This window comes from Paraburkholderia sp. FW306-2-2C-D06C, assembly GCF_058781505.1.
Genome location: NZ_JBYSWU010000022.1, coordinates 57,231 through 114,760 on the forward strand (window position 1 = coordinate 57,231; position 57,530 = coordinate 114,760).

Here is a 57,530-nt window from a genome sequence, read left to right on the forward strand (position 1 = left end):
TTTCGCGTAACGTTATTGATTGGCCGAATAGGCTAATGCGTTGGCGGGCGCGGACGAATTTTGCGTTGTGCATACACGCATGGTTTTGAGTGGTTTTATCTTCCGAGGCTTCGTCGTCGAGTTAAGTACACGCCGGCGGCTCGCGGCGGATCGTGGCCGGGCTGTGTCTGCGCGCGGCTCGCGAGCGAAGCAATGAGGCCCGTCTAGGAGCGTCCGCGAGAAAAATGCTTTGCGACAAGAACTATCGGCTCTGAATGCTTCCGCAACAATTGCCTCTCGACTACTGCGGCAATACGCATGCGCCCATTCCAGAATGTCCTGGATAAGCGCTCGCTGTTAGCGCGGTTTGGAACCCGGAAGCATTCTTCGAGCGCTTCGCGGGAGATAGTGCACTGTACTGCGCGATCGTGCCAGACAGCGACGACGTGCACCAGCTTGCCATCATCGGACAAGCGGATATCTTTCGATCGAGTAATATCCACCGAAGTTGCTCACCGAACGATGCCAAATCAATATTCGTATTGGCTAGACCACGTCGCGTGGTTTTCGCGCGTCGAACTTGCCTAGGCAGGAAGATACATCACGCGGATATGCAAAGCGCATTAGTGCCGTTCTGAGCACTGCCGCATGACAGCGGGAGGCCGCGAGGTTCTCCCACTGCAAAGCCGATTCTCCCGAACGGAGCAGCTTGAAACATAAATGCGTGAAAGCTGGCGCACACTTGAGTTCGCAGTTTTCGGCTGCTATTTCAAGGTGGGACTAAAGTGGGAGGTCTCGCCGGGCGTGGTGTTGCGCGCGTCAGAGGTGGAAGAGGCCGCCATTTCGGCGATGGCGTCTTCTATCAGTAGACTTCGGCCATGCTAAAGCTCACGCCGCCGGCATCAGCGGCCGCAGTAATTGGGCGTTCGTTCAGATTCCATGCAATGTCGATGTCGGGGTCGTCCCACTGCAACGTGCGTTCATGCTCGGCAGAGCGTCTTTCAGTGGCCTTGACTAGCACTTCGGCTAAGTCCGATAGCACCAGGAAACCATGCGCAAAGCCCGGCGGAATCCATAGCTGATGACAGTTGGATGTAGACAACCGTGCGCTGGTCCAGTGACCGAACGTGGCCGAGGAGCGCCGCAGGTCGACCGCCACGACGAACACCTCGCCTGCTACCACCCGAATCAATTTGCCTTGCGGTCGCTGGATCTGATAGTGCAGGCCACATAGAACGTTGCGCGTCGACACTGTGTGATATTCCTGCACGAACGTGTAGCCGCGCGTCACCTTTTCCTCGAATTCACTCTGGTCGAAGCTTTCGAAGAAGGCACCACGTGCATCGCCAAGGATGCGTGGTTCGATCACCTTGACGTCGCGAATTGTTGTGTGTTTAACGTGAATGCTCATGAGAGGCGATCGAAAGGTCTTAGAATTTTTCTTTGATGTTACAAGGCGGCATAGCTTCTATTCCGCCAAATGATTGGCGTAAGACGCCATTTGTCAGATTTATCCATTGACTCAATGTGAGCGGCAAATTCATGGTGCGATGCCGCATCTTTTTTTCGGGGCGTATCCAGATGGCGGTCAATTACTATGCCACCGCCCGGCAAGAAGACTGCAGCACGCACCTGAAGTTGGCGGGACGATGCTAGAAAAATGGATCGCCCGATGAGCAATCACTTGCTCGTCTATGCCTTTATCAACGCCATATAACGGATATTCTCGGTGATTTCAGCATTGTTTAATTTGATTTAAGTATGTAGGAATCCGATATATACGGGTTGAGTAAGTAACCAGTGTGATGGCGTGCCGATAGGGCGACCCGATCTCTCATCAAGGCAGCGAACGACATTGAATAACCATGTGCGCGTCAATCGTAGGAAGTTCGGGCGCAAACATCTTGGAACTTCCCGCGCGGCCGGGAGAGGCCCGCTGGCCGCGGCTCTCCTGTGGCACTGACGCGCGCGGAATTGCCAGCCACAACCGCCGGCACTAAAACGTGTCCACTATGTTTGCGTTATACATCGCTCGCGCCTCGCATTGCGGTGTCGCAATGCCGACGTTATCGCTCAACTGGCACGTGTTGCGAAAAGATGCTGAAGACAATTTCATAAGCGCAAATGTATCTGCCTTTTCGCGGGCAAGGGCAGGCGCCGTATGACTTCCGGCCGTTGTACGTTTCGGTAAATTGATACCGCAAGGGCGCTCTTGGCCTGATCCGCCAACCAGGGTCTCGTGAGCTAATCCGCCAACATGTTGGCCGTTTCCGTCAGCCACATTACGCCAGTTGGCGGTCTATGTATGATGCGCTGCAACTGCAGAAAATTCTCATTGCTGACAAATCATCTCTAAACCGCTTAACGTCTACGGGAGCTTCATGGCGTCAGCTGGTCTCGACAATCTGGATAAGCGAGGGGTGTTCGCCGCGGGGAAAGAGCAAAAGCGCTTGGTTCGATGCATTGGCGTTGTACTGTTCGAAGGATTCTCGTTGCTTAGCGCTGGACTGATTCCGGAAGTATTCCAGATGGCCAATGAAATCTCTGCAGCGAAATTGAAGGGGGCTGCCTTGTATGAAGTCCGCTTGTACTCGAGCAAGGGGGGCGGCGTGGCATGTTCATCGTCCATCAGTGTATGGACGTATGAGTGTGGTGCGGAAAACGCTAGCGGCTTTGACGCGTTATTTATTGCAGGCGGAGAGGGGGCGAAAATCGCGGCCCGTGACGAGCGTGTAATCAGTTGGCTGCGTGAGGTCTTGCCACGCAGCGAAGTGGTCAAGCCGATCGGTGAAGGGCGGATGCTACTACAGACTGCCGGCGTCGATAGCCTTGGACAGTCGCGCGTCCACGCAAATTTGCCTCAGCAGCGTGTGGCGAGCGCAGGAAAGGATACCTACGACGCCGATGATCGCTACGAGCCGGCAAAGACGGCTCTAATGCTGGTCAAACGCGACCTTGGTATTGACGTCGCGCGGGAGATAGCAGGGCGCCTGTCGTTAAGCGGCGCCACTACATTGTTGTCGGATGTGGGCACTGTGACGCCAGTCGCAAAGGTACGGGCGGCCGCGCGCTGGTTGCAAGAAAATTGTGAAAGGCCGATCTCCGTGAGCGACGCGGTGCGCGTCGTCGCAATGAGCGAGCGCAACTTTCTGCGCTGCTTCAAACATGAGATGGGTGTGACACCGTCTGAATTCCTGCTTCAGGCGCGCCTGGAGATGACTTCGCGGCTCCTCGTGGAGACTAATTTTCCAATTGACAAGATCGCAAAACGTTGCGGATGGGTTAACGGTGACCGCTTGGCGAAGATCTTCCGCAAACGCATGGTGCTTACGCCGTCCGAGTACCGCATGCGCAGCCGCGGGCAGCTCCAAGATGAACCGTTGTAGCTCTAGACAGCAGTAGACGCACTCTTCCGGAAAGTTAAGGTGCTCGCCGCTGGTGTCGTTCAACGCATGAATAGGACTACAGATAATGGAGGCGTTGACAAATGAATTTGACCATGGCGGCGGCGCTAATCGGGCGGTCCAAACTGGAGAAAAGATTGCTGGAGCGCCACTTCGGGCGACGGTACGTCTCACTCCTGTTGTGTTGGCGGGCGGATCGGGTTCTCGGTTGTGGCCGATTTCACGCGAGCAATATCCCAAACAACTGATTGGCTTACTTGGACCTGACTCGTTGCTCCAGACCACTGTGCATCGGATGAATGGCTTTCCGGCAGAAGCAGGCGTTGTCAGCGCGCCGATTGTCGTATGCGGTGACGAACACCGGTTCGTGACCGCGGAGCAGCTTCGTGCGAGCGGCATCGACGCGCGCATCGTGGTCGAGCCGACGCGCCGTGACACGGCGCCGGCGCTAACGCTTGCCGCCGTGACTGCATGTGCGGACGGTGAGGATGCGATCGTCGTTGCGATGCCGGCGGATCACGCGATTGCAGACGTATCCGCGTTTCAGCGGTCGATTGCGACCGCTGTGCAGCATGCGCAGGACGGTGCGATTGCGACTCTTGGCGTGCCGCCGACGCGGCCCGATACCGGCTTTGGCTATATCAAGCTCGGTGCGGTTCTTGGCGCCGGTGCACATCGAATCGAGCGCTTTGTGGAAAAGCCGGCTGCGGAACTGGCTGCACAGTATCTCGCATCGGGACAGTACTGGTGGAATAGCGGAATTTTTATCGTGCGCGCAAGCGTGTGGCTTGCCACCGTCAAAACGCTGCAACCGACGATGTATGACGCGTGTGCGTTGGCGCACGCGCAGGGCGCGACGGGTGACGGATTCTTCCGGCCGGGCGCTGACGCCTTCAGGCAGTCGCCGTCCGACTCGATCGACTACGCGGTGATGGAGCGCCTCGGATCGAACGACGCGCTCGCACCGGGAGTGGTCGTGCCACTCGAAGCGGGGTGGTCCGACCTCGGCTCGTGGGATGCGGTGTGGGACGCGCTCGACAAGGATGCGGATGGCAACGTCGCGCGCGGACGGGTCGTGTTCGAAGACGCGACGTCGAGCTTTGCGCATTCGGAAGGACGTCTGGTGGCATGCCTCGGTGTCACCAACGTGATCGTCGTTGAGACCGCGGATGCAGTTCTGGTAGCGGACCGTTCGCGAGTGCAGGACGTCAAGAGCCTGGTCAGCCGGATCAGGGGGCAGCAAGCGCCGGAGGCGGATGCGCACCGGAAGGTACGGCGTCCGTGGGGATACTACGACTCGATCGATCGTGGAGAGCGTTTTCAGGTCAAGCGGATCGTCGTGCATTCGGGTGGACGCTTGTCGCTGCAATTGCATCATCACCGTGCGGAGCACTGGACTGTGGTCAGCGGCACGGCGCTTGTCACCCGCGGGGACGAGCAATTCATGCTTAGCGAAAACCAGTCTACGTTTATTCCACTCGGCGTAACGCATCGCCTGGAGAACCCGGGCAAGCTGCCGCTCGAGGTCATCGAAGTGCAGTCCGGAACGTATCTCGGTGAGGACGACATAGTTCGGTTTGACGATACGTACGGTCGCGCGTGATGCGCTGACGTGTGATGCAGTCCAACTTTAGGCGGGAGTCGGAAAATGCCTGGCATACAAGGGTTACTGACACGGCTTGTGGATGTCGTTCTCATTGTTGCTGGGGCGTTGCTGGCGTCGCACATCCGCTTTGAGGACCTGGTGCAAAGTCGACTCGATGGGGCATTCATCACGTTCTCCGTGGCGTTCGCGCTTGCGTCGTTTCCTGTCTTTGGTCTGTACGAGTCGTGGCGAGGCCGTTCGATGCGGCGGCTAATCGGTCGAGTGTCGCTGGCGTGGCTAGTGGTGCAGGTTTGCGGTGTGGTGTTGATGTTTTCGCTGCATCGCACCGATTTCATCTCGCGTTTGTGGTTCGCATACTGGACTGCTATCACCGGCGGGGCGCTGATCGCGTTGCGACTGACGACGTATTCGATACTGCGCAGCGTGCGATACGCAGGCATGAATTTGCGCAACGTTGCCGTGGTCGGTTATGGCGCACATTGCCAGCGCGTCGTACGCAAGATGGAGGCGTCGCCGGCTAGCGGCTTTCGTGCGTCCGCGACGTTCGACGTGCGCCCGGAAGCGAGCGTTGTCCTCCTGGCGGGCGTACCGGTCTTTGATGATTTGAATAAGTTCTCGGAGTACGTGCGAAGCAATGACCTGCAGGAAATCTGGCTGGTGCTTCCGTTATTGGAAGAGTCGACGATCTTGCGCTTCGTCAACGAGTTTCGTAATGATCTCGTGAACATTCGTTTCATTCCTGACGTGCAAAGCGTGGCGTTGTTTGATGGCGGCATGATAGATCTGATCGGCGAGCCTGCAATTAACCTGATGGCCTCGCCTCTGCCGCCGCACGCGCTGGTGCAGAAGGAAATCTTTGATCGCATTTTCGCAGCTGTGGCGTTGCTCGCGTTGGCGCCTTTGCTGATGATCATTGCCATTTTGGTGAAATTTTCGTCGCATGGTCCGGTGTTCTTTACACAGTTCCGCAAAGGGGCTGACGGACGTGTGTTCAAGATCTACAAGTTCCGCACGATGCGCCCTCATGTCGAAAAGGCGGGCGTGGTGACGCAGGCTACCAGGAGCGATCCGCGTATTACGCGTGTGGGCGGGTTCTTACGGCGAACCAGTCTTGACGAACTACCGCAGTTTTTCAACGTGCTGCGCGGCGACATGTCGGTGGTCGGGCCTCGCCCACATGCGATCGAGCATGATGAGCTCTATCAAATGGTTGTTAACGACTATATCCATCGGTATCGGATTAAACCCGGCATTACGGGTTGGGCGCAAGTGAACGGATTTCGCGGTGAGACTGATCGAATTGAGAAGATGCAGAAGCGGGTAGAGCATGACCTTTACTACCTACGCAATTGGTCGTTCGCCCTGGATATGCGGATTGTTGCTGCGACGGTGGCCAAGGGACTGATGAATAGCAATGCGTATTGACGTTTTTAGAAAACGTGAGCGCGGAATAAGTTAAGGAAAATCTGATGGGATTTTTGTGGAAGTGGCTTGGCGACAGTACGAAGCCCTTTTGTCGTCGCTTTGTACGCCTGCTGACAAGCGCGGCAGCAAGCGCGGTGCTGTCCGCGTGCTCCGTTGCGCCTGGTATGAGAATGACTACTCCCGCGACATTGCCGGTCACGAGCGGTGGTGAACACGCGCCACCGCTCGAAATGCAGATTCCTATCACTGATATCAACACTGCCCTGATCAAAACAATGCGCGAGGGTGAGGCGCAGGAAAGCGCGGGGCAGCTTCATCAGCTGATCGGCAAACCGGGACCATACACGCTTGGCGTGGGCGACGTGTTGCAGATTACCGTCTGGGATCACCCTGAACTGGCGGCGGCACTGGGCACGCAGACTCAAACGAACAGCCGCCCGTATGATCCATCCGTGGGGTTCGTGATCGACAACAACGGTGATGTGCAGGTTCCGTATGCGGGGAGCGTCCATGTTGCCGGCCAGCGCGTCGATCAGGCGCAGCAGTCTGTCTATACCGCGTTGGTCAAAGTTTTCGTCAATCCGCAGGTGACGGTCCGGGTTGCCTCATTCCGCGCCAAGCAGGTCTATCTTGACGGCGAGGTGCGGGCGCCCGGCGGTGTGCCGATCAACGACGTTCCAATGACGCTGTATGAAGCGATCAATCGGGCTGGCGGCCTTAATCCAACGGCAGATCAAAGCAGGATGATCCTCGTGCGCGATGGCGTGTCGTATCGCTTGAACTTGTCGCGCATGCTCGAGCGCGGCGAGAACCCGTCGAACATTCTGTTAAAGAACGGCGACCTGCTGCGAGTTGTTTCGCGTGACGCCAACGGTGTCTTCGTAATGGGAGAGGTCAACAAGCCTGTGACTGCCGTTCCGATGAAAAACGGCGAGCTCACGTTGAGTGACGCTCTTTCCCAAGCCGGCAGCCTGAACAGCGGCACCGCTGACGCTGCCCAGCTTTATGTGATTCGTGGCTCGTCCGATGCGGTACCGCAGGTTTTCCGTCTCGATGCGCACTCGCCGGTTTCGATGGTGCTGGCGAATCAGTTCGAGTTGCAGCCGAAGGATGTGATCTATGTGGACGGCAACGGTCTGGTGCGCTTCAACCGGGTGCTGAGTTTGCTGTTGCCGGCTATCAATGCGGGTCTGACTGGGGCGATTGTGACGAAATGATCGACAGCATCCTCGTCGTGTGTGAAGGAAACGTGTGTCGCAGTCCGATGGCGCAGGGGCTACTCGCGAAGCAGTTGCCCGATGTGAGCGTGATGTCTGCAGGATGGGCTGCTCTGGTTGGACGTGGTGCCGACACAATGGCAATCGAATTGATGGCCGAGCGAGATATTGACATCGGTGGGCATGTCGCGGTGAACCTTAACTTGCAGCAAGTGCGCTCGGCGCAGCTTGTGTTGGCGATGACCCAGGTACAACGCAGAAGAATTGAGACGAGCTATCCGTTCGCGAAAGGAAAGGTATATCGCATCGGCGAGTACGAAGGAATTGACGTAGTAGACCCATACCGCAAAGGACGCGCAGCGTTCGAGATGGCTCTGGCGCAGATCGAGCTTGGCTTGGTTCGCTGGCGTGACGCAATGGTTCGATTGGCTAACTAATTCATGGCATCCTTAAATCAAAATAGATTCAGTGATACGTCGAACGGCGACGAGTTTAGTCTTTCTGACTATCTTGTGGTAATCGTAGATGGCTGGAGGCTAATCGTCGCTATTGCGTTAGCCGTGCTGCTGCTCGGGACGCTCTACGCATTTCTCGCGACACCGGTGTATCGCGCTGATGCGATGATTCAGGTTGAAGACAGTGCCAGTTCGGCGAAGGAGGCGCTGGGCGAGTTGTCGTCGATTTTCGACACAAAGCAGACGGCTGACGCCGAAATCGAGTTGATCCGCTCGCGCCTGGTGGTTGGGCAGACTGTACGTACCCTACACCTCGATATCAGTGCGCAGCCGCGATATTTCCCGCTGATTGGCGAAATGCTGGGACGGCATGCCGACGAAGATAAGTTGGCGTCGCCGCTGTTCGGCTTGAAGCGTTTCGCATGGGGCGGCGAGAAGATCGACGTCACTCAATTCAATGTGCAAAAAGAGAGATACGACGCTAAGTACACCTTGGTGGCGCGCGGCGGCGACAAGTTTGATCTGGTCAATCCCGATGGCGATGTAGTCCTTCGGGGGCAGGTTGGCCAGTTGGCCCACGGTGAAGACTCCGCCGGTCAGGTGGAATTGCGGGTCGCGCAGCTTGAGGCTCGGACGGGTACGGAGTTCGTACTGAAGCGCAGTTCGACTCTTGCAGCTATTGATAAATTGCGGGACGTACTCGTGATTGCGGAGAAGACCAAGCAATCCGGGGTGATTGGCGTCACACTCGACGGTGCGGACGCCAAGCACACGGCCGAAGTCATCAATACAATCGCAGCGGCTTACGTCCAGCAAAACATCGACCGGAAGTCCGCGGAAGCGGAGCACACGCTTAGTTTTCTAGACCAGCAACTACCGCAACTGCGCAGGGAGCTCGACAAGGCAGAGGACCACTACAATGCTTTCCGAAACCAGAAAGGCACGGTCGATCTGACCGAAGAGAGCCGCTTGCTGCTTCAACAGATTGTCGGCGACAAGACAAAGCTTGTCGATCTGCAGCAGCAGCGCGTCGAGATGGCACAGCGCTTCACGGAGTCGCACCCGGCCGTTGTAGCGCTGACCGCGCAGATCGGCTCGCTGCAGGCAGAGCAGAACCAGTTGGACAAGCGAGTGTCATCCTTGCCGGATACGGAGCAGTCGGCTTTGAGGTTGCTGCGCGATGTCCGAGTCGATACAGAGTTGTATACGAACTTGCTGAACAGCGCGCAGCAGTTGCGCATCGTCAAGGCAGGTCAGGTGGGCAACGTACGTGTCGTCGACTATGCCGTTGCAGGGGACGCGCCGATCAAACCCAAGCGGCCCCTAGTGATCGCGCTGGCTGCGGTGCTGGGATTAATCGCGGGAACGGCAGCGGCGTTCGTCAAGAGTTCGCTATTTGGCGGCGTAGAACACAGTGAGGAGATCGAACAGGCGCTTGGCTTGCCGGTCTACGCGGCGGTACCGCATAGTGAAGCGCAGGTCCGCCTGTACCAAGGCATCCGACTTGGTCGCGGAGGCCAGCACGTTCTAGCGGCGGTGGCATCGCATGACGTGGCGATCGAGGGGATTCGAAGTCTGCGTACAGCGCTTCAGTTTGGTTTGCTAGACGTTGCCAACAATGTGCTCGTCATTACCGGCCCAACTCCAGAAGTCGGCAAATCGTTTATGTCCGTGAATCTCTCGGCGGTCCTCGCGAGTGGCGGCAAGCGCGTGCTATTGATCGATGCCGACATGCGGCGCGGAGACGTTCACAGTTATTTCGGGAAGTCGAGACAGCCCGGACTATCGGATGTTATCGCCGGACTGGACGTCGAAGGTGCGGTCTTGCACAACGCACTGCCGGGAGTAGATGTGCTGCCTAAAGGTTCGTTACCACCGAATCCGGCTGAATTACTGATGAGCGAGCGCTTCAAGGCGATGTTAGACGACTTCTCGAGCCGCTACGACATCGTCATTGTTGATACCCCGCCGGTATTGGCAGTTACCGACGCGACGCTGATAGGAAAGCACGCTGGCGCGACCTTATTAGTTGTTCGTCATGGTCGACACGCCATGCAGGAAATTCTGGAGTCCGCCAATCGTTTGCGCAATGGCGGGGTAACGCTCAAAGGTGCTTTGTTCACCGACGTGCCACAGCGGCGCCTCGGTTATGGCACGTACTACTACGGATACGAAAGTCTTTCGGAATGAGTGCGGAAAATCATAGGCTTCAAGCAAAGCAATTGAACGCATCATAATTAGGTACGGGCTTTATTTGTTCGTGTTGAAAGGGGGTCTTAATGCCTCTTTTCTATTTTCTGCGATTACGCAGAATACGCCGCTGATTTCACCGAATAAAAAACGTATTCTGGCCGGATCGCAACAATTTAATTCGAATGTCGAAGCTCTGTTTTTAGCTAGCGCCAGATGTGCAGGGCTCAATAGATTTTCCAGTTAATCAGCCAACGACATGAATCTTGGTGAGACAAGTCAATGAACTCTGTTTCGAGCGAGCACCTTACTTTAGTCACAGTGACATACGGTGACCGTATGCAATATTGTGCAGAGTTGCTACATCGGTCATTCGTCGTGGAAGGTGTTTCTCGTGCCGTTATCGTCAGTAACAACTCGTCCTCCAACCTCAATGAGATCGAGAAAAGATGGGGTGATCGCGTCGATATAATCTACCTCTCGGAGAACAGTGGTTCGGCAAATGGATATTTGCTAGGAATTAAGGCCGCGCTAGAGGCAGGGGCAGAATATTTGTGGCTCATGGATGACGACAATGCTCCGTTAGAAGGCGCTGTGTCGAAGCTATTCGACAGTTTGCAGCAATTCATTGCCAAATTCGGGGCAAACAAGGTGGCTATGGTCGGTTTTCGTCCTGACCACCAATCCGATATTGCAATGGGTGTTCCCTCTAAACTTGCTAGCCCACCTCGCTCGAGCTATTTCGGTTTCCATGTGGGACGCATTCCGTATAAGCTCTGGCGGCGTACGTCATGGGGGCGCCCAACCCGTCTTTTACCGGAAAGCACCGTATTGCTGCCTTATGCACCATACGGAGGTTTTTTGGCACACAGGTCTGTATTTGAAGAAATTGGGTTGCCAAAGAAGTCACTAGTTCTTTATGCGGACGACACTGAATACACGTGGCGCCTTACCAAGGCGGGAGGCAAGATCTTTCTTGATACGCAGGCAATATTGGAGGACCTGGAGGGGTCGTGGAATATCAAGGCGAGGTTTGCCAATGTATTTCAAAACCTGCTTTTCGGAGGCTCAGATCTGCGGGCCTATTACGGCACTCGAAATCAGGCATGGTTTGACAAGAATGAATGGGCGAGTTCCCGTCTCTTGTTTCTCATCAATCGTGCGGTGTTCCTTTCAATACTTCGCTATTACGGTCGGCGCGGGAATGCGCATACGCGACTCGCACTAGTCGAACGGGCGCTTGCTGACGGTGAGGCGGGGCGCTTGGGCCAACATTCGGACTATACGTTGTGAAAATACTTTATATCAACAGTCTATTTTCCCCATTTGTTGGTGGCGGAGCGGAGATTACGCTGAAACTCCAAATAGAGGAGATGCGCAGGAGGGGGCATGATGTCGCGGTCATTACGACGGGACCGAATGTGGGACTCGAGTTTGACGAGGTAGACGGCTTACGCGTATTCCGAGCAGGGATAAAGAATATTTATTGGCACCACAGGAAAGTCCGTCCGAATGCCTTTTCTCGGTCAGTATGGCATTTGAGGGATTGTTATAACGGTTCAATGAAAATACCGCTCCGGGCAGTACTGATGGCTGAAAAGCCGGACGTCGTAAGTTGCCACAATCTAACCGGATGGTCCATGTCGGTCTGGGACGAAATAAGAAGTGCGGGCATACCGATTGTTCAGGTTCTGCATGATTTCTATTTGCTGTGCGCACGCAGCACGATGTTTAAAAAGGGGAGCGTTTGCCAAAAGCAATGCATGGACTGTTCACTCCTAAGAAGCAGCCATCAAATGGCCTCAAAGAGGGTGTCGGCTGTTGTGGGTGTTAGTGGACATATCCTGAACGCTTTTCTCGACAGAGGATATTTTGAGGGCGTGGAAAGTCAGATAATTTATAACGCTCGACCAATCTCGGATTTGGGTGGACGCTCCCGTGCCGTTTCTGGGCAGGGAATCAGAGTGGGCTATATTGGAACGCTGGCGGAACATAAGGGCGTGGAATGGCTCATTACAGAATTCCAAAGAATTAAATCAAATTCAAAATTGATTATAGCAGGTCGCGGGAACACGGATTATGAGGCTCATCTAAGGCGGGTCGCGGACCCTTCGCGTGTAGAGTTCATTGGGCAAGTAGACGCAGAGAATTTTTATAGAAATATTGACGTATGCGTCGTTCCTTCTTTATGGCCTGAGCCACTCGGAATGGTTGCAATGGAGGCGTGTGCTTTTCGTGTCCCGGTTGTTGCAACTCGGTGTGGAGGACTTCCAGAAATTGTGAGAGAAGGAGTCAATGGGGTTCTATGTGATCCGCAAGATCGAACGTCGCTCGGAAACGCTATAGAAAGCTTAACGAAAAATTACCAGTTGCTGCAGACCCTGTCGAACCACGCAAGACCATCGGTTGAAAAGATGTTGAATGTTCAATTGATGGGAGATCAATACGATTCCGTATTTAGATCTGTTGTAAAAAAGACTCGCGACGGTATTGGTCGAGTATAAGGATCCCGTATGGAAATCACGGCGTTCGGTGTTATTTGGATTCCAATTTCGATGTTTGCGTTGCTCTTGCCTATTAGAGCAAGCGCAGCACTGGTGGTTTTCGCATCCATCTTTCATGCCGCAGCCGTTGTCAATCTCGCGCAAAAAGGTGTGTCGCCATTTGTTGTGTCGGAGGTAACGTTCATTGTGCGATGTGCGTTATTGCCTCTGCGCGTTCCGTCGCGCCCGCCGGTCTGGTTGGTACTTGCATTTATACTCGATATTTTTTCTGTTGGAACAGCGCTTTCGTTGCCTTTTGTGTTCTCAGGGATCACGATTTATGTGCCGGACAAAGGGATGGACTATGCTTTTCTCTACGGTGGAAGTCCCCTGAAATTCGGAGTTGGGAATATAGCGCAATGCGTATATTTCACCTTGAACGTGGGCACTCTATGCTTATTTTACTTTAATTCGAAGAGGATCGGCGGGATTCGTATTTTTAAATGGTTCGTTGCTGCGCTATTGACAACCACGATTTTTGGTTTTTGGAAAATCGCTTCAAATTATGGATATCTTCCATTTCCAGATGATTTTTTATATAGCAACATAGGATTATCTCAGCAATATGGTCAGGTGGTCGAGGGTCTGAATAGAGTTAATTCAACATTTACAGAGGCTTCGTATTTTGGTGGAGTGATGGCGGCGGCATTTTTTGCGTTGCTCTCAATGGGGAAAAAGTACGCATTCGCTGTATTGCTGGTATTGACCATGCTTGTTTCGAGTTTTTCTGGAGCTGGTGCCGGGGCAGTGGCATTCGGGGCGGCAATATATCTCGCTGTTATGGGCGCGCGCCGCGCCGCACTAGTGTTATTTGTTGTGGCGCTATCGATCATTTTTCTATATTGGGCGGGGCTAGGCGAACTTTTTGATGTTCTGATCGTTAATAAGCTATCGTCGGGTTCGGCGCAGGTTCGAGGCGCGGCGGACATTTTTACGTTAAACCTAATTATTAATACTTATGGCCTTGGGGTTGGGTTGGGAAGTCATCGCACCTCCAGCCTCGCGCTCAATCTACTCGGAAATATCGGGTGCTTCGGGTTTTTTATTTTTGTTTTATTTTTTTACAAGACGGTAATTTCGGCTCTCAAGGAGGCCGAGCTTGATAGTCAGGGCTTTAAAGAAAGAAGGGCCGTATCATTGTTCTTGTTGGTGCTCATTTCGGCTCAATTTATAGCCCTCCCCGATGTGAATTTCTTCCCCTTTTGGGCTGGATTGTTTGTACTTGTAGCACTGCGCGCAGATGTAAGTGTTAGCCGAAGTCGCGAGGTGAATAATGGATAATTCTGCGGTTTGCGTTTTTTTCAGCCTGCTAATAGCCGCGACTATTGCGGAGGCCAGCGCTCAATCACCGAACTTGTACTCCTCACAAGTTTCGGTTGTCGATGTTCGCGTATCCAAGAGGATCGATGGTTTCAACGATTCTGAAGGAATGCACCGCCTTAAATCGTATTTCTCCGGCGGTTCCTGGGAGGAGCCGATTTCCGATCAGGCTTGGAATGCGCTTCGCTTAATTGATATTAAGAAAATTAGGATGATTAATATTGAATCGCAAGAAGCAACGCAAGGAACGAAGCGCGGTGGCGATCTTGTGTTCAATTTTACATCTCTGCTGCCAGGATTGGCGGACTGCAGAAAGTACCATCTTAAGCCTCATTTGGTAATTGGAGGGCGTCCCCAGTCCGCGATTGCCTATTTAACGAATGAGGGTTACTTCGGGATTCGTGATTATGAAACGTACGAGGAATACGCTCACGCCCTCCTGAAATTTGTAACAATCGATCAAGGATTTGATTCGGCAGATTTTGAGATTGGCAATGAGCCTGATATTAACGGGACGAGGTGGTTGTTGTCCGGAACATTGCCAGCGGGGGATCGGAGAATGTATGAGGCGTATTTGAACTTATATCACGCCTGGTCAAACGCCGCCACGCGACTCAGAGCGGAGTACCCGAGTCTATCCTTTAGGATTGGCGGGCCGGATATTACCCCCTATACGCTACATTTTGGATCGCTAAATTGGGCTTCTGAATTTATTAAAGATGTTACCGTTGAGAAGTTGAGGTTGGATTTTTTTTCATTTCATTTTTATGGAAACAATTCACCGCTCGATGGTGAGCTGGCATTTGGTCCCTATCCTGGCTTTTTAGATGAAATTAAATTCTATCGATCCACGCTATCTAGATTTGGATTAGATAATGTCCCGATTTATGTCACGGAGTGGGGGGCGCGTACCAGTACTGAGGAGGATCGAGTGGGTATTGCGAACGGAAGCGAGGTCGGCGCGGCTTGGAGCGCGAAGTTTGTACTTGAGATGTTATCGGGTGGTATTGAGGAAGCCATGCCGCTAATACTTCGGGATCACGTTCACCAACAGGATCGATCAGACAACTGGGGTTGGCCGGGTTTTTTGCTTTCGGACGAAACGACCCCAAAAGCACTTTACAACGTAGCTCGAATGTTTTTGCGCCTTCCAGACACGCGACTGGATGTTATCGCTAGCAAAAGCTCCCTAAGTTTTATCGGTGCAGGGGATTCCAAAAAAGTAGACCTTCTTGTGGTCAATGAAAATTGGGATTATTCGAATTTTCGTGATAGAGCCAGATTCGTTAAGCTAAATGTTTCGTTTGGTGGCTTGGAGAAATTTGGATCAGAGGTTCAAGTGGTGCGGTATTCAATTGACAGCGATCATAGCAATGCGTATCTCTATCGCAAACAGGGTAAGAAGGTCGACTTGGAGAAAGTAGGGTTGCAAAGAGTCTCGTCGTTTATCGTTCGCATCGTGAATGGTACTGCTGTACTTCCGCTGCAGAATGTACGTCCCACGTCTGTTAGCCTTTGGGAATTATCTCCGAGGATTTAAATAAATAAACAGTGTAGTAGATTCGGAATTTATATCGCCCGGTGACCAATAAAAGGGGTTGGTATGTCAAGTCATATTGTTGTTAATAGCAAGATCCTTAGGCCCCCGCTAACCGGTGTGCAACGGTACTTGGGCGCGCTCCTAGAACATTTGGACCATGACGTTAGTCGAGTTAGTCCAACGGTCATAAAAAGCGGTGCTGGAGGGCACCTATGGGAGCAGCTTGTTCTTCCCTTTCGGTCGAGAGGTGCATTACTTTGGAGTCCAAGTAATAGTGGTCCACTCTTGGTCAGGAACCAAGTTCTTACTGTGCACGATATGGTTCCTTTGGATCATCCGGAATGGCTAACTTCGTCATTTTGCGCATGGTATAAGTTTTTATTTCCTAGATTAATCCCGCGAGTTCGACGTGTGATTGCAATATCGGAGTTCACGCGGTCTCGGATTCTTGCGCACACTAACGTGGATCCCGAGCGTGTCGTTGTAATACCAAACGGAGTGGATGAGCGGTTTTCTCCCCGATCATTTGAAGAATCAAGGATGGCAATTGATACGTTGGGCCTTCCAAGTCGCAGATACGTATTGAGCGTTAGCTCGCTAGAGCCTCGGAAGAATTTGGGGAGGGTGTTGGAGGCTTGGGGGGCGGTTTATCGTGAACTTCCAGGCGACGTGTGGCTTGTATTGAGTGGGACAGTGGGTAAGAGGCTTGTATTTCAGGATGCAGGCTTAGGTGTTGTTCCTCCCCGAGTGCATTTTACGGGTCATGTGGCCGATGAACTGCTTCCAGCTCTATATTCGGCTGCGGAAGCTTTTTTATATATGTCCGTATACGAAGGTTTTGGACTGCCGCCTTTAGAAGCAATGGCTTGCGGGGTTCCAACCATGACCGGGAACCTTACTGCGATTCCGGAGGTGGTAGGGAACGGGGCGGCGCTAATGGTGAATCCATACGATGTTAGCGCAATAGGGGATGGAATTGTGCGACTTGTGCGTGATCCCGTATTGCGTGGGACGTTGAGCGAAGCGGGACTGCGGCGGGCTGCTGACTTTTCCTGGAGGAAGACCGCGCAGATGTCGCGAAACGTTTTGATGGATGCTACCGCAGGGAGAATGCACCGTGACGCGCTAATGTGAGCGCGCTAGGGAATGCTTTGAAGGTTGGGAAAATAAGACATAGAAGTTAACTTGGGGAAGAACATGAAGGGTAGTGAAATTTTAAATGCGATCATTGTTAATTTTCGTACTCCTGACTTGACGTTGAGATGTGTGCATTCTTTGATTGAACATTCGATCGTGGACGTAACAGGGATCGTGGTGGTCGAGAACGCTTCGCCAGACGAATCGTACAGGACGTTGCGCTCGCAGCTGCCGCACGGTGTTCGTTTGGTGCGTGCGTCGCTTAATAGAGGCTTCGGTGCAGGTGTTAATTTGGGGATGGCCGCATGCTCAAGAGAGCTTGTTTTGGTATTAAATCCAGACACGTATTTTCTAGATAGCAGTGTGAAGAAAGCGGTGAGACTGTTTGGGCGGGAACCAGAGGTGGGGCTCGTCGGTCTGGATTTAATATACCCAGACGGGCGTAGGCAATATTCGGCGCGTCGTTTTTACTCTCTGCTTGACATCATCGGTAGACGATCCTCTCTCGGGCGGCTACGTGGGTTCAAAATGCGTATTGAGCGTCACATGATGATCGAAGCGTGGTCTGCGGAAGTTCCATTCGATGCAGAGTGGATAATGGGTACCGGTTTCATTGTTCGTTTTGAGCTTTATGAAACCCTGGGCGGGATGGACGAACGATATTTTCTCTATATGGAGGATGTAGACCTTTGCGCGCGCGTATGGCAGGCGGGGTATCGGGTGGTTTGTGTCCCAGGTGCGTCGCTGACGCATGAGCACCAACGACAATCCTCTGCCGGTGTTTGGAGTCGCGCAGGGCGGTATCATTTACATAGTCTTTGGCGCTTTCGAAGCAAATTTCGCTTACCAATGCGCCGTCCCCCGGGTGTTACAGGTCTCAGAAAGCAGCCTTCTCGTGGTGCATGAATTACGCTTTCGGTTTCGGATGATGGCGCGTGTGGCTCTGCAAAAATACGGGACGGTAGGGCGAAGTTGCTGACGAAAGTGAAGACCAACATTCCGGAAATCAGGAATGGAGGCATACATGAATCGGATCCCCATGCCGCCTACAAAAAAAAGAAGTTCGTGAAGATGTGGTGTAGCGCGCAATGACCGACAGCGTTGGTGCGGCGGCAGCGCGGGCTCTAAATGTCAATGAAGACGGCGGCAAACTGGGTGCGTGCTGCGGAAGTTGATCCTTTATGTTTTTATCTGTATCACGACATATTTGTGTGCCAACTGTTGGCTAGTGCAGGGGGAGGAGGCTCATGTAGCAATTCAGGAAGGAACTGCTTAACAAGGTAGCTGGGACCGGCGCCGTTCCAATATATGGAGGCAATCAGCTATAGCTTCTATCTTTGGCATCCGATAGTTGGTTTTTTTAAAGTCTCTCGTACTTAAACTACATATGAGTATAAATAGCCCGGAAATGGTTGTGCTATTCAGAGTTGTGATATTTGGGTCGACTTTGAACGCCTCTCATTTTAGCGGCCGATTTGTCGAGATGAAGATTGCCCGTGCGTTGAAAGATCGATTCGGGCGATTTAATAAAAATTCATTTCCCGTATCGCCGGGCAGACTATGAGAAAAAATGTCATTTTCCTCTTGGCTGTGCAGTGCTCAAATTATCTTTTTCCGATGATCACATTACCATATCTGCTCCGTGTGCTTGGGGCTTCTGAATATGGAATGTATGTTCTTATCTTGGCGTACACGCAATATGCGATTTTGCTTGTGGACTACGGATTTGGATTTACAGTCACTCGGCAGATTTCTCAGGCACGCAGTTCTCCGAGCGAGATAAGCCAGATTTTTTCAATTACTATCGCGGCAAAGCTGCTGCTTGTTTGCGTTTCGATAGTCTTCGCCGCACTAACTTTGTTCCAACTTCACGCAACGAAAGTTATATGGACCTACGGAGGCATTGCTAGCCTGGCAGTCCTGGGAAACGCGATCTACCCTATCTGGTTGTATCAAGGAATCGAGCGCATGGGCCCAATTTCGGTCACCACCGTAGGCGCTCGAGCAATTATCACGATATCTACGTTTCTATTCGTTAAGTCGCCGCAGGATACGTCAGTTGCGCTATTTATCAACAGTTTTACATTCCTCTTTCCCGGCGTGATATTGGTGGTGTATTCGTTTCGCGGAACGATAACGCGTTTATATATCCCGACGTGGTCCGATATTTCAAGTTCGTATCGGTTGGCATTTCCGCTTTTCATTTCATCAATCGCGACCAGCTTTTATACAACATTCAACACGATTATATTGGGGGCTTATTTTCCGGCGAGCAGTGTTGGGAGCTATGGCGCCGCTGATAAAGTACGTGTTGCCGTGCAGGGTATATTTTTACCTTTTACTCAGGCAATTTTCCCGAAAATTTGTGCCTACACAGATAATAAGGAATTTCTGGAAAGCTTAAAAAGATACGGATTGCCATTTTCGTTGCTTTCCATCTCCATAGCTTTGTGTATTGCGTTGTTTGGGCGCAATTTGGCAGCAGTGTACTTTGGGAGCGGGAATTTACTTGCTGCCGTTTATTTTGAGAAGATGGCTGCAATTCCAGCAATAGTCGGATTGGCTGTGGTCTTCGGTCAATGGTATATGGTCGCAAGGGGATACAGTAAAAGCATTGGAACGATCTACGTGATTGGATCTTGCGCCCATCTACTCTATGCAATTCCGGCAATAAAGCACTGGGGGGTACCTGGCGTTATTTACAGCGTCATTCTTACGGAGTTTGTGCTGACCGCTGCCATGATTGTGTTTTTTTTAAAAAAAGAGGTTTGGGGGAAACGTGCTGCCAAAGCGATTTAAAAATCGTCAGACAATTAGTCTTGCAGTGCCAATAAATTCATTTGTTGCGCCAGTGCAGCTCATGCATCGCGTCAAGAGCAAAACGTTGTCAGGCATTCAGCCGCGATGGCTGAAACGGCGACGGGCCATCGATCATCGAACACGTGAAGCAGGAGCGGGACATGCGACACTGCTGGCTCAAAGGACAAACCGGCGATGCCGTGCGTGCGGTGCTGCGCCGTCGGCTATAACCTGAGTTGGTTGCTGCGCGTGTTCGCTCGACTGGGCCTCAAGCCCGCTTTTTCGTTCTCGTGGTCGGCGGTGGTCCTGCGTGGGGTCGTCGACTTCGCTGCGATGAGCCTGCTTTCACATCCCTCACGTGGCTTCCTTAAACTCGCTGAATGAGTTTTGAAGGGGCGACTGAAGACGTTGCGCGCAAAGCGGGGATTGCGCTGCAGGCAGAAGCGCAAGTTCCGGGCGACAGCCACCTTCAAGCACGACCTGCCGATGGCGCCGAACTTGCTGAACCAGAATTTCACTGCAGGTGCCGGCGACGAGGTGTTGCCGGCACCCGAGTTCAGCGACGCACCGAAGTAAATCAAGGAAGTGCGGCGGCAATACACTTCTCGAATGGCTCGGAAAGATCGCGCGGAACGAAGAGGCCGCGCGTTTTTGTGCCGATACGCCGCCACAGGTTCTCATGCAAAGCATTCGGCTTCCGAAAGCCTCTTGCCCGCCGCATCCTTCGCAGCCAGCAACGGCTCGAAGTCGATCGGCCACTCGACGCCGATGGCCGGATCGTTCCAGACGATGCTGCGCTCGTGCTCCGGGAACCAGTAGTCGGTGGTTTTGTAGAGGAATTGAGCCGATTCAGACAACACGACAAAGCCGTGCGCAAAACCCGGCGGCACCCACAACTGCCGATGATTGTCGACCGACAGCGTCACGCCGACCCACTTGCCGAAATTCGGCGAGCTCTTGCGGATGTCGACAGCCACATCGAACACCTCGCCTTCAACCACCCGCACGAGCTTCCCCTGCGCATGCTGGATCTGGTAATGCAGCCCACGCAACACGCCCTTCGCCGAGCGCGAGTGGTTGTCCTGCAGGAACTCGACGCCGGCCTCCACACGCTCGCTGAATTCAAGCGCATTGAAGCTTTCGAAGAAGAAACCACGCGCATCGCCGAACACCTTCGGCTCGATGATCTTGACTTCGGGCAGCGCCGTAGCGGTTACTTGGATGGCCATGCAACTTGGTCCGTAAGAATGGTTTGCAGATACTGTCCGTAGGCGTTCTTCGCGAGCGGTTTGGCGAGCGTCAGCAGCTGCTCGGCGTCGATCCACTGCTTCCGGTATGCAATCTCTTCCGGACACGCAACCACCAGACCCTGGCGCTTCTGCAGCGTCGCGATGAAGGTTGCCGCTTCGATCAGCGAATCGTGCGTGCCCGTGTCGAGCCACGCATAGCCACGCCCCATGATTTCCACATTGAGCGCGGCGTTCGCCAGATAACGCGAGTTGACGTCGGTGATTTCAAGTTCGCCGCGCGGCGACGGTTTGATATCGGCGGCGATATCGCACACCTGCCTGTCGTAGAAGTACAGACCAGTGACCGCGTAGTGCGAGCGCGGCCTGACCGGCTTCTCTTCGATCGACAGCGCGCGGAACTGCTTGTCGAATTCGACCACGCCGTAGCGCTCCGGATCGTGCACGTGATAGGCGAAGACGGTCGCGCCTTGATCCTTGTCATTGGCGCGTTCCAGCTGCTTCGCGAGATCGTGGCCGTAGAAAATGTTGTCGCCGAGAATCAGCGCCGACGGATCGTTACCCACGAAGTCGCGGCCAATGATGAACGCCTGCGCGAGGCCGTCCGGCGACGGCTGCACTGCGTACTGGATATTCATGCCCCACTGACTGCCGTCGCCGAGCATGGTCTCGAAGCGCGGCGTGTCCTGCGGCGTTGAGATGATCAGCACGTCGCGAATGCCCGCCACCATCAGCGTGGACAGCGGGTAGTAGATCATCGGCTTGTCGTAGACCGGCAGCAGCTGCTTGGATACGACATGGGTAATCGGATACAGCCGCGTACCCGATCCGCCTGCGAGAATAATGCCTTTGCGCGCCATAGCCGTGCCCTTACGCGCGCTGCGCGTAGTTGGTCTCAACCCACTTCCGGTACTCACCCGAAGCGACTTCGTCGGACCATGCCTGATTGTCCAGGTACCACTGAACCGTCTTCGCGAGGCCGGTTTCAAACGTTTCAGCCGGCTTCCAGCCGAGCTCGCGCTCGAGCTTGCGGGCGTCGATCGCATAGCGGCGGTCGTGGCCCGGACGATCCGTCACATAGGTGATCTGATCGCGGTACGAGGCGCCCGCCTTCGGCCGCAACTGATCGAGCAGATCGCACAGCGTGTGCACGACATCGAGGTTCTTCTTCTCGTTCCAGCCGCCGATGTTGTACGTCTCGCCCGGCACGCCGCGCGCGAGCACTTCGCGGATCGCGCTGCAATGGTCGCCGACATACAGCCAGTCGCGCACGTTCTGACCGTCGCCGTACACCGGAAGCGCCTTGCCACCCAGCGCATTGGCGATCATCAGCGGAATCAGCTTCTCGGGGAACTGGTACGGACCGTAGTTGTTCGAGCAGTTGGTGGTGAGCACCGGCAGGCCATACGTGTGATGGTAGGCACGCACCAGATGGTCGGAACCCGCCTTGGTGGCCGAATAGGGGCTATTCGGCGCGTACGGCGTGGTTTCGGAGAATTGCGGATCGGTAGCGGAGAGCGAACCGAACACTTCGTCGGTCGAGACGTGCAGGAAGCGGAACGCGGCCTTGTCGGCGTCGCCGAGCGCATTCCAGTAGCTGCGGGTCGCTTCGAGCAACGTGAAGGTGCCGACCACATTGGTTTGCACGAAATCGGCCGGGCCGTGAATCGAGCGATCCACGTGGCTTTCCGCAGCAAAGTGCAGCACGGCGCGCGGCTTGTGTTCGGCGAAGAGCGCGTCGAGCGCAGCACGATCGCAGATATCGGCCCGCACGAAAACATGGCGGGGATTGGCCTGTTGCGACTTGAGCGTACCGAGATTGCCGGCGTAGGTCAGCTTGTCGACGTTCAGCACTGCTTCGTCCGACGCATTGAGCCAGTCGAGCACGAAATTGGCGCCGATAAAGCCGGCGCCGCCCGTTACCAGGATCATGAGGTTTCCTTTGGACGTTGGGGTCCACATTCGATTGATTTTCCGGAATTTCTTTGCATGAAATCGTTTCAAGAGACGGCTTCAAAAAGACCCGATGCGGCCGTTATCAGTTTCGGCGAGCTGTTAGCCGTGACTACCATGACTGTCGTAACAGACGGAGCAAGGGGATGGACAAGCCAATCATTGATGACGAACTGTCCGCGCTGATCGAAACTCTGTTGCCTACCGCAAGGGCACGCCGTTTATGGCATCCCGGTTGCAAGCCCTTACCGGATGGGCGGCTTTAACGCGCATCCTGGTTGGGTTCAATTGAACATTTGTGTTTGTACTTCGATCCGCCGCTCGAGGCGATAAGACAGGCGAGTAGCGAATTCCTTACCAAGGAGATCTGTAGACGGAACCCGCTGTGTGCACGGCGGTTGAACTGCTGAATGAATCGAGTTGCGAGGTGGACGATGAGTATCGGGTAGCAGCAGCCCGTTCGAGCGCATGGGATTTGCGCGGCGCCCCGATGAGACGCCCACTACTTACATCATCGCGTGTTGTCGTTTCCGCCGAGGAAGGGTTCCCGCGATCGTTTAACTTGGGCGACAGCAATTGTTCAACCGGCGTGAGCCTGTAGCTGGCCGTCTGGTCTTCGTCCGGTTCGTTGCCTTCGTCAGGCTCGTTGCTAAGGCCCGACAGGTATCTATTCTCATAGTCATGCGGCGCACCTAACAGGGGGCTCAAGGATGACTTTGGCGCGGACTGTGCTTTGCGCAATTGGCTGCGGCGAGAATGCTGGTCCTGTGCCTTGTCCGAGCTGCTCTGTGCACTGGCCGATGCACAGGAGAGGGCGGTCACCATCAACGCTAACGCCACTAATAAGATTTTCATTTTCATACGCGGCTTACCCATTTACAGGTCGATCCATCAGCTCCATTGGCGCCGTCAGCGGCAAACCACAACGGATCGAAGTCACTCGCCTCGTTGGCGATCCGCCTACACGGGCACACGCATTTCAACGAGCGATTCCGGAGCATCTTGAACTCGACGTATGGGATGAACCGAAGCACCGCTTGCTGGCGGGTATGTCGTGCAGGCCGCCGCATCGCGGCCGATCGTGTAGTACGTCCAGCCGCTATCGCGCATCTCACCGGGGTCGTAGAGATTGCGTCCGTCGAATACGACCGTGTCATTCAGTGCCGCTTTCATCTGCTCGAAATCCGGGCTGCGAAACTCCTTCCACTCCGTCAGAATCACCAACGCGTCAGCGTTGCGCAGCGCCGCGTCGCGCTCTTTTGAGAAGTGGACGCGTTCGTAGCCGTCCGGGTCGAGATCTTCCGCTAACCTACGCCGGGCTTCCTCAAGCGCAACCGGATCGTACACGCTAATCGACGCGCCGCAGCGAATCAACTCTGAAATCAGTAGCCGGCTGGTTGCCGCCCGCATATCGTCGGTATTTGGCTTGAAGGCGAGGCCCCAGATCGCAAAGCGCTTGCCGTCGAGCATTTGCCCGAAGTGACGCTGGATCTTCTCGAACAGCACTGTCTTTTGCCGGTGGTTCACAGACTCGACCGACGCCAGGATATTCAGTTCCATGTCGTACTCGCTAGCGGTATGCATCAGCGCCTGTACGTCCTTCGGGAAGCAGGAGCCACCGTAGCCGCAGCCGGCGTAAAGGAAGCTGTAACCGATTCGGGGATCAGATCCGATCCCGCGTCTGACGTGCTCGATATCCGCCCCGACACGATCCGCGAGGTTCGCGAGTTCGTTGATGAAGGAAATGCGCGTTGCGAGCATGGCATTGGCCGCGTATTTGGTGAATTCGGCCGAGCGCACGTCCATGTGCAGCGTGCGCTGATGATTGCGATTGAACGGTGCATAAAGTTGCTCCATCACGCTCTTTGCGCGCAGACCAGACACATCGGATTCAGAGCCGATTACGATGCGATCCGGTCGCATGAAATCCTCGACCGCAGCTCCTTCCTTCAGAAACTCCGGGTTCGAGATCACCGCGAACTGCACATCTGTGCCGCGTTTCGTCAATTCCTCCGCGATCACGCTGCGCACTTTCTCCGCAGTGCCGACCGGGACTGTCGATTTGTCGACGATAACCTTGAACGAGGTCATGTGTTGGCCAATGTTGCGCGCAGCAGCAAGCACGTACTGCAGATCCGCGGAGCCGTCCTCGTCGGGCGGCGTGCCTACCGCGATGAACTGGATATCGCCGTGTGCAACTGACTTTGCGATATCGGTTGAAAATTTGAGACGTCCGGCGTCCCGGTTGCGGGCGATTATCTCCAACAAACCCGGTTCATAGATCGGCACAGTACCGCTGTTTAGCAGGTCAATCTTTGCTGCGTCGACATCGAGACACAACACGTCATTACCCAGTTCTGCGAGGCAGGCTCCGGTGACGAGGCCCACATAACCTGTTCCGACGATAGTGACTTTCATGGATCCGGGTGACGAAAATGGTTGAGATTTTCCGGGAAGAGGGGAGCTTATACACGCGTGCTACACGTGACCGCCGTAGTGCTGGTCCGACCTGCATGCATCTTTACTGAAGAAAACTTGCTTGGGGACGTTGTGGCGCCACGCGACAACGTAATTTCGGTTTTCGACACGGATAGGCTGGGCAGTGTCCTCGGTAATCAGGCGGTCACGGTCTCGCAGAACGGGTGCATGCCGATTGCATAGGCGATCGAACTTGTGCCGACGCAGCCGTTGCCCGTCAAATGGCCGCCCGGATTTGGACGGGCCGTTCACCGACCCACCTGCGCTGCGTCGCGTTGACGCTTTCAAGCCAGCATTCACTCACGGAACGAAAATCTCACGGTCGGCGAATCGTTCCGACGGCAAAGGACCATGCATTTTGATTAATGACACGCTTTCGTCAATTTAAAACTGAGAAAATTTATAATGTCAACGCAAATATTATGAACGAGCGTTTCAATTCATATCTGTTCTTCAGGAAACAGGTGCGTTCTCTCGTTCGCGTACTGCAACGATGCAGTGCGCGCAGAAATGGCTGTATCCGCCAACATGTTGGCTTATTCGGTCAGTGATATAACGACGCGTGCGATCTTTATGTACGATCAATTCCATCAATTAATTCAGCTCAAAGCAAGCTGGAAACGTCCAATTAAATTCCGGGGAAAGTGACATGGAGAGCTTCGCCGAGACGTGCCGCAACAGCGTAGCGCAGCCACACGTTTTGCCAGACGTGCGCACGGTGAGAAATATTGGCGTCGTCTTGTCTAGCGGCTTTGCGCTGCCGGAGGCAGCTGCAATCCTGGAGATATTCGAGTCGGTGAATGCGCTCATCGAGGCCGGGGCAACACGGAACGACAGAATTCGTTATAACGTTTGCCTCCTATCGGCTGGCGGTGGCAGAGTCGCCAGTTCGTCGTCTGTGTTCGTCTGGACCGAAAGCGTTGAAACCCGCCGCTGCGCAGACAATTTCCACGCGCTATTTATCGGCGGCGGCGAGGGGGGGCGCAATGCGGTGCGGGACGAACGCTTGACTACCTGGCTGCGTCGCGCGTGCCAACGCAGTTCACTGGTATTCCCGTTCGGCGAAGGACGCTTGCTCCTCGAAGCAGTCGGATTCGGACACGCGGGCGGCGGCCAGCGCTGCGGCGAACACGCCCGAGAAATCTCGAAGAACTTTCCCGGTCTAGGCTTTTCGACGGTCTCCGTCAGTCCATTGCGCAATGCGTTGGCGGTCGTTCAGGATGATTTCGGTGCTGAAATCACCCGCCAGATCGCCGATCGTGTCGCGCCGCAAGCTCTGCAGACGCGCCTCACCCCCGTCGTCGGCGAGAACGCGTCTGCTTACGTTAGCGTACAGATTCAGGCGTCCGCCAAGTGGCTGGAGGCGAACGGCGACCGGCCGATCGCCATTGACGAGGCGGCACAGGTCGCCGCCATGAGTGAGCGGAATTTCCTGCGGCGCTTCAAGATCGAAATGGGCGTCACGCCATCAGATTATCTGTTGTCGGTGCGGCTCGACATGTGCTGCCGCCTTCTTGTTGAGACCAATCTACCGATCGACAAGATTGCGCGTCGTTGTGGACTCGGGGGAGGTGGCTGGCTCGCGAAACTCTTCCGCAAGCATCTTGCGATTACGCCAACCGAGTATCGCGCCAGTAAGCGGGCCATGAGCACGTCGTCGCAGCGACTGTAAGCCATCAGTTTATGTTGGTTCGGTTGTCGTAAGGACCGCGGTAGCGATTTGTCCGGGTGTCGAACCTGTTTTGCGGTTGGCGGCACGGAGCGCTGCTGGGCGGGCTCGCGCTGTATTGAATGCAAATTGTAATCGTTTCGCGTCGCGTAAGGGTCGCGTAAGGGCTCGATCATCGGCGATGCAATGGCATCATCAATCCGATGACGGATAACAGGCCGCATTATAACGACAGAATCGATAATCAATTTTCTTTGCTTAAAGCCATTTTGATAATTTGCGACTTGTAACGCCTTCAAATCAGGAGGCTATGCACGTCATCAATTTATTGAATTGACTACCACGAGAAAAGGAGTCGGATGGCATCAAGAGTGGCACGCAAACGATTGCGACGTCCGTTAAAACGATTGCTATCTGAAAGTACTGAATAGTTTCAGTGAATAGTCTAGATTGTGGTGCGACAGAATCACTCTTTCGTGCCATTTTCTGAAAAAATCCGGATGCTTTCCAGCACTTATGGTTACCTTCAATATGGTGAGCCTATCCAGTCCGCTGGTCGTCTGAGAAACGGCAGGGGTAGCTCGTACGGGTGGCGGGCAGCTGCACGTCGGAGCTGGATCTTGCAGCTTCTCAAGCGAGCAAGCTTTTTTAACGTCGTGGCCAGCGGCGCGCGGCAATGATCACCTCGAACTGGCATCTCCACCGCTCGCACTTCAAATGAATGCCATAACGCGCTCGAAGTCCGCGCACTTTGCGCGGGCAAGCCGCCGGCGGCCGGGCGGGAAGCTGACGGCTGTCGGCAGCCCGTCGATGCGGAACTTCGACACCGAACCCATCAATGACATTCGGGATCTCTCATGCTAAAAGTTACAAAGGCGATATTCCCGGTAGCAGGTCTCGGCACCCGGTTCCTCCCTGCCACGAAGGCAAGCCCGAAGGAAATGCTGCCGATCGTCGACAAACCGCTGATCCAGTACGCAGTGGAAGAGGCGATGGCAGCCGGCATTACCGAAATGATCTTCGTCACGGGCCGCAGCAAGCGCGCAATCGAAGACCACTTCGACAAATCCTATGAAATCGAGGCGGAACTGGAAGCGCGCGGCAAGGACAAGCTGCTGGAACTGGTGCGCAGCATCAAGCCGAGCCATGTGGATTGCTTCTACGTGCGCCAGCCGGAAGCGCTCGGCCTCGGCCATGCGGTGATGTGCGCCGAAAAACTGGTGGGCGACAACCCGTTCGCCGTGATCCTCGCGGATGACCTGCTGTACGGCACGCCGCCCGTGATGACGCAGATGATCGAGGTGTTCGACCACTATCACAGCTCGGTGATCGGTGTCGAAGAGATCCCGGCCGCGGACACGAAGTCGTACGGCATCGTCGACGGCAAGGAGTGGGAAGACTCGATCATCAAGATGTCAGGCATCGTCGAAAAGCCGGAGCCGGAGGTGGCGCCGTCGAATCTCGGCGTGGTGGGCCGCTATGTGCTGAAGCCGCGGATCTTCGAACATCTGCGCGCGCTGAAGCCGGGCGCGGGTGGCGAATTGCAGCTGACGGACGCGATCCAGTCGCTGCTCGCCGACGAACAGGTGCTCGCGTACAAGTACCACGGCACGCGTTTCGACTGTGGCAGCAAGCTCGGTTACCTGAAGGCGACGGTCGAGTTCGCGCTGCGCCACCCGGAAGTAAGCGTTGAGTTTCAGGCGTACCTGGATGAGCATCTACCCCTGTTGTCCAAAACTGACTGTCGCGATTGGCGACCAGACGGGACAAACTTGTCTGCGCTGCATATGTAACGGGTCGAACTGGAGGCGCCAGTGATTGCGTCTGTGCAGGCTCGACACGAGTAAAAAAAAGCCTGCTCGTCCGGGGAGAGGAGCAGGCAAAAATCCGAGGAGTTACGGGGTTGATCTGCCTACCCCTCGGAGGACCAAGCGATAGCTTAGCCACTCGAAGTGCATTGGGGCGAGAGTGGCGGACAAGACTAAGCTTTTGACTGAATGCTGGGTTGCTGGACTGGCGAACACAACAGACTCGAATCAGAATGAATCTGTTGTGTCCGCAACCGGGCGCAATAGAACGCGGCGCAGATCGATTGTCAGGCCCCATTAACCGCTACTTCGTCTACTTCCCCGTTCCAGATCCGCCAGTACCACCCGTTGGAGTACCCGTCCCGCTGCCACTAGAAATCGGCGCGGCAGCTCCAGCCGCTGTAGCGGCAGCAGTCAACGAAGCCGCCGACTGCCCATTACTAGTAATCGCACCCTTGGTCTGCAGAGTATCGAGATCCGCATCCGCGCCGGGTTGCCCCGGAGTAAAAGAGACCGTCAGAAACGACGCTGACGAAACGGTGACTCCGTACGTCGTTTTGATCAGCTGCACGACTGCCGCCTCAGCATTCGCGATCACCGTGCTATTCGTCACAGCGTTCTGAAACGTCGCATTGCTGGAGATCCCAGACAGCAGCCCGCTAACCGTCGTACCGAGTTGCCCAGCCACATAGCTCAACAGTAACTCCGTCAGCGGCGTCACATTGAACGTTCCCGGACCTGTCGCCATCGAATGGATCGTGACTGCACCGTTCGATGCTGTAATTGCACAAGGGGGATCGAATGCGAACGTCGCTGAATACGCGCCGTTAGCGTTCGCCGTAGCGCTACTCGCACCGTTCTTGCACGTCAGTACGATGCTCGCATTCGCCAAAGGTGCGCCGACCGCAGCGGTGCCACTGATCGTGGCGCTAGGCGAACTGCCGCTACTGCCCCCACCACCGCAAGCAACCAGCGCACTGGCCGCAAGAGCCATCGATCCGAACTGTAGCGTGCGCAGCGTGGCGCCGTTAAGAAGCTTCATCTCTTATCTCCAAAGGAAGTCACTCACAATTGACTGGCACAAACGCATGTCCGTCGCTTACGCCCTGCAAACTGTTGCCGCAGACATCATGCCCAAGCGCTGCACCCTTCGAACTCGTGGGGGCGCCTACTTGCGGCTTTGGCTTCATCACGTCGCTATCAGGCCGTCCATAGCGCAGATACGCATCGCGCATCCGATAAAGTTGGGTTGCAAAATATTCACCGCTAAAGCGTCCCCGATTCAGCAAGAACTGCTGGGTGCTATAGGGGAAGCTCATGTTCTCCGCTGCATTCGCCGACAGATAGTTCGTCGACCCGACCCGTGTGCGGAAATCAAGCGCGAACTGTTCGGAGCCGTACACCTGACTGATCCCCGGCTTCATGCCCTGGCGCAGCGTGAGCGGGAAGCTGATCGCCGCTCCCACAAACGTACCCTGCCCGCTATGCTCGCCATGCACGCTGACGGATACATCGTCGAACCAGCGCGTCAACGTCGCGACCGGTCCCTTGTCGCCACCCACAAAGCGCGCGACACCCGCTTCAATCCACAATTTCCACGACGGCTGCACCCAGCGATACGTCAGCACTGCGTTCTTCTCGCCAGGCAATGCGTCATGACCTGGCTCGTGATGCAAATAGGCAAGCCGCAAGCGGATCAAATCAGGCCGGCCGGGCACGAACACGGTCGTTTCGTTTTGCACACCGAGATACGAATAGTTGAACTTGCCCACCGATGCCACGTTGAACACGCGCGGCATGATCCAGAAGCTTTGCGCCAGCGCGACCGCATTCAGGCCGCCGCGCAGGCGGTAGTTGCTAAAGACGCGGCCGTCGTCCATGTTCTTCGTGTTGTAGAGCGGCGCGATGTAGCTCGCGTACAGCTCCGCACCACGCCAAAGTGGCACGAACCCTTCAATGTTCGCTCCCAGTGAAACATCGAAGTTGCCGTACTCGGTGCCGTACAGGTAGCTGACGATCGGCTCGATCTGGATACGCGTCAGCCCGTGGCTGTGCTCATTGCCATACCACACTATCGAGTCGGCGTCGTAAGTCGGACGCGAGCGCATCGCCAGCGACGCACTTGCAGCTGACGGCGCGCCGCCGGCGACAAACTGTGCAAAAGCCTGGCGGTCGACGGTCACTTCACCTAGCGGCTCGTTCGCCTTTTTGATAACCACGTGAATCTTCTCGATACCGCCAGGCGCGTTCACGCTGGCCACGCCCAGCACGATACCCAGCGCGTCCGCTTCGTTCTGGTTGTAGCGATGGTTTTCGTACTCGACCACCAGATCGCGCCCACTAACTCCGACACGCACACGTTCGAGGCCCGCCACAAACAGTTGCCGGGCAATAGCGACGAGCGCGGACGTATCCAGCGCTTCCGGAATAGCAGCCGCCTGCGCATTCGATGATCGATCAGGCGTTGCATCGCTCAGCATCACGGACGCATACGACTGCAGTGGCGGCACATACGCAATCGGCGCGACGGTCAGCGCATTGGCATTGCTTGCGACCGCACGAGCGTCGATCGGCTGCAGGCTCGCAAGCCGGATCGGTTCGCTATCGCCCGCGTCTTCTGCTGCGTGCGTCGCTGGCACTTGCGGCCCCTCGCATAAACCATCGGCACAACGGTCGGCGCTAAAGCGTTTTCCGAGTGGAATCTGGATGCCCACCGAGAACGACGTACGCGGTGAAACACCGTTCGTCGAACGCATCGAGCGCATGAACGTGCCGATTACATTCGCATCGGCCAGCCAGCTAACGCGTGGAGACTGATAACGAACGCCGGCGTACGGTGTTTTCGAATCGTCTTCGGCAAGCAGCGACAAACCCGTATTCCACAGTGAGAGTTGCGCACCGCCGAACACACCGTCGAGGCGATCGCCCTGACCGTAACCGGCGGTCAAGGTCACCGGTCCGAACGCTTGCGACACCACACCATATTTCGAGCGGAAGAAGTGGGTCCGGCCGCCGACGTCGGTCACGCCAAACGCAATGCTTGGCTGATACTTGAAGAACTTTGGCACTTCAAATTTCACGTCACCCATTAAATGACGAAAAATGAAGTGATCCTCTCCGGAGAGCGGCACCGGAACATTACCCGGATAGTTCGCCAACCCACCGGAAAACTCCACATACGGCAGCAACCCGACTGCGCCCCAGTACATCTGCGAACCCGTCGCTTTCTTCCCGTAGCGCGGATCGATGTAATCGTTGTACTGCGCCTCTACCGTGCCTTCCGGCAATACAAACGCATACGGAATCACCAGACCGCCTGCCTGACCGAGCGAGTTCAGTGCTGGGTCGATGGCATGCGCGGACGCGGAGAATGCCAGTGCGGCGCCGAGTGCAAGCGCTCGTGGGGCGAATTCAGGTTGTTTCACGCGCAATTTGCTGAGCCCTTTTTATAATGAACACGTTGCCCAGACTCAAGGCCAACCCGATACCGGGATGCGCCCCAAGCCACAAGCTTCTTTCGAACAAAAAAGTTGTCACCGGCACGCACGAAGGCATGCAACGCCAGCAGCTATGCAGGCATCAAAAATTCGGCCAGGCGACCGCTTGTTATGGGACAACCGCTTGTCTTTAGCGCTGGAAGGTACTGCTTCGCTATTTCGTCGCCCAGCATCAAATGCACATGTTTCACCGCTCCGATATCGGGGGTGTTATCTGGAGAGCCTCGATCGCTGGGTTCGATCCTATAGAACCATTAAAAAATTCGATATCGGGTGGCCGAATCGGACCTCATATTGGCGAATGCAACCCTGGCGGCGCGAGTACCTTCTCGTGTCGCTAGCTTGCCGATTTTCATTCGGGAATGCTTCATGTGCATCTTGCATCGAGGCTTCGCGCAAATGGCGAAATCCCTCAGTGATTCGGCGGACGCGGCAAGATCAAAGCCGGAATATTCCATCCTGAGCGTCTCCGCTTTCAATTGATGCAGTGGCATTGCTCTAAGCGGCCATTCATGTGACAGGGGCTACGGCGTTTTCTTGTGTGCTTGTACCGGACGGCAATGCTAATTGCACATTGCGTCGCCTGGCTTCACTCGCAGCTATCCGCGATGAACCCAGTTGGGAAGCCGCTCGCTTCGTCGAGCGGAACATAAACGGGAGCTTGTATGGGTATCGTTTTTTCGACGCTTTCCAGACTTTGCTTTGCGTGGATCGTTGTCTATCTGATTTTCGGCGTTCTGTATTCCACATGGACCGTGACACAGCATCTCAACAGACTCGTTCGTATTGAATTCCGTTCGCGTCGTGTATGCGGATCAATAGACGCTGCCTGGCGACGCGTATTGAGGCAAATGAGACGGTACGCGGCTGCCGTGCTTCGGGTCGGCATCATGTCGTATTGCGTCTCCGTGTTTCTATCGTAGGCCGTGTTTCGGACAAAGGTACGATGCTTCGATTCGACACGCTGTCTGTTGTCGCGTTCGGTCAACACCGTGTCTCGATCCGCCACTCGCGTCCGCGATACATGCCTGTCAACCTATGATCTCAGCTGGCCTTCCGAGGGGAGGTCAGACGGACCCTCGGAACCCCTCGGAGTTTCGAGCCTGCCGCCCGGCGCGAGCAGGCTCACTTTTTCTCCACACGGCATCAGCAAGTACCCGCGCGTAAAATGCAGCCGCGCTATTGGTTACGCTTTGTTGGCCGCCAAGTCAAATAAGACAGGATTTCTAAGCGAGATCGTGCCCAGCCAGCACCGACAGCAATGCCGCGTTCCGCCTGTTCGTTCAGGGCGACCATCACGGAATAGATGTAGTCGACGCGGCTGACGATCCGCGCCTTGCCCGGAATCCGTTCATCTTCGATAGACTTGAGATTCGGTTCTACGCGAATGCGCCGATCGTTCTCCCGACGGGACACTGCATTGGTGTGCTGTCGGTGGCGGCATGCGAGCCCCGACAACTGACTCATATCCAACGAGCTGCATTGGACGGTCTGGCTCACATTGTCAGCACCTGTCTGCTCAACCCGTCTATGGGTGCTCTCGCCGGTTCTTTGTCCGGAAATGGATTCAATCTGAACACACTCCCGGAACAGGAAACAGACCTCGTCGTGCTGGCCAGTTCCGGTAGAGAGATCGGCTACATTAGCGACGCCTTTGCACGCTATATGGACAGCTCCTCGCTGAGCCTTGCGGGCGCCGTCCGGCAAGACGTATCAGATCGAAAGATCGCGCGCACCATCACCGGAGGCCTTGGACGTTCGCTCGGATAGCCGGAATGGCGGTATAGGTCTCTTTTAGACCGAAAGCATCGGCAATAATCGCATGGCCGCTCGCTCATTTCATTGCCGCTGGCAGCCAATTCCGTGGCCTTGTCCGCCACTATGATCGCCATAAATTTCTGTCGGTCTATGATCGTGACCGGTCATCTCAGGGAATTCCTTCATAGCGCTCTCGGAGATTTAGCTTGCCGCCTCCCGAGGGCGAGCAGGACTTTTTCAATTATTCAGTTGAGTTCGTGCATGGGTGCGATCTGCCTAGTGGTATATGAACGGTTCTGACGTGGTATGCCTCGCAATTGCAGCGATTCTGATGGTGACATGGATTTGTCACTAGGGCTGGCTGGCGTGGCAATCCTGCTGCGGCGGAGCGCGGCGAATGCCACGAACGTAGAAAATCATGAACGAAATCGTTGACCTCATGAATGAGTACATGGCGATCCCTGATAAGGAGTCGCTATACGCACGTGTGCTGATGTCCTTCATTGCCGAGCGCGAACTGTGCGTGCGGCATGACCTGGAGAGACAAATCGAAGCGACCACGAGAGATCGAGGACACCTCGCGCGGCTGCGACATTTCACGCGAACTGCTCCGCTTGAACGCCTCGCCGAGCTATACGAAGAGAATTGTCCCAGGCGTAATGAAACAAGGTGATGCTCGTAGGGGAAACCGTCCTACGCTACTCATAACCCTCAGACGGCGTGCGTGTGACCGGCACGCCGACCGTCCAGACCTCAGCGACTAGTGAGAGTTACAAATGACCAAGATCGATTCTGTCGAAATTGCATCCGGAGTACTGGCAGCGAAGAGACTCATACAGAAGATTGAGTGCATTGTGAAATCCAGTCGAGACAACGAGGGCGGCGACTTCGACATAATCGCCATAGCGAATTTACTTGAAAGCGATGAGTTCACGTCGGACCTTCGACATCGTCGTGGCTTTGCTCTAGCTATGGCAGACGCTCTCGGCTCCGCTGTCGAAGTGGGCAATATCGATTCTACGATGTTGAATCCGCTGGACCGATTAGAAGCCTTCGACCCCGCCTCAGAGTTAGGGGGGCTGCGCTCGCCGACCTCCGCAACCCGCACGTAGTCATGTAAGCGTGTCGCCGTATTTACGAGCCGCTCGCTTTTCGCCTTCAACGCTCGCACAGTTGGCGCCGATGTCCGGGGCGCCCCTCACCCTGCGCTTCAACTGACGCGTTACCAGCCGTCACTGACCGGTTCGACTTCTTCCACGCCAGATTGATACCTGCCACGGTCAATTGCGAACCGACGCGCCGTGCGGCGTCGGCGAGTTCGGGGCCGAGCAGTTCGAGCCTTGCGAGACTCAGTCGATAGGCGGGGCCCGCGACACTCGGTGCGCCGCGCACCTGTCCTGCGGCATCGACGATCGGCGCGGCCACGCAGCGAACGCCCAGTACGATTTCCTCGTCGTCGATTGCATAGGCTCGCGAGCGTGTAATGCCGAGTTCGATCTGCAGACGCCGGCGATCTGTGCAAGCAAGCCGCTTTACCTGACCCTCTCGGATGAAACGGGCACAAGGGCATTAACCTCGAACTTGGCTCGATGCGTGGAGAAAAATGTCCGGACGTTGCGAATGTTCGAAGCGCTCGTGAACAGGCGGCGAGCGAGTTCGTCGTAAGCAGTCATGTCCCTCACGTCGGCGACCACGATGAAATCCGGTCCGGGCGACACCCGATAGCACTGCGTGACCGTCGGCTCCGCGCAGATGTAAATCTCGAAGGCCTCGTGATCTTCTGCCGTCTGCCGGTCGAGACTCACCTCGATGATCGCCGTCAGCGTCGCGCCGACTTTCGATTGATCGATGATCGCGATTTCACGCTGGATCACGCCGGTTTCCCGAAGCCTGTTCACCCTGCGCAAACACGTTGGCGGCGACGTATGCGCGCGTTCGGCGAGCTCGATGTTCGACAGCGAGCAATCGGTTTGCAAAATGCGGAGGATACGTAGGTCAAGCTCGTCGAGTGTGATGCCGGGCACACGTACCTCGCGATGGCCAGATTGATGAAATCAAATTTCACCACACTTCATCAATGGATCAAAATTTTATTTCTCAATAAATTATGAAGTTAAATTTCAAATGACCGACTTTACTATCGCAGCACCGGTTTCCAGTGAACCTTCTGCGGAGAAAAGTGATGTGTGGAATTGTTGGTGCAGTTGCACAACGGAACATCCTGCCGGACCTTGTTAACGGTCTGAAGCGGCTCGAATATCGTGGTTACGATTCATGCGGCGTCGCACTGTACCAGGACCGCGGACTCGTGCGCGCGCGCAGCGTCGATCGTGTTGCAACCCTGCAGCAGCACATATCGGAGCTGTCGTTGTCCGGCTATACCGGTATTGCCCACACGCGCTGGGCAACCCACGGCAAGCCGGTCACGGACAACGCCCACCCTCACTTCTCGCCTAACGCCGATTCGCCGAGGATCGCACTCTCGCACAACGGGATCATCGAGAACTATGAGGAACTACGTGCGACGCTTCAGGATCATGGATATGTCTTCTCGAGCCAGACCGATAGCGAAGCCATCGCCCATCTGATCGACTATCTGTACAACGGCGACCTCTTCGACGCCGTCCGGGAGGCGGTCGCGCGATTGCGCGGAAGCTACGCGATCGCGGTCATCTGCCGTGATGAACCCCATCGGCTTGTCGGCGCGCGCGACGGCATGCCGCTCGTGATTGGTCTCGGCGACGGAGAGAACTTCCTCGCATCGGATGCGATCGCGCTGTCGAGCGTGACGGACCGGATTGCATACCTGGAAAACGGCGATGTGGTCGACCTCCAGCTCCACCGCCACTGGATCGTCGATGCCGACGGACGACGCGTCGAACGTCCCGTACACGCGGTCGCCGCACACAGTGGTGCGGCCGATCTCGGCCTTTATCGCTACTACATGCAAAAGGAGATCTTCGAGCAGCCGCGCGCCGTCGCCGACACTTTGCAGGACGTGTCGTCGATCATGCCGGAGCTGTTTGGTGACAACGCATGGCGCTTGCTGAATTCCGTGGACTCAGTCGTGCTCCTCGCGTGCGGCGGCAGTTTTCATGCTGCGCTGACGGCCAAATACTGGATTGAGAGCCTGGCGCACTTACCCGTAAGCGTCGAGATTGCGAGCGAATACCGATATCGCGAAAGCGTGGCGAACCCGAACACCCTCGTGATCGCGGTCTCGCAAAGCGGTGAGACTGCCGATGTTCTCGGAGCAATCCATGTCGCGAAACATCTGGGCATGGTGAAGACCTTGGCGATCTGCAATGTACCGACCAGCGCGCTCGTCCGTGAATGCGCATTGAATTTCATCACGCGCGCCGGTATCGAAATCGGCGTCGCGTCGACCAAGGCGTTCACGACCCAACTCGTCGCACTCTTCATGCTTGCGCTGACGTTGGCGCAAGTCCGTGGTCGTCTGTCCGACGACGACGAGCGAATGCATCTGCGTGCGCTGCGTCATCTCCCGGACGCGATGAGCAAGGTGCTCGCGCTTGAGCCGCACATCATCGCGTGGTCGGAAGTCCTCACCCGAAAGGAAAACATCCTGTTCCTGGGGCGAGGCATGCATTATCCGGTCGCACTGGAAGGCGCGTTGAAGATGAAAGAAATCTCATACATCCACGCCGAAGGGTATGCCGCCGGAGAGCTGAAACATGGTCCTCTGGCGTTGATCTGCGACCAGATGCCGGTGGTCGCCGTCGCACCGAACGACCGACTGCTCGAAAAACTCAAGTCGAACATGCATGAAGTCAGCGCGCGTAGTGGAAAGCTTTTTGTGTTCGCGGATAGCGACTGTGGAATTTCGCCGAGTCCCGATGTCGAAGTCATCCGGCTGACCGAATACTACGGTTTGCTGTCGCCAATCCTGCACACCATCCCGATGCAATTACTCGCGTTTCATGCAGCGCTCGCACGCGGCACCGATATTGACAAGCCCCGGAATCTTGCGAAATCGGTAACGGTTGAATAATGGGCTATGGCGAGAATCGGGTTGTCGCCTGGATTCGCGTGCCGCCGCACAACGTCAGGCGCAGTTCGGCCAGTAACAGTCCTCCATGACGACGTTGTGGGCGCCTTGCTTCTCACCGTCTAGCAGACATTCGTGGATGTCCGATCACTGATCTACGATCAAATCGAACCGCGCCAAATTCAGTGCGACGAGACATAAGCCGTATCAGCGAATACTGCCGGGATCGCGAAGCTCTCGCGCATACGCTTAGCCTCTGCGGCCGGCGTCAAGCCAAACAGACGCCTGAATTCCCTGCTGAACTGGGACGGGCTCGCGTAACCCACAGCGTGTCCCGCCGCCTCCGCGGTCAGCTCCTTGCGCACCATTAACAGGCGAGCCTGATGAAGGCGCGTCGACTTCACGTATTGCATCGGCGACACCTGCGTAATTGCCTTGAAGTGGCTGTGGAAACTCGGAATGCTCATACCCGCTTCGTCGGCCAGTTGCCTTACGTCGAGGGGCTGCGCATAGCTTGCATGAATCAGGCGGAGTGAGCGGCCTATCTGGCCGAACTGTCCTCGCATCGCCAAAGCCTCGCGCAACGAGCTTCCCTGAGCTCCGGTGAGCACCCGGAAATACAGTTCACGCAGCAGCCCGGCGCCCAACACAGCAGCTTCGAGTGGCCGATGCATCGCCTCGAGGAAGCGCAGCACGGACGCTTGCATCGCGTCATCCATCGGCGTCGACATCATGCTCTGAGGTGCTGGTGTGCGCTCCGCCACGCCTTCGCGGTCGATCCGCTCCGCAAGTTCGGCGGCCAATGCGAAATCGAGGTGCAGATACAGCGCGAGCAGTGGGCGCTCCTCGGATGCGTCGGTCTCCATGCTGAACGGCACCGGCACGGACACGGCCAGGTAGTGACGCTCGTCGTACAGGTAGAGCTGGTCGCCGAAATAACCTCGCTTGCGGCCCTGGCAGACGATCACGATACCGGGGTCGTACAGAACGGGCGTGCGCGATAGCGCCCGGTTCGACCGCAAGATGCGGACGCTCGGCAGTGCCGTCAGGTTGTAGCCCTCGTCGGGCGCCAACGCGCGTAGCAGGGCAACCATGCGTTTCTGGCTTCCAGAGGATAGAGCTGGATGCTGGGTCGAAGCGCGTATCGTGTTCATAGTTTTATGCAAGAAAATCAGCGAAACTCGGCTTAATTTACCTCGCTCGTCAGATTAGCATGCACTTTCCAATCGACATTCGGGAGAAGCTTTAATGGCATCCAGCAAAACTCTGCTCATCACCGGCGTCAGCAGCGGCTTTGGCCGCGCACTCGCACAGGAAGCGCTGGCGGTGGGTCACAAGGTCGTCGGTACGGTGAGAAGTGCCCAGGCAAAGCGTGAATTCGAGTCCGTATCCGCGAATGCCGCTTGGGGACGTGTGCTCGACGTGACCGACTTCGACGCGATCGACGGCGTCGTGGCGGAAATCGAGGCTGGCGTCGGACCAATCGATGTGCTTGTCAACAATGCCGGCTACGGCCACGAGGGCATCATGGAGGAATCGCCGCTCTCGGAAATGCGCCGACAGTTCGATGTGAATGTGTTTGGTGCAGTCGCCATGATGAAGGCCGTCCTGCCATTCATGCGTGAGCGCCGCCGCGGCCACATTCTGAATATCACGTCGATGGGCGGTTACATCACGATGCCGGGAATCGCTTATTACTGCGGGAGCAAGTTTGCGCTGGAGGGCATCTCAGAGGCGGTTGGCAAAGAGGTCAAGCCCTTCGGTATTGCCGTGACGGCCGTGGCGCCGGGCTCATTTCGCACTGACTGGGCAGGTCGCTCGATGACGCGGACGCCCCGCTCGATTGCGGATTACGACGATATCTTCAACCCCATCCGCAAAGCCCGCGAGGAAAAAAGCGGCAAGCAATTGGGAGATCCCAGGAAAGCGGCGCGCGCAATGCTGGCCGCCATTGCTGTGGATCGCCCGCCCGCGCATCTTTTGCTCGGTAGCGACGCACTCGGGCTCGTGCGAGACAAGTTGTCGGCATTGAACGTTGAAATCGGTGCGTGGGAGGCTACCACCGTTTCGACGGACGGCTAATGACCGCCGAGGCGGAGAATCTGTCGAGAACCGTATCCCGCGGCGTCGGGTGCGAACGATGCGATGCTTGCCCGATGTGAAAGTCCGTTGGCAATGTGAAGCAGCCCTTTGTTCATAGTGTCGAGTCGGCGATTGGTCTGTGGTGCTTTCGTTACGGAGCAGCCGGTCAGCGCAACGACATTGTCGCCCGCCGCCGAGCTGAATCGTTCACTGAACAGCAGCGAGCGACTTTGCAAGCGTGCGTGCCTGATTCACAAACCGTTCGGCAACCGGACTCAGCGTGCAATTCTTCAACGTGATGATCATGGTAGGCACCTTCCATGTCGGCAGGTCTATCGGCAACACCTTGATCCACGCCTTGTCCGGGCCGAAACGCAGCAGTGAGTGCGGCATCACGGTCACGAATCGTCCGGTTTGTAGCAGGCTGCGCCGCAGATTGAGGGATCCGGTCAGAACGCGCGCGACCGGCAGTTCCGCATCGATCGCGCGGAATGCCTCGACCACTGGCGAATGCTGTCCGATCTCGTTGGGCGACAGGATCCATGGAGCGTCGACTAGCTCCGCGAGCACGGGCCGGCGCCGCGTCGCCCACTCGCTACGGTCCGACACCACGACCCTGAGCCGCTCATGAAACAGCGGCTCGCCATCCATGTCCGGGCCGGGAGCCGCCGTGAACGGTCTCGCGATAGCCAGTTCGCAGATACGTTCGCGCAGGAAATGCGCTTCCAAAACGGGCGCGTCGCCCGATGCAACCGAGAAGATGAGACGCGGATGCTGACGCGACATTCTCTCAACGATCGCGGCGGCAAACCCTGCAGTAATCGTCTCGACGCATCCGACGTGCAGCTCGCCTGCGTCAGGGTCAGCGAGGAACTCCATCTCGCTGATGCCGTGACGCAATTCGTCGAAAATCGCAGCGCCACGTTTGAGCAGTGCGCGTCCGAACACCGTCGGCTCCACACCATGCCGACTGCGATCGACGAGCCGCACACCGAGAACGCCTTCCAGGTCCGCGATAGCCTTCGAGACGGCCGGCTGGGACATGTGAAGCTGCTCGGCAGCCTTTCGCATCCCACCTGCATTGACCACCGTCATCAACGTGTCCAGATCGCGTAGTTTCAGTCGCCGCCTGAGTCGATCATTTTCCATTTCAACCCCTTCTATTCGATTTCCTGATCACGCGATCATAATTTGAAATCATCTGCTTATCACCGGACAGACTATGATTCCATCAGAAACGGTATTGCGAAGTCACTACGTTGTTGTCGGCGAAGGGATCAAACAAGGAGACTGCCATGGGAGTCCGTGTGCTGGCGAGCGTCTGCCTCGTCGCCCTGCTTGCCTTTACCCACACACCGACGGTAGGGGCCGATGGGCTCAAGGTACTCAGTACGCCCACATTGAAGTCGACCCTGGAAGAACTGGGGCCCGCATTTGAACAGCAAACCGGCCACAGGCTTGTCACCAGGTTTGACAACGCGGCAACGCTGAAACGGCAGATAGAAGCAGGCGAGGCGTTTGACGTAGCCATCCTCTTACCCGCGCAAGTCGACGATCTGATCGGGCAAGGCAGGATTGCTGCAGGGACACGCACCGACATCGCGAAAGCGATGGTCGGCATGGCGATGCGTGCCGGCGTGCCGCCCCTTGATATCAGCTCGGTAGACGCGTTCCGGCAGGCGCTGCTTGGTGCCCGCTCGCTCTCGTGGTCGCCCGAGAGCGCCAGTGGAGCGTATCTCCTCAGTCTCCTTGACCGGCTGGGGATCGCGGAGAAGGTAAAGCCCCGTCTCGTGGCAGTGCCGGGGGGTGACGTGGTCGAAGCCGTAGCAAAAGGCGCGGCCGATGCCACGGTTATAACCGTGCCAAACATCGTCGGTGTCCGCGGTGTCAGGCTGGTGGGTCTTCTCCCTCGGGAATTGCAGCACGACACGGTGTATTCGGCAGGCGTCAGCGCACACACAGGCGATGCCAAAGCCTCAGAGGCACTAATCCGGCTTCTCATGGAACCCAAAGCGACCTCTGTGCTTGAGGCTAAGGGCCTGGAGCGCGCAAGCCCGTGATCAAGTCGGATCAACGCGGCGCTCCAAACTGATTTCACGAATGTCCGCTCCACGCCTGCGAACTGACGGCTGCGAGTCAGGAGGGCGTATGTCTCCTCAGGGCCGACCGTCGCCGATCGCGCTGAACATGAGCCTGTCCACTCTGTCAGGGGCAACACCGCGGTGTGACCCTGACGATTAGTCAACCCGGCACCAACGACCAGAGTCTGGGCAAACAATGGCCTGTTCGCCGTTCAGCCTGACTTGCTCTTCATTCAGTTGTAACGAGGTCGAAGGGGCGATGTCGAAGGCAACCTTAAGTGCGTGCCCGACATGGGCATCTTCGATGGGAAGCTCCCAGGTCAGGAATATCTGGATGTAATCCTGGTCCGGCGCGAAGTCGGCCACATTAAAACCGCTGCTGCTGCGCTGAATTACGCCATGAGGCTGGCCCGTATCGAAGATCACAGCCGTTCCGCGAGTCAGAGGAATGCGATGGCCCAACGAGGGGAAATGCAAGTCCAGACCCCTGTCCTCGCTCAGGAAGAGATTGCAGAAGGCCGCACCGCCATATTGCGCGCCGTCATGGTGGTATTTCGCGCCGCGGCAGGCCATGAGAGCGACGTCACTGGAGGCAAGCACCGCGGGCAGTCCAAGCCCGCAGGTCCAATCGGACATTGCCTGCACGCAGCGCGTGTAGTCCGGCCAGCGCGCCCGTGCTCGCGCCAAAGGCATTACCTCGACGTCCCCGGGCTCCAGGACCAGGCGCGACGATGTCTCCCTTTCCCAATCTGCAAGCAGACGTGCAGGGGGCACAGGCACGTCGACCATGCCTGATAGCACGATGTCGCTCACGCGTCGACTGCGGAGGGCGTCGCCACTCCAGAAATAGGAGGTCAGCATGTCTCGCACTCGATGCAGTTGAGGGGGGATTCATCTGGACCATTGTAACGATTCCAGGGGATCACTTCGGCGCAAATCGGCCACGAACGGGCATTCGACATCGCTAACCAGGTCGTCAACAATTGTGAGGCGCAAAGACGCGGGCACAGATTGCCCTATGCAAAGTAAATGGATTTCGCATTATCGATTGTCACTGTTGAGTTGAACGACTCCAGTTTCTATTAAATTCAGATGTTGCTTCGCGAATTTACTCAAGACGCGTGAATTCATTGATTTAGAATTCGCTCCTCGCCGTGCATAATGTCCCGACCGCTGCCAGGTGGAATGTTCGAATGGAACAGACTCGCGCTTACCGACAAGAAACTGTACGCGACGGCCGCGTGCGTCACCAGTCAGTGGATTGCACTGCACGGTGGTCCTTCCGCTGCGGTTGCCGTGGTGTCAATGGTTGCTGGCGGCGTCGATTTTCGTATCGCTTCGCGCTAGAGCGATAAGGGGAGCCAAGATGTCTTTCAAGCGAAGACTTGTTTGGGTGTTAGTCGCGGCGCTGACGTGGATCATCGCAGACCAACTGACCAAGGCAGTGTTTAAGGGCATCCTGAAGCCAGGTGATCTGTTCTCGCTGCTGGCTGGAAGTATTTTGATCCTTCCGTCTTACAACCACGGCGCTTTCCTTAGCCTCGGGGCAGCGCTCTCAGAGAAGACCCGTGACCTTGCCTTTATTTACGGAAATCTGGTGATTCTTGCGGGGCTGTTCGTTTGGGGTATTCGCTCGGGCAGGCTTCGGCGAATTGAACTCGTGGCCATTGCGAGCATTGTGGGCGGAGGTCTCAGCAATTTGCTGGACCGGGTCTTTTGCAGCGGTCAGGTGTTCGACTTTATAAACATGGGCATCGGCAATCTGCGCACCGGCATATTCAACGTCGCCGATATCGGAATTACACTCGGTGTGGTTTTACTATTCTTTGGAAACATCCGGCGCAATGCTGCCACACCCGTCTCTGTACATACATGAATCAAGCGGAGTATGGCGGTGAAGATCACTCTCTCGTGGGGCTGAAAAGGCGCGGGCCAGTTCGAACTAAAAATGCTGCTACTCTACAAACTTGTTCTCGGCCCCGTTCTCTTGATACAGGCGCGCAGGTTAAGGCGAACCGCGCTGCGCCTGCCGGAAGCGGCAGGCCCCCGTTTCGGCATTGAGGGCGTGCGAGACGCCCAGCAACCGGCCGACATGAGACGACGGCCGACGAGGCTGTGACATTATCCCTACCCCTTGGTAGCTGCTTACACGGCAAGCGCTGGAGGCGGATTTACCTCTGGCTGCCCCGATAGACTACGATTAACCATAGTGAGCGGGGCGACTAGCGCGGCGGACGAAAACGAAAACAGATATCCCATCGAGCCTACGGTCGGGGTTCCGCGTAGCGACGCAGAGCAGGAGCATCTTTCATTTGACGAGTTCGGCTCTGGCCTCTTTGCCCGCATGAACCGGGATCGTGCGGGCAAGCAGAGCTTAGATGGGCGCCGCCGGCTGCGCATCCGGCCGACGTGCGCGTGATTTTTGCTCGCTGGCGAGCCATGCTCGCCAGCCGCCAAACTCCGTGATGTCGGCCCCGGACTCCAGCCCATACGATTCGCACACGAACCCTGTCACCCACTCGCCATTTGACAGTTCAATCTTCCCTAGTGCAAGCGGAGAAGGAATAGTCGTGATGAACGAACCCAATTCCAGGCTGGGCATCTCCCAGACCTCAATCGCGATCGCCGTGCCGCCGTCCGACACTCGCCACATTCCGGGCCGCCTTGTGCTATCCGGCGCGGCTGCCAGCGCAGACAACCGATAATGCGGCGCAGTTTGCGTAGCCTCTACCAGGTGTGCGCCACGGCAAACCAGGTCACGATTGAGCGGCAAACCCTGCATATGGGCGCCGCACACCGCGACCTTTACGCGATCGTTGTTCGCCTTGGGCCCGTCGCTCGCATCGGGTTTGCCGCCGCCGACGCATTCGATTCCGCTCATCCGTTGCAACGTGTCCGCCACGCTCAGCAGATACTGATCCGTGAACGCGCGGCCGAACACGGTGACGCCCCACGGCAGACCATTCGCCATGAACGCGGTCGGCGTCGCGACGGCGGCATAGTCGAGCAGATTCATGAAGTTCGTGTAGTAGCCGAGCAACGAGTTTGGCCGGATGGGATCGCGTTCCAGCTCCGCCAGCGTAACGGGACGCGGATACGTCGGCGTAAGAACGAGGTCGAGTGGTTCAAGCGCCGCGTCGCAGATCGCCTTCAATGCTTGCAGGCGATATTGCGCACGAAAGAGTTCGATTGCGGTCGCCCCTGGCGCCTTCGCCAACACATCGCGAATGACCGGCAACACGGCCTCCGGGTTCGCTTCCACCAACTCGCCTGTGACGCTGTAGCGCTCCGCGACCCACGGGCCTTCGTAGAGCAGGTTTGCCGCTTCGACGAACGGCGCGAAGTCGATTTCGACGGCCTCGCCGCCCGCCGCTTCGAGCATCGCGCGAGCCTTCGCAAACAACGCGGGGCTTTCAGTACAGCCCGCGAATTCGAGTTGCGACGGCACGCCGAACCGGAATGTGGCGAGCTTGCCGAACGCGCGTGCGTCGTTCCATTGCGGGTTCTTGCGGCTGTATGCATCGCGAGGATCGGCTTGGGCGGTGAGTGCCAGCAGTTCGCTGGCTTCGCGCGCGGTTGCTGTGAAGTACGTCACGCAATCGAGCGTGCGGCAGGCCGGCACGACGCCGGCAGTCGACAGCAGACCTTTGCTCGCCTTGAGGCCAACGAGGTTGTTCAATCCTGCCGGCACGCGGCCCGAGCCTGCGGTGTCAGTGCCGAGCGCGAAGCTCGCGACGCCCAGCGCGACGGCTAGCGACGACCCCGCACTCGATCCGCCCGATGGATAGTCAGGATGCACGCTGTTACGGCACTTGCCGTACGGTGAACGCGTGCCGTTCAGGCCAGTGGCGAACTGATCGAGATTGGTCTTGCCGAGCGGCACGGCGCCTAGCGCGATCAACTGCGCGACGAGCGTCGCCGACTCGGCCGGCGTATAGGCGAACGCGGGACAGGCGGCCGTTGTCGGAATACCGGCCAGATCGATGTTGTCCTTGATCGCGAACGGAATGCCATACAGCGGCAATGCTTCGATATCCTGTGTTTCCAGCCAGTCCAGATACGGCGCGACTTCCGCTTCGCTCAGAAGGTGGATGAACAGATGAAACTCGAGATCCAGTGCAGCGGCTTTCGCCAGCAACTCGCCGATCAGCTTGCGCGGCGTGAGCGTCCCGGCACGGTAAGCGGCGCGCAGCGTGGACAGGCGCAGATCGAATGAAGACATAAGTGTTTTCCCAGGATAGTCAAAGACGTTCAATGACGGCAACCCGCTGCCCCGCTCGCACCGGCGAACCGGGCGCCACGTGAATTTCGCTGACCGTTCCCGCACACAGCGCGCACACAGAGATTTCCATTTTCATCGACTCGATGATGAGCAGCACGTCGCCTGCCTCGACCCTATCGCCGGGCGATACCCGCACTTGCCAGAGGCTGCCGGCAATCTCGCTGTCCACCGCAATTTCACCCTCTTGCAGCGGCGCCAGTTCCGCGCTCTCGGCGACCGGCGCGTCGAAACTCTCCTCCGCTGTTCCCGCTTCGCGCCAGCGCTCGCGTTCGGCCTGAAACGCGGCTTGCTGACGCGCGCGGAATTGCTTGATGCCAGCGGATTCGTGCGTGAGAAACGTTTGATAGTCGGCCAGCGACAACTCGGTCTCTTCGAGCTTCAACGGATAGCGGCCGAGCGGAAAATCCGCGCGGATACGCAGCAACTCATCGGCAGGGACTTCGTAGAAGCGGATCTGATCGAAGAAGCGCAACAGGTACGGCCGCCCCGCGAAATCCGCGACTTCGCGATAGCGGTTCCACATCTGCAACGTGCGGCCAACGAACTGATAACCGCCTGGCCCCTCCATCCCATACACGCACAGATACGCGCCGCCGATGCCGACCGAGTTCTCCGCCGTCCACGTGCGCGCCGGGTTGTATTTGGTCGTCACCAGCCGGTGGCGCGGATCGAGCGGCGTCGCGACCGGCGCGCCGAGATACACGTCACCGAGCCCCATCACGAGGTAGCTGGCATCGAAGACGATCTGTTTGACGGCGTCGATCGAATCGAGGTCGTTGATGCGGCGGATAAACTCGAGATTGCTCGGGCACCAGGGCGCGTCCTTGCGCACCGTGGTCATGTATTTGTCGATCGCGAGCCGGCACGCGGGATCGTCCCACGACAGCGGCAAATGCACGATCCGCGACGGCGCGCGCAAATCCTTCTGCAACAGAACGTCCTGCCATGCGCGCTCGACGATCGCGAGCAACTGCGAGAGCGGCAGGCTTTCAGGCTGATAGTGAATCTGCAGTGAGCGGATGCCGGGTGTCAGATCGATCACACCAGCGAGCGCCATCGCTTCGAGCGACTGCATCAGCGCATGCCCCCGGAACCGCAAAACGAGGTCAAGCTCCGTCGGGCCGATTTCGAGCAGCAGATGCGTGTCGCCGGAAACACGCGCGACCAGCCGCTCACGATCCGTACCGGTATCGAGGACGATAGGCGATGTGAGCGCTGCGGCCTTCGTGAATGCCGGTTTCCCCTCGAATTCGAGCGTCTGCAATTCACGCAGACGTTGGCGTGCAGCCTCACGCGCTTCATCGATCTGCACCGGCACGAAGCGCACCTTGTCACCGGCCTTCAACTGGCCGATTTGCCAAAGATCCGCCTCGATGATCGTTACCGGACAGACGAAGCCGCCAAGACTCGGACCATCGGGTCCGAGAATCACGGGCATGTCGCCGGTGAAATCGACGGCGCCGACCGCGTACGGGTTGTCGTGAATGTTCGACGGATGCAGCCCCGCCTCGCCGCCGTCCTCGCGCGACCATTCGGGCTTCGGCCCTATCAGACGCACACCGGTGCGGCTGGAATTGAAATGGATCTCCCATTCGGTGTCGAAAAACTGCTCGACATAACGCGGGCTGAAGTACTCCGGCGCGCCGTGCGGACCGTAGATGACGCGCAGCGTGCGCACGGTTTCGAGCGCGGGAACGTTAGCGAGTACCGCGCCCGCACGCTCATCCTGCAACGGATGAAGATGCAGCACATCGCCCGCACGCAGCGCTCGCCCGCCATGGCCGCCGAACTGGCCGAGCGTGAAGGTGCTCCGGCTGCCGAGATACAGCGCGACGTCGAAGCCGCCGCGCACGCACAGGTAGGCACGCGCGCCCGCGCCGCGAATCGTGCCGAGCGCGAGCGTCGAACCGGCGGCGACAAACAGGGTCGTGTTCAACGGCTGTTCGATATCGTCGAGCAGCACAGGCAGATTCGCGCCCGTCACGGCGACGACGGCGTCCGTGTTGAAGCGCAAGGTCGGCCCACTCATCGTAATTTCGAGCGCGGCAGCGTCTGCGCTGTTGCCGAGAAGCCGGTTGCCGAGCCGCAGCGCACGGTCGTCCATCGGACCGGATGGCGGAATGCCGACCGCCCAATAGCCGAGGCGGCCCGGATGATCCTGCACGGTCGTCTGCGTGCCGCCGCTGGCGACTTCGATCGTGCTCGCCCGATACTTGAGCCCTTCAAGGCAGCGCGTCCACGGCTCGCCCGACGCAAACGGGTGATCGTCGAGGATCTGCCGCAGATAGTCGCGGTTCGTCTCCACGCCATAGATGCGCGTGTTCTGCAACGCGTCAGTGAGCGCGTGGCGCGCTGCCTCGCGCGTTGGCGACCACGCAATCACCTTTGCAAGCATCGGATCGAAGTAGGGCGGCACTTCGCAGCCCGCCTCGATCCACGTATCGATGCGCAGCGCGCGGCCTTCGGCGCGCGGAAAGGCGACATCGGTCAGCAAACCCGGGCTCGGCTTGAAATCGCGGCCCGGGTCTTCGGCGTAGAGCCGTGCCTGAATCGCGTGCCCCTGCGGCTTCAACCCCGCCGCGAGTTCCTGCAATGGCGCGAGCGTGCCCGCCGCCAGTTCGATCATCCAGCGCACCAGATCGACACCCCAGACCTGCTCGGTCACGCCATGCTCGACCTGCAGGCGTGTATTCACCTCAAGGAAATAGAACTGCTGCGCGGCGCTGTCGTAGACGAATTCGACCGTGCCGGCGGAGCGGTAATTGACCGCTTTCGCGAGCTTCACCGCGGCGTCGCACAAGGCGGCCGACATGCCATCCGGCAGATTAGGCGCGGGCGTCTCTTCGAGCACCTTCTGGTTGCGCCGCTGCACCGAACAGTCGCGCACGCCGAGGGCGATCGCGTCGCCGCGGCCGTCGCCGAACACCTGCACTTCCAGATGCCGCGCTCGCTGGATGTACTTTTCGAGGAACACGCCTGCATCGCTGAAGTTGTTCTGGCCGAGGCGCTTCACCACCTCGAAATGCGCACTCAATTCCTCGACGCTCCAGCACACCCGCATGCCGATACCGCCGCCGCCCGCCGTGCTTTTCAGCATCACGGGATAGCCGATCGCCGCGGCCGCTGCCAGCGCGGCTGGGAGGTCGTCCAACAAGCCCGTGCCATTGAGCATCGGCACACCCTCGTCCGCGGCAATCCCACGGGCCGTGTGCTTCAGGCCAAACGCCCGCAACTGGCCTGGCGTCGGTCCGATGAACGCGATGCCCGCCGCTTCGCACGCTTCGCCGAAGGCCGCATTCTCGGACAGGAATCCGTAGCCCGGATGGATCGCCTGCACGTTTTCGCGGCGAGCGATCTCGAGGATTTTTTCCGTGTCGAGATAGGTGGCAGAGGCCGGACCGTCGCCGAGACCGTGCGCGATGGGCGCCTCGCTCACGTGAAGGCTCGCGCGGTCCGCTTCCGCATAGACGGCGACACCTGTTACATCGAGTTCACGCAGCGTTCTGAGGATGCGGCACGCAATGGCGCCGCGATTGGCGATCAGGATTTTCTCGAACATGAGAGGGGACTAAATTCATGGGCGGGCCGTCCCGCCACGTGGGAATTGCATGCCGCGGTCGTCCGCGGCAGAGGTCCGTGTCAGCGATCTGCGTGGGTCAGTTGTTCGCGCGTGCGGGTGCCGCATCGTCCGGAGCGAACCAGCATGACGAAATAAAGCCAGTTGCGGATACGCTTCAGTTCCATATCAGCAGTTCCGCGGGCGTCGGGTTATAGGCGTTGCACGGATTGTTCAACTGCGGGCAGTTGGAGATCAGCACGATCACATCCATTTCCGCGCGCAATTCGACATACTTGCCCGGCGCCGAGATGCCGTCTTCGAATGTAAGACCGCCTTCGGACGTCACCGGCACGTTCATGAAGAAGTTGATGTTCGCGCCGATATCCTGCTTCGACAAACGTCCGTCGTGCGCGCAGGCACGCAGGTAGTTGTCGCGGCAGCTATGCATGTAGCGCTTTTCCAGCGCGTAGCGAACTGTGTTGCTTTCCTGCGCGCAGGCGCCGCCGAGCGTATCGTGGCGGCCGCAGGTATCGGCGACGATCGTCAGCATCGGATTGCCGAGGTTCGAATACAGCACGGTACCCGTCGTCAGATAGAGGCTTTTCTGCCGGCGCAGCGTTCGTTGCGGGTCGAAACGCTCACGCGGATCTGCAAGACTGTAGAACAGCGTATCGACGGCCTGATTGCCTTCCAGATCGAGAATGCGCAGCGTCTGGCCGGCTTTCAGTTCGTGAAGCCACGGCTCGCCGGCCGCGAGTGTCTCGCGAAAGACCGCGTGTTCGGGGCGTTTGTCGCTGACTGTAAGCGTCGTTGTCATGGTGTCAGGCTCCGCTCAAAGAAAGAAACGATCGGTGTTGATAAAACCGCGCACGTTTTCCTCGCATGAGGTTCGGCAAAGTTCGGCGACGTCGCGCTCCGCGTGGCTCAACGCAAGCCTGACCGGCTTGGGTGCGTATTCCGGATTCGGATCGAGTGGATGCTGGATCGCGGTGAGCACGACGAGCGTGTTCATCGGCGCATACAGCTCGACGTAATCGCCGGCTTTCGAATTGCCGGGCACGAAATTCAGGGCACCCGCGTCGGTGACATCGACACGGCTAAAGAGATTGAGCGTCATCAGGAGGTCCGAGATACCGAGCCCCCATTTGCCCATTTCGACAAGCAGATTGTCCGTGCCGTTGCGATAGAACGCATTGCGCAGTTCCTGATAACGGCCCGTGCCGTACCGTTCATGCACTTCGTCGGCATTCGATACGCCGCCGATGCTGTCGTGCCAGCCGCAGGTGTCCGCAACGATCGCGGCGAGCACGCGACCCATATCGGAATAAAGGCAATGACCGGCCGTCAGTTTCGCCGTGTGCTGGCACTTCAGCGTATCGGGGAGGTTGAGCCGTTCGCTCTTCTCGGTTGCGTTGATCAACATAACGCTGACGTTCGCGCCGCCGCGCAGGTCGGTGATGCGCAACGACTGGCCGCGCTTGACGATCAGCGATGCATGGCCGCCGCCGGGGACGGTGTCTTCGAGTAGCAAATCCATGTTGTCAGGATTCCCGTTAGGCTGAGACCGCTTCGACACGCGATGCGCCTTCCACCACGGCTTGGGCCATATGGATGGACGACGCGGAGTCGCGGCTGTGGTCGAGCGGAATGTTGTAGGTAATGCGCGCGCCGTAGGCGCCGGGCGCTTGAGGATCGACACGGACCTTGTCGAATACCAGCACGCGGCTGCCAAGCGTGAAGCCTTCCTTCAGGTCATGCGTGACCATGAAGATCGTCAGCTTCGATTCACGCCACAGACCCAGCAGCAAGTCGTGCATGTCCTTGCGGATGCCGGGATCGAGCGCGCCGAATGGCTCATCGAGCAGCAACACGCGCGGCTTCATCATCAGCGCCTGGGCAATCGCGAGACGCTGTTGCATGCCGCCCGACAGTTGCTGCGGATATTTATCCAACGCCGCGCCGAGGCCCACGCGTTCCAGCATCGCTGCGGCTTCGTCACGCGCCGCACGCCGCCGTGCACCGAACAGTCGGCCCGTGAACTTCGCGCGCGGCAATTCGAGTCCCAGCATCACATTGCGGACCACACTCAGATGGTCGAACACCGAATAGCGCTGAAACACCACGCCGCGATGCGCATCGGGTTCACCCGGCAAGGGTTTGCCGTCGAGCAGAATCTCGCCGCGCGTCGCGCGTTCCTGGCCGAGCAACAGCCGCAGGAATGTGGACTTGCCGCAGCCCGATGCGCCGACCATCGAACAGAACTCGCCTTCATCGACGCGCAGGTTCAATCGTTCGAGCACGACCTGATCGCCGTATTGCTTCCAGACGTTACGAACTTCGATCATCGTGCGCCTCCGCCATACCAGGGGAACGACCATTGCGTGAGACGGCGCAGCAGTTCGTCGGTGAGCCACGCGAGCAGCGTGATCCACGCGACGTAAGGCAGGATCACGTCCATCGCGAGGTAGCGGCGCACCAGAAAAATGCGGTAGCCGAGACCGTCCGTCGAAGCGATCGCTTCCGCAGCGATCAGAAACAGCCAAGCAGAGCAGAGCGAGAGACGGATCGCCACCAGTAAGCGCGGCAGCAGTTGCGGCAGCACGAGACGCAGAATCAAGGTCCAACTGGTTGCGCCAAGCGTCTGCGCCTTGACCCACAGCTCGGTTGGGATCTCGCGGGCCCGCGCGTGCAGATCGCGGATGATCATCGGCGTAATGCCGACCACGATGAGGACCACCTTCGACAACTCGTCGAGCCCGAACACGATGAACAGGATGGGCAGCACCGCGAGCGGCGGAATCATCGAAATCACCGTAATGAACGGTGAAAAGGTTGCGCTCACCAGCGGAAAAGCGCCTGTCGCAATGGCCGCCACCAAGGCAATCACGGCACTCACGACGAGGCCGATGCCGAGCCGTCTCAAGCTCGACACCGTATCGGCCCACAGCAGATACTCGCCCGTGCGCTTGTCCTCGTTGAAAGCGACCTCCTTGATGGCGTCGGTCATTTGCGTGGCGCTCGGCAGCAGCTTGTCATTGGGATTGACCTTGAGCCGCATCGACGACCCGGTGAAATAGACCGCCATCAGCACGATGAACGGCAGCAACAGCAGCATCAGGCCGCCGCTTCGGCTGGGGTGTCGATTGATGAGTCGCATGGATGCCTGCCTTATCAAATGCGTGTTGTCTGGCTCAGAGCTTGCCGGCAGCCGCCATTTCCACGTAGGTCGGATCGAAGCGCAGCTTGACGTTGCTCTTGTTGCCGATCACAACGCCCTTGTCGAACGCCATGCCGACCACGTCCGCGCTCTTGGCGTCCTGCCCGAGCAGACCGTGATCGAACGAAAACTTCGCGACGCGCGTCATGATCTTCGGCATGTCGGGGCTGGTGACGAAATCGAGCGCGGCCTTCGGCGTGTAGAACAGCGCGGTGGTCGACAGTTGGCCCTTGAAGCCCGCGAGATCGGTGCCCGATGCCTTCGCCATCGCGGTGAGCGCGCCGGTGCTGTCGGCGTTATTGGCTCGCATCAACGCGACCATCTCGAACCATGCGCCCGTCAGCGCCTTGCCGAGCGCCGGGTTGTCGTTCAGGGTCTTCGTGTTGACGACCATCATGTCCATGATTTCGCCGGGGATCTTGCTCGAGTCGAAGACCTCCGTGACGTTCGGCTGCGCCTTCAGGTCGGCAAGCATCGGGTTCCACGTCACCGCGTTGTGGACAGCGGGCGTGGCGAACGCACCGGAGATGTCGGCATCGGAGGTGTTCACCACTTTGAGGTCGCGCTCGCTCATATGCGCGCTCTCGAGGGCGCGCGCCAGCAGGTAGTGAGACACGGAGAACTGCACCAGATTGATCTGCTGGCCCTTGAGGTCGGCAATCTGCTTGCCCTTGCCCTTGATGAGCACGCCGTCGTTGCCGTTCGAATAATCGCTGACGATCAGGGCGGTCGAATCCACACCGCCCGAGGCCGGGATGGTCAGCGCGTCCATGTTGGTCATCGCGCAGCCGTCGAACTTGCCGGCGGTGTACTGATTGATGGATTCGACGTAGTCGTTCAGTTGCACGACATCGACGTTGATGCCGTATTTTTTGGCCCACTTGGAGACGATGCCCTGGGTTTTGGCCTGGCCCCACGGCATCCAGCCCGCGTAGATGGTCCAGCACACCTTGAAGTCGGTGCGTCCGGCGGCAAACGAGGAGGTTGAGGTGAAAGCGGCGAGAGAGACGGCGGCGATGCTGAGAAAGCGAACGAGCTTGCGCATGAGGTTGACCTCGGAAGGGACGGTTAGCGACGGCAGGGAGCAGCGCAAACATCGCGTTCTCTCCCGGGCTTTTGTCCCGCCGTGTAACCTCACCTGAGGTCGACAGCTCTCGGACCAGCACCTGCGTGAAGCAGGCCGGAACCCTAGCCGTCCATTTCCAGATTGTGTGTTAAACCGGATGATGCGCCGGCTCCTTGCACTCCTTCCTGAGCGAGAAGCGTGCCAAAGCAAAATCGCCGCATTTGGGCGCAGCGCAGCGGGTTTCCGCCCCGCTCCGGTGACGGCGCGCACCTAGGTATGCCGAATCGGCACCTTATCCGTGCATTGATTTTTGGGGCGTTGATAGTCATGTAGCGGCCTGGATCAGGAAATGACCGCGGGCAAACTGCGCGATCGCGCGCATCGCGCAGGACGGCGGATTCAGCAGCAACAGCCATTTCACGTCCAGCCTTCGCCAAGCGCATGCGATCACGCCGGCGCAATTTCGCGACGAGCAGCGACACGACCGTGCGACGGTTGATTGCGAGTAGGTCCATCCGCTGGCCGGGTTAGCCAGCTCGGTTTTCCGCTCATCCGTCCATGTCCTGGCGAGCGCCGTGATGTGCGACGGTCAGCTCGAGTCCTGCCATTCTCCCGGGCTGTGGCCCCTCGCTCCAATTGTTGACGTCGTTTCCCGGGACGCTGTGCGGCGCGCACCGTACCGCATCCCGTGCATCTGCTCACTGCCCGCCGTAGAGCGCGTTCAAGCGATCCAGCGTGCCGTCCTTCTGGGCGCGCTGCAATTCCTGAATGACCTCTGCGCGAGTCTTGCCACGGAGGGCGCCGCTCCCGCTACTGCCCACGGACGTACCGCCGACTGCATCCGACGTCATAGCGGCGTTGCTGTCGGAGGCCGTCCTGGATGTGTCGGTGTTGTCACCCGCATAGGCGAGCGTGGTGCACAACGTCAATGCGGCAATAGGGATCAAAGTCAGAGTTTTCATCGTATTCTCCAGCATGGTGCATGACATGCCCGACGCCAATCGAATCACACAGTTTGCGCCGGGATTTCGTGCCGTTTCGAAAGGCATCAAAGGGTCTTGCAAGGACTCGGCACGCTCTTGCAATACCAGGGCAGAATTTCCTTTATTCCCGAGTTACCTCTTTTTTTTGTATCGCGGCCGCTCCAGGATAGGGCCCAGGCATCCAGCCTGGATCTATTTTCATCACCTGCAACGTACTCCTTTGGTATTTATGGATGTTCTGCTGGTTGTTCCAGTTGGAACGATATTGGAATTATTTTTCTGATCTGTAAGCAGAACGTCGGCGTAGCGCACGCAAGCCAGCTCGAGGCTCTCTCTGGATGGGCAAGTCCTATCTCCCACGGCCCATCCATAGGGCCACGACAGTGCGGAAATCAGAAACTACAACGGTTCGCTGGATACTGGTGTTCATGGCGGCGAACCGCGTGGAACTGCCGGGTTTCGACTGCCCCCCGTCCACGGGTTGCGGCACGCCGACAGGTACCACTGCACTGTATGCGCTGACCGCATGCGCATGAATAAGGTACTTTTCCTAAACGAGGCTAGGGGATTGCCTTATTCAGTGACCGGGCTCCGCCCTATTGGCTCTCGATCCACTGAATTGCGAAGCGCATCAGCTCCTTGCCGTTACGGATATTCAGCTTTTCTTTGATGTTGGCCCGGTGTGCCTCGATGGTCTTGACGCTCCGATTCAGTTTCTCGGCGATTTCGCGGGTACTGAAGCCGAGTCCGATCAGCTGCAGGACCTCGAATTCCCGTTCCGAAAGGCTCGCAATTGGCCCCGCCGGCATTTTTTTGGGACCCGCAAGGGCTCGCGCCAGCTTTTCATGCATGGCGGCGCTCAAATAAATATTGCCTGCCAGCACGTCGCGGATGGCACTCATGACATGCTCTGTGGCCTCGAGTTTCATCAGATACCCGTTTGCCCCGGCCCGTAGTGCGCGTTCGGCAAACAGGCTTTCGTCATGCATGCTGAGGACGAGGATTGCCAAATTTGGGTAGCGGTGGCGGAGGGTCTTGACAAGATCCAGGCCGGAGTCCGATTGCAGACTGATGTCCACAATGGCCATGTCGGGCTGGCAGGCCATCGCGGCCAAGGCTTCTTCGGCGCTGCCGGCCGCACAGCAGACGTGCAGATCCCCTTGCAGATTCAGCAAGTGCGTCATCCCCTCCCGGATGATGGGGTGGTCATCCACGATCAGGATTTGAGTCGCGCGGCCTGAGCTAGACGAGTTCCCGTGCATGGTCCGGGCGCTCCGGTATCGGATAGCGGATGGCGACCGTGGTGCCACCCAAAGCATTGCGGGTCACGGTGCAAGAGCCGCCCAGAAGGCTCGCCCGGTGACGCAGGTTGTGGAGTCCCAGCCCTGAGGCACGCTCCATTTGTTCCGGGCCGACGCCCACCCCGTCGTCACTGATCGAAAGCGTCTGCGAACCGCCTGCGCGCTCCAAGTCGATCCAGATGTGGCGGCCTTCGCTATATTTCAGCGCGTTGTTGACTGCTTCCTGTGCCGCACGGTACAGGTTGATCTGCGTCGGCGGATCCAGTAAGTCCACATCTGGGTTGATCCGGAGCATGCAATCCACGCCATTAAGCGCGCGAGTCGTCTCCGCCAGCACATGCAGTGCGGCCGCAAGGCCACCATATTCCATGGCGACCGGGTCCAGGCCATGGGCAATCCTGCGGGTCATCAAGGACGCCTGCTTCACCAATCCGACGATGGTAGTGGCGTCGGCGGCGGCTGGGTGGCCCTGGGTCTGCAGTTTCTGATTCAAGGCGGCGCTGTACAGACCCAGGCTGGTCAGGTGTTGCCCAAGTCCGTCATGCAGTTCCCTGCCGATGAGTCTCTGCTGCTGATCGCCGATCTGGATCAGTTCTCCTTCCAACAGACGGCGCCGCGCCATCTCCTCCTTTAGTTCATTGTTTGTCTTCTCCAGGTCTTCGGTTCGCTCCTGGACGCGCCGTTCCAATTCGATGTGGGATGCCTGCAGCAGGCTATGGACGCGCTGCTCCTGAGCACGTACCGCCACCAGCAGCAGTCCGGTCACCGCCACGACGTTCGCGAAGGTGCACCACCTCACGAGGCTATCCACCGGAGATTCGGCGGCGAAGGGGCCCGTGTCGTGGGTGGTACCCCAGATGGCCACGACTGAAACCATCAAGGTCGCGATGCTGGTGCCTAAGTGATCGAAGCGGAGAGCCGCCCA

At 57.2% G+C, this 57,530-nt stretch carries 47 protein-coding genes and 1 riboswitch; of the genes, 22 read left to right on the plus strand and 25 right to left on the minus strand.

Features of this window, described 5'->3' with window-relative positions:
- Positions 1-203 precede the first annotated feature (203 nt).
- Both AC3WLT_RS18345 and rfbC (AC3WLT_RS18350) read right to left on the minus strand, forming a co-directional pair.
- Positions 204-482, minus strand: a complete 279-nt coding sequence (locus tag AC3WLT_RS18345) for a DUF1488 family protein (protein WP_492593113.1) — start codon at positions 480-482, stop codon at positions 204-206.
- A gap of 359 nt (positions 483-841) precedes the next feature.
- A complete protein-coding gene (gene rfbC, locus AC3WLT_RS18350) occupies positions 842-1,390 on the minus strand; it encodes a dTDP-4-dehydrorhamnose 3,5-epimerase (RefSeq protein WP_492593114.1) in 549 nt (182 codons plus the stop codon).
- Positions 1,391-2,360: 970 nt separating this feature from the next.
- On the opposite strand from rfbC (AC3WLT_RS18350), the gene AC3WLT_RS18355 reads away from it, so the two are divergent.
- The 13 genes from AC3WLT_RS18355 (at position 2,361) to AC3WLT_RS18415 (ending at position 19,615) form a co-directional block, all read left to right on the plus strand.
- Positions 2,361-3,365 (plus strand): GlxA family transcriptional regulator, encoded by a 1,005-nt coding sequence (locus AC3WLT_RS18355; protein ID WP_492593115.1) that lies wholly within the window; start codon positions 2,361-2,363, stop codon positions 3,363-3,365.
- An 85-nt stretch (positions 3,366-3,450) separates the two neighbouring features.
- Complete coding sequence (locus tag AC3WLT_RS18360) at positions 3,451-4,986, plus strand: mannose-1-phosphate guanylyltransferase/mannose-6-phosphate isomerase (RefSeq protein ID WP_492593116.1); 1,536 nt, start codon at positions 3,451-3,453, stop codon at positions 4,984-4,986.
- A gap of 45 nt (positions 4,987-5,031) precedes the next feature.
- On the plus strand, positions 5,032-6,414 hold the full coding sequence (locus AC3WLT_RS18365) for an undecaprenyl-phosphate glucose phosphotransferase (RefSeq protein WP_492593117.1): 1,383 nt from the start codon (positions 5,032-5,034) through the stop codon (positions 6,412-6,414).
- Between the two features lie 44 nt (positions 6,415-6,458).
- The gene (locus tag AC3WLT_RS18370) at positions 6,459-7,631 is read left to right on the plus strand and encodes a polysaccharide biosynthesis/export family protein (protein ID WP_492593118.1); all 1,173 of its coding nucleotides are present in this window, start codon (positions 6,459-6,461) and stop codon (positions 7,629-7,631) included.
- Positions 7,628-8,068 carry a low molecular weight protein-tyrosine-phosphatase gene (locus AC3WLT_RS18375; RefSeq protein WP_492593119.1) on the plus strand — a complete coding sequence of 147 codons (441 nt, stop codon included), beginning with the start codon at positions 7,628-7,630 and terminating at the stop codon, positions 8,066-8,068. The genes AC3WLT_RS18370 and AC3WLT_RS18375 overlap by 4 nt, the downstream gene beginning before the upstream one ends.
- 3 nt (positions 8,069-8,071) lie before the next feature.
- Positions 8,072-10,276, plus strand: a complete 2,205-nt coding sequence (locus tag AC3WLT_RS18380; RefSeq protein WP_492593120.1) for a polysaccharide biosynthesis tyrosine autokinase — start codon at positions 8,072-8,074, stop codon at positions 10,274-10,276.
- A 282-nt stretch (positions 10,277-10,558) separates the two neighbouring features.
- The gene (locus AC3WLT_RS18385) at positions 10,559-11,569 is read left to right on the plus strand and encodes a glycosyltransferase (RefSeq protein WP_492593121.1); all 1,011 of its coding nucleotides are present in this window, start codon (positions 10,559-10,561) and stop codon (positions 11,567-11,569) included.
- Entirely contained in the window at positions 11,566-12,780 is a 1,215-nt protein-coding gene (locus AC3WLT_RS18390) for a glycosyltransferase family 4 protein (RefSeq protein WP_492593122.1), read from the plus strand. Before AC3WLT_RS18385 ends, AC3WLT_RS18390 begins: the two co-directional genes overlap by 4 nt.
- Before the next feature lie 9 nt (positions 12,781-12,789).
- A complete protein-coding gene (locus AC3WLT_RS18395; protein ID WP_492593123.1) occupies positions 12,790-14,100 on the plus strand; it encodes a hypothetical protein in 1,311 nt (436 codons plus the stop codon).
- Positions 14,093-15,679 (plus strand): GH39 family glycosyl hydrolase, encoded by a 1,587-nt coding sequence (locus AC3WLT_RS18400; protein WP_492593124.1) that lies wholly within the window; start codon positions 14,093-14,095, stop codon positions 15,677-15,679. The genes AC3WLT_RS18395 and AC3WLT_RS18400 overlap by 8 nt, the downstream gene beginning before the upstream one ends.
- Before the next feature lie 63 nt (positions 15,680-15,742).
- Entirely contained in the window at positions 15,743-16,813 is a 1,071-nt protein-coding gene (locus tag AC3WLT_RS18405) for a glycosyltransferase family 4 protein (RefSeq protein WP_492593125.1), read from the plus strand.
- A gap of 63 nt (positions 16,814-16,876) precedes the next feature.
- Positions 16,877-17,722, plus strand: a complete 846-nt coding sequence (locus AC3WLT_RS18410) for a glycosyltransferase family 2 protein (RefSeq protein ID WP_492593126.1) — start codon at positions 16,877-16,879, stop codon at positions 17,720-17,722.
- Between the two features lie 654 nt (positions 17,723-18,376).
- On the plus strand, positions 18,377-19,615 hold the full coding sequence (locus AC3WLT_RS18415; protein ID WP_492593127.1) for an oligosaccharide flippase family protein: 1,239 nt from the start codon (positions 18,377-18,379) through the stop codon (positions 19,613-19,615).
- A gap of 677 nt (positions 19,616-20,292) precedes the next feature.
- Here the strand turns inward: AC3WLT_RS18415 and rfbC (AC3WLT_RS18420) are convergent.
- The 5 genes from rfbC (AC3WLT_RS18420) to AC3WLT_RS18440 all read right to left on the minus strand — a co-directional run bounded on the left by rfbC (AC3WLT_RS18420) (position 20,293) and on the right by AC3WLT_RS18440 (position 25,233).
- The gene (gene rfbC, locus AC3WLT_RS18420; RefSeq protein ID WP_492593128.1) at positions 20,293-20,844 is read right to left on the minus strand and encodes a dTDP-4-dehydrorhamnose 3,5-epimerase; all 552 of its coding nucleotides are present in this window, start codon (positions 20,842-20,844) and stop codon (positions 20,293-20,295) included.
- Positions 20,829-21,722, minus strand: a complete 894-nt coding sequence (rfbA, locus tag AC3WLT_RS18425; protein ID WP_492593129.1) for a glucose-1-phosphate thymidylyltransferase RfbA — start codon at positions 21,720-21,722, stop codon at positions 20,829-20,831. The genes rfbC (AC3WLT_RS18420) and rfbA overlap by 16 nt, the downstream gene beginning before the upstream one ends.
- Before the next feature lie 10 nt (positions 21,723-21,732).
- Entirely contained in the window at positions 21,733-22,794 is a 1,062-nt protein-coding gene (gene rfbB / locus AC3WLT_RS18430) for a dTDP-glucose 4,6-dehydratase (protein WP_492593130.1), read from the minus strand.
- 375 nt (positions 22,795-23,169) lie between these two features.
- On the minus strand, positions 23,170-23,676 hold the full coding sequence (locus AC3WLT_RS18435) for a hypothetical protein (protein ID WP_492593131.1): 507 nt from the start codon (positions 23,674-23,676) through the stop codon (positions 23,170-23,172).
- Positions 23,677-23,775: 99 nt separating this feature from the next.
- Positions 23,776-25,233, minus strand: coding sequence for a UDP-glucose dehydrogenase family protein (locus tag AC3WLT_RS18440; protein WP_492593132.1), 1,458 nt, complete (start codon positions 25,231-25,233; stop codon positions 23,776-23,778).
- A 709-nt stretch (positions 25,234-25,942) separates the two neighbouring features.
- On the opposite strand from AC3WLT_RS18440, the gene AC3WLT_RS18445 reads away from it, so the two are divergent.
- A complete protein-coding gene (locus tag AC3WLT_RS18445; RefSeq protein WP_492593133.1) occupies positions 25,943-26,965 on the plus strand; it encodes a helix-turn-helix domain-containing protein in 1,023 nt (340 codons plus the stop codon).
- Between the two features lie 854 nt (positions 26,966-27,819).
- Positions 27,820-28,755, plus strand: a complete 936-nt coding sequence (galU, locus tag AC3WLT_RS18450; protein WP_492593134.1) for a UTP--glucose-1-phosphate uridylyltransferase GalU — start codon at positions 27,820-27,822, stop codon at positions 28,753-28,755.
- Between the two features lie 328 nt (positions 28,756-29,083).
- Here galU and AC3WLT_RS18455 read toward each other — a convergent pair whose 3' ends face one another.
- From AC3WLT_RS18455 to AC3WLT_RS18465, 3 genes are all read right to left on the minus strand, one after another.
- Positions 29,084-29,812 (minus strand): carboxypeptidase regulatory-like domain-containing protein, encoded by a 729-nt coding sequence (locus tag AC3WLT_RS18455; protein ID WP_492593135.1) that lies wholly within the window; start codon positions 29,810-29,812, stop codon positions 29,084-29,086.
- 19 nt (positions 29,813-29,831) lie between these two features.
- The gene (locus AC3WLT_RS18460) at positions 29,832-32,195 is read right to left on the minus strand and encodes a YjbH domain-containing protein (protein ID WP_492593136.1); all 2,364 of its coding nucleotides are present in this window, start codon (positions 32,193-32,195) and stop codon (positions 29,832-29,834) included.
- A gap of 1,251 nt (positions 32,196-33,446) precedes the next feature.
- A complete protein-coding gene (locus AC3WLT_RS18465) occupies positions 33,447-33,734 on the minus strand; it encodes a hypothetical protein (protein WP_492593137.1) in 288 nt (95 codons plus the stop codon).
- On the opposite strand from AC3WLT_RS18465, the gene AC3WLT_RS18470 reads away from it, so the two are divergent.
- The 3 genes from AC3WLT_RS18470 to AC3WLT_RS18480 all read left to right on the plus strand — a co-directional run bounded on the left by AC3WLT_RS18470 (position 33,621) and on the right by AC3WLT_RS18480 (position 35,137).
- On the plus strand, positions 33,621-34,037 hold the full coding sequence (locus AC3WLT_RS18470) for a hypothetical protein (protein ID WP_492593160.1): 417 nt from the start codon (positions 33,621-33,623) through the stop codon (positions 34,035-34,037). The two genes, AC3WLT_RS18465 and AC3WLT_RS18470, sit on opposite strands and share 114 nt — an antisense overlap.
- A gap of 406 nt (positions 34,038-34,443) precedes the next feature.
- Positions 34,444-34,698 (plus strand): hypothetical protein, encoded by a 255-nt coding sequence (locus AC3WLT_RS18475; RefSeq protein ID WP_492593138.1) that lies wholly within the window; start codon positions 34,444-34,446, stop codon positions 34,696-34,698.
- A gap of 103 nt (positions 34,699-34,801) precedes the next feature.
- Positions 34,802-35,137, plus strand: coding sequence for a hypothetical protein (locus tag AC3WLT_RS18480; protein WP_492593139.1), 336 nt, complete (start codon positions 34,802-34,804; stop codon positions 35,135-35,137).
- 46 nt (positions 35,138-35,183) lie between these two features.
- Here the strand turns inward: AC3WLT_RS18480 and AC3WLT_RS18485 are convergent, their stop codons facing one another.
- Together AC3WLT_RS18485 and AC3WLT_RS18490 are read right to left on the minus strand one after the other, a co-directional pair.
- Positions 35,184-35,576, minus strand: coding sequence for an IclR family transcriptional regulator domain-containing protein (locus AC3WLT_RS18485; protein WP_492593161.1), 393 nt, complete (start codon positions 35,574-35,576; stop codon positions 35,184-35,186).
- Positions 35,558-36,049: an Lrp/AsnC family transcriptional regulator gene (locus AC3WLT_RS18490; protein WP_492593140.1), complete on the minus strand. Its 492-nt coding sequence runs from the start codon at positions 36,047-36,049 to the stop codon at positions 35,558-35,560. Before AC3WLT_RS18490 ends, AC3WLT_RS18485 begins: the two co-directional genes overlap by 19 nt.
- Positions 36,050-36,207: 158 nt before the next feature.
- On the opposite strand from AC3WLT_RS18490, the gene glmS reads away from it, so the two are divergent.
- Entirely contained in the window at positions 36,208-38,037 is a 1,830-nt protein-coding gene (gene glmS / locus AC3WLT_RS18495) for a glutamine--fructose-6-phosphate transaminase (isomerizing) (RefSeq protein ID WP_492593141.1), read from the plus strand.
- A gap of 179 nt (positions 38,038-38,216) precedes the next feature.
- Here glmS and AC3WLT_RS18500 read toward each other — a convergent pair whose 3' ends face one another.
- Complete coding sequence (locus AC3WLT_RS18500) at positions 38,217-39,188, minus strand: AraC family transcriptional regulator (protein ID WP_492593142.1); 972 nt, start codon at positions 39,186-39,188, stop codon at positions 38,217-38,219.
- A gap of 94 nt (positions 39,189-39,282) precedes the next feature.
- Here AC3WLT_RS18500 and AC3WLT_RS18505 point away from each other — a divergent pair, with 94 nt between their 5' ends.
- Positions 39,283-40,116, plus strand: coding sequence for an oxidoreductase (locus AC3WLT_RS18505; RefSeq protein WP_492593143.1), 834 nt, complete (start codon positions 39,283-39,285; stop codon positions 40,114-40,116).
- Positions 40,117-40,323: 207 nt separating this feature from the next.
- Here AC3WLT_RS18505 and AC3WLT_RS18510 read toward each other — a convergent pair whose 3' ends face one another.
- Positions 40,324-41,265, minus strand: coding sequence for a LysR family transcriptional regulator (locus AC3WLT_RS18510; RefSeq protein ID WP_492593144.1), 942 nt, complete (start codon positions 41,263-41,265; stop codon positions 40,324-40,326).
- 146 nt (positions 41,266-41,411) lie between these two features.
- Between AC3WLT_RS18510 and AC3WLT_RS18515 the strand changes: the two genes are divergently transcribed.
- A complete protein-coding gene (locus AC3WLT_RS18515) occupies positions 41,412-42,176 on the plus strand; it encodes a molybdate ABC transporter substrate-binding protein (RefSeq protein ID WP_492593145.1) in 765 nt (254 codons plus the stop codon).
- 177 nt (positions 42,177-42,353) lie between these two features.
- On the opposite strand, the gene AC3WLT_RS18520 is transcribed toward AC3WLT_RS18515, so the two are convergent.
- Positions 42,354-43,058: a hypothetical protein gene (locus tag AC3WLT_RS18520; protein WP_492593146.1), complete on the minus strand. Its 705-nt coding sequence runs from the start codon at positions 43,056-43,058 to the stop codon at positions 42,354-42,356.
- A 505-nt stretch (positions 43,059-43,563) separates the two neighbouring features.
- On the opposite strand from AC3WLT_RS18520, the gene lspA reads away from it, so the two are divergent.
- Positions 43,564-44,073 (plus strand): signal peptidase II, encoded by a 510-nt coding sequence (gene lspA / locus AC3WLT_RS18525; protein WP_492593147.1) that lies wholly within the window; start codon positions 43,564-43,566, stop codon positions 44,071-44,073.
- Positions 44,074-44,571: 498 nt separating this feature from the next.
- Here lspA and atzF read toward each other — a convergent pair whose 3' ends face one another.
- The 10 genes from atzF to AC3WLT_RS18575 all read right to left on the minus strand — a co-directional run.
- A complete protein-coding gene (atzF, locus tag AC3WLT_RS18530) occupies positions 44,572-46,419 on the minus strand; it encodes an allophanate hydrolase (protein ID WP_492593148.1) in 1,848 nt (615 codons plus the stop codon).
- Between the two features lie 19 nt (positions 46,420-46,438).
- Positions 46,439-50,038 (minus strand): urea carboxylase, encoded by a 3,600-nt coding sequence (gene uca / locus AC3WLT_RS18535; protein ID WP_492593149.1) that lies wholly within the window; start codon positions 50,036-50,038, stop codon positions 46,439-46,441.
- A gap of 175 nt (positions 50,039-50,213) precedes the next feature.
- The gene (locus tag AC3WLT_RS18540; RefSeq protein WP_492593150.1) at positions 50,214-50,855 is read right to left on the minus strand and encodes an urea amidolyase associated protein UAAP2; all 642 of its coding nucleotides are present in this window, start codon (positions 50,853-50,855) and stop codon (positions 50,214-50,216) included.
- 15 nt (positions 50,856-50,870) lie between these two features.
- A complete protein-coding gene (locus tag AC3WLT_RS18545) occupies positions 50,871-51,575 on the minus strand; it encodes an urea amidolyase associated protein UAAP1 (protein ID WP_492593151.1) in 705 nt (234 codons plus the stop codon).
- A gap of 16 nt (positions 51,576-51,591) precedes the next feature.
- Positions 51,592-52,383: an ABC transporter ATP-binding protein gene (locus AC3WLT_RS18550; RefSeq protein WP_492593152.1), complete on the minus strand. Its 792-nt coding sequence runs from the start codon at positions 52,381-52,383 to the stop codon at positions 51,592-51,594.
- The gene (locus AC3WLT_RS18555; RefSeq protein ID WP_492593153.1) at positions 52,380-53,195 is read right to left on the minus strand and encodes an ABC transporter permease; all 816 of its coding nucleotides are present in this window, start codon (positions 53,193-53,195) and stop codon (positions 52,380-52,382) included. The genes AC3WLT_RS18550 and AC3WLT_RS18555 overlap by 4 nt, the downstream gene beginning before the upstream one ends.
- 34 nt (positions 53,196-53,229) lie before the next feature.
- A complete protein-coding gene (locus tag AC3WLT_RS18560) occupies positions 53,230-54,300 on the minus strand; it encodes a putative urea ABC transporter substrate-binding protein (RefSeq protein WP_492593154.1) in 1,071 nt (356 codons plus the stop codon).
- Positions 54,301-54,358: 58 nt separating this feature from the next.
- Positions 54,359-54,458, minus strand: a riboswitch (guanidine-I (ykkC/yxkD leader).
- A gap of 561 nt (positions 54,459-55,019) precedes the next feature.
- A complete protein-coding gene (locus tag AC3WLT_RS18565; protein ID WP_492593155.1) occupies positions 55,020-55,283 on the minus strand; it encodes a DUF4148 domain-containing protein in 264 nt (87 codons plus the stop codon).
- A gap of 617 nt (positions 55,284-55,900) precedes the next feature.
- Positions 55,901-56,566 carry a response regulator gene (locus AC3WLT_RS18570; protein WP_492593156.1) on the minus strand — a complete coding sequence of 222 codons (666 nt, stop codon included), beginning with the start codon at positions 56,564-56,566 and terminating at the stop codon, positions 55,901-55,903.
- Positions 56,547-57,530: sensor histidine kinase (locus AC3WLT_RS18575; protein ID WP_492593157.1), on the minus strand; the 984-nt coding region annotated here is incomplete at its 5' end. The genes AC3WLT_RS18570 and AC3WLT_RS18575, both read right to left, overlap by 20 nt.

Excerpts from the sequence above, each read along its gene's own strand:
- rfbC (WP_492593114.1), bottom strand. The coding sequence starts at position 1,390 with ATGAGCATTCACGTTAAACACACAACAATTCGCGACGTCAAGGTGATC.
- AC3WLT_RS18355 (WP_492593115.1), top strand. The coding sequence starts at position 2,361 with ATGGCGTCAGCTGGTCTCGACAATCTGGATAAGCGAGGGGTGTTCGCC.
- AC3WLT_RS18360 (WP_492593116.1), top strand. The coding sequence starts at position 3,451 with ATGGAGGCGTTGACAAATGAATTTGACCATGGCGGCGGCGCTAATCGG.
- AC3WLT_RS18365 (WP_492593117.1), top strand. The coding sequence starts at position 5,032 with ATGCCTGGCATACAAGGGTTACTGACACGGCTTGTGGATGTCGTTCTC.
- AC3WLT_RS18370 (WP_492593118.1), top strand. The coding sequence starts at position 6,459 with ATGGGATTTTTGTGGAAGTGGCTTGGCGACAGTACGAAGCCCTTTTGT.
- AC3WLT_RS18375 (WP_492593119.1), top strand. The coding sequence starts at position 7,628 with ATGATCGACAGCATCCTCGTCGTGTGTGAAGGAAACGTGTGTCGCAGT.
- AC3WLT_RS18380 (WP_492593120.1), top strand. The coding sequence starts at position 8,072 with ATGGCATCCTTAAATCAAAATAGATTCAGTGATACGTCGAACGGCGAC.
- AC3WLT_RS18385 (WP_492593121.1), top strand. The coding sequence starts at position 10,559 with ATGAACTCTGTTTCGAGCGAGCACCTTACTTTAGTCACAGTGACATAC.
- AC3WLT_RS18395 (WP_492593123.1), top strand. The coding sequence starts at position 12,790 with ATGGAAATCACGGCGTTCGGTGTTATTTGGATTCCAATTTCGATGTTT.
- AC3WLT_RS18400 (WP_492593124.1), top strand. The coding sequence starts at position 14,093 with ATGGATAATTCTGCGGTTTGCGTTTTTTTCAGCCTGCTAATAGCCGCG.
- AC3WLT_RS18405 (WP_492593125.1), top strand. The coding sequence starts at position 15,743 with ATGTCAAGTCATATTGTTGTTAATAGCAAGATCCTTAGGCCCCCGCTA.
- AC3WLT_RS18410 (WP_492593126.1), top strand. The coding sequence starts at position 16,877 with ATGAAGGGTAGTGAAATTTTAAATGCGATCATTGTTAATTTTCGTACT.
- AC3WLT_RS18415 (WP_492593127.1), top strand. The coding sequence starts at position 18,377 with ATGAGAAAAAATGTCATTTTCCTCTTGGCTGTGCAGTGCTCAAATTAT.
- rfbC (WP_492593128.1), bottom strand. The coding sequence starts at position 20,844 with ATGGCCATCCAAGTAACCGCTACGGCGCTGCCCGAAGTCAAGATCATC.
- rfbA (WP_492593129.1), bottom strand. The coding sequence starts at position 21,722 with ATGGCGCGCAAAGGCATTATTCTCGCAGGCGGATCGGGTACGCGGCTG.
- rfbB (WP_492593130.1), bottom strand. The coding sequence starts at position 22,794 with ATGATCCTGGTAACGGGCGGCGCCGGCTTTATCGGCGCCAATTTCGTG.
- AC3WLT_RS18435 (WP_492593131.1), bottom strand. The coding sequence starts at position 23,676 with ATGAAAATGAAAATCTTATTAGTGGCGTTAGCGTTGATGGTGACCGCC.
- AC3WLT_RS18440 (WP_492593132.1), bottom strand. The coding sequence starts at position 25,233 with ATGAAAGTCACTATCGTCGGAACAGGTTATGTGGGCCTCGTCACCGGA.
- AC3WLT_RS18445 (WP_492593133.1), top strand. The coding sequence starts at position 25,943 with ATGGAGAGCTTCGCCGAGACGTGCCGCAACAGCGTAGCGCAGCCACAC.
- galU (WP_492593134.1), top strand. The coding sequence starts at position 27,820 with ATGCTAAAAGTTACAAAGGCGATATTCCCGGTAGCAGGTCTCGGCACC.
- AC3WLT_RS18455 (WP_492593135.1), bottom strand. The coding sequence starts at position 29,812 with ATGAAGCTTCTTAACGGCGCCACGCTGCGCACGCTACAGTTCGGATCG.
- AC3WLT_RS18465 (WP_492593137.1), bottom strand. The coding sequence starts at position 33,734 with ATGAGTCAGTTGTCGGGGCTCGCATGCCGCCACCGACAGCACACCAAT.
- AC3WLT_RS18475 (WP_492593138.1), top strand. The coding sequence starts at position 34,444 with ATGAACGAAATCGTTGACCTCATGAATGAGTACATGGCGATCCCTGAT.
- AC3WLT_RS18480 (WP_492593139.1), top strand. The coding sequence starts at position 34,802 with ATGACCAAGATCGATTCTGTCGAAATTGCATCCGGAGTACTGGCAGCG.
- glmS (WP_492593141.1), top strand. The coding sequence starts at position 36,208 with ATGTGTGGAATTGTTGGTGCAGTTGCACAACGGAACATCCTGCCGGAC.
- AC3WLT_RS18500 (WP_492593142.1), bottom strand. The coding sequence starts at position 39,188 with ATGAACACGATACGCGCTTCGACCCAGCATCCAGCTCTATCCTCTGGA.
- AC3WLT_RS18505 (WP_492593143.1), top strand. The coding sequence starts at position 39,283 with ATGGCATCCAGCAAAACTCTGCTCATCACCGGCGTCAGCAGCGGCTTT.
- AC3WLT_RS18510 (WP_492593144.1), bottom strand. The coding sequence starts at position 41,265 with ATGGAAAATGATCGACTCAGGCGGCGACTGAAACTACGCGATCTGGAC.
- AC3WLT_RS18515 (WP_492593145.1), top strand. The coding sequence starts at position 41,412 with ATGGGAGTCCGTGTGCTGGCGAGCGTCTGCCTCGTCGCCCTGCTTGCC.
- AC3WLT_RS18520 (WP_492593146.1), bottom strand. The coding sequence starts at position 43,058 with ATGCTGACCTCCTATTTCTGGAGTGGCGACGCCCTCCGCAGTCGACGC.
- lspA (WP_492593147.1), top strand. The coding sequence starts at position 43,564 with ATGTCTTTCAAGCGAAGACTTGTTTGGGTGTTAGTCGCGGCGCTGACG.
- atzF (WP_492593148.1), bottom strand. The coding sequence starts at position 46,419 with ATGTCTTCATTCGATCTGCGCCTGTCCACGCTGCGCGCCGCTTACCGT.
- uca (WP_492593149.1), bottom strand. The coding sequence starts at position 50,038 with ATGTTCGAGAAAATCCTGATCGCCAATCGCGGCGCCATTGCGTGCCGC.
- AC3WLT_RS18540 (WP_492593150.1), bottom strand. The coding sequence starts at position 50,855 with ATGACAACGACGCTTACAGTCAGCGACAAACGCCCCGAACACGCGGTC.
- AC3WLT_RS18545 (WP_492593151.1), bottom strand. The coding sequence starts at position 51,575 with ATGGATTTGCTACTCGAAGACACCGTCCCCGGCGGCGGCCATGCATCG.
- AC3WLT_RS18550 (WP_492593152.1), bottom strand. The coding sequence starts at position 52,383 with ATGATCGAAGTTCGTAACGTCTGGAAGCAATACGGCGATCAGGTCGTG.
- AC3WLT_RS18555 (WP_492593153.1), bottom strand. The coding sequence starts at position 53,195 with ATGCGACTCATCAATCGACACCCCAGCCGAAGCGGCGGCCTGATGCTG.
- AC3WLT_RS18560 (WP_492593154.1), bottom strand. The coding sequence starts at position 54,300 with ATGCGCAAGCTCGTTCGCTTTCTCAGCATCGCCGCCGTCTCTCTCGCC.
- AC3WLT_RS18565 (WP_492593155.1), bottom strand. The coding sequence starts at position 55,283 with ATGAAAACTCTGACTTTGATCCCTATTGCCGCATTGACGTTGTGCACC.
- AC3WLT_RS18570 (WP_492593156.1), bottom strand. The coding sequence starts at position 56,566 with ATGCACGGGAACTCGTCTAGCTCAGGCCGCGCGACTCAAATCCTGATC.